This window comes from Pseudomonas sp. JAI120 (assembly GCF_014207255.1).
Lineage (GTDB): Bacteria > Pseudomonadota > Gammaproteobacteria > Pseudomonadales > Pseudomonadaceae > Aquipseudomonas.
Genome location: NZ_JACHCZ010000002.1, coordinates 1,054,126 through 1,109,469, shown reverse-complemented (window position 1 = coordinate 1,109,469; position 55,344 = coordinate 1,054,126). Strand labels below are relative to the sequence as shown.

The following is a 55,344-nucleotide window of genomic DNA, read 5'->3' as shown; positions in this document are numbered from 1 at the left end:
CCCTTGTACCCGCAATTTGCCGACAGCACCGTGACCACGGTGATTGAGGAAGCCAAACGGGTGGTGCGTGACAAAAAGCTCAACGTACAGTTCTCGATCCTGCAGCCGTTCTACGATCAGGCTGAATACCTCGATGCGTTGGCAGCCAGCGCCCGACCTTATATAGACGCGCATTACGACCACTTGCTGCTGAGCTTCCACGGCTTGCCCGAGCGCCATCTGAAAAAGCTCGACCCTACCGGTGCGCACTGTTTCAAGGACGCGGACTGCTGCAAGAATGCCTCGCCTGAGGTGCTCGCTACCTGCTACCGCGCGCAATGCTTCAGCGTTGCCCGGGATTTCGCCGCGCGCCTGGGCTTGCCCGACGACAAATGGTCAGTGGCATTTCAATCGCGCCTGGGTCGCGCGAAATGGATCGAACCCTACACCGAGGCACGCCTGGAAGCGCTGGCCCAGCAAGGGGTGAAAAAGCTGCTGGTGATGTGCCCCGCGTTTGTTGCCGATTGCATCGAGACCCTGGAAGAGATCGGTGATCGTGGTCGGGAGCAATTCCGCGAGGCGGGCGGTGAGGAGTTGGTGCTGGTGCCGTGCCTCAATGATGACCCGCAATGGGCGGCGGCGCTCAATACCCTCTGCGAAAGAGCACCGCTGTCACTGTAGGCGCGAGCTTGCTCGCGAAGGTCGTTAACGATAACGCAGTGCATCTGGGGTAATGCGGCGCTCTCAGGTGCTTCGCGAGCAAGGGGCGGTTAGAGGTTGAGGGTCAGGCTGACGGTGAAGTTGCGCGGCTCGCCGGGATTGACCCAGTAATTGCTGTAGGACCGCTCGTAGTACTTTTCATCGAACAGGTTGTTGAGGTTCAGGCCCACGGTGACGTTCTGCGTGGCCTTGTAATGGGCCAGCAAATCGACGGTGTGGTAGGCGGGCAGCTCAAAGCGACTGCCCGCTTCACCCGAGCGATCCCCTACATAGGTGAACGCCGCGCCCAGGTCTGAACCGCGTAACGCACCTTCCTGGAATTCATACACTCCCAACAGACTGCCGCTGCGCTTGGCCACGCCAAGAATTCGGCTACCTGCTGGAATGGATTTATCACCCTTGGTCACTTCGGCGTCGATGTAGGCAAAGGCGCCGATCACTCGTACGGCATCGGTCAGTTGTCCTGTCAGTTGCAGGTCGAAGCCCTGGCTGCGTGCCTTGCCCATGGCGCGGTTGGTATTGGTGGCCGGGTCCAGGGCCAGCACGTTTTCCTTTTCGATATGGAAGGCAGCGAGGGTGGCGCTGAGGCGGTCGTCGAACAGCTCGCTCTTGATCCCCACCTCATAGCCCACGCCTTCTTCGGGCTTAAAGGTCTTACCGGTGGCGCCCAGGCCGCTGTTGGGTTTGAACGAGGTGGAGGCGTTGGCGAATACGCCGACCTCTGGCGTCAGTTGGTAGAGCAGGCCGGCGCGCTGGGTAAGTGCGTCGTGGGTTTGCCGACTCTTGGCATGGTTACGGGTGAAGTCGTCGGTGCTTTGTTCGAAATGCTCGAAGCGCGCGCCGACCATGCCGCGCAGGCGGTCGGTGAAGATGATCTGGTCTTGCAGGTTCAGCGCCTGGCTTTTGGTCTGTTCGAAGAAGTCGGTGCCGGAACGTTCGCCGTTGGGTTTGGGCTGGCCGTAGACCGGGTTGTAGAGGTCGATGGGGTAGAGGCTGCCGGCAATGGCGGTGACGCGCTCCTTCTTGCGGTAATCCTCGTACTCGGTGCCGACCAGCAGTTCATGTTGCCAACTGCCAATCTCAAACAGGCCGCGCAGTTCCAGTTGGGTGATGCTGTCGTGCCAACCCATGGAACGTTCGCGGTAACGGCGGTTGAGGGTGTGGCCGTCGGCGTTCAGCGCGCGGTTTTCCGAGGCGTCGCCCCACAGGCTGCCTTGCTTGTAATGGCTGGCCAGGCGCAGTTTCCAGGCGTCGTTGAGGTGATGCTCAAGGGTGGCCTGGATGCGGTTGTTGTGGTTGTCGATATCGCCGTCGTTGGGTTCGCCGAGGAAAGTGGAGCGCGATACGCCGGGGGCGTCGACGATGCCCCGATCGAAGGTGGAGCTGTGGCGTACGAATTCGCTTTCCACCAGCAGGCGGGTGTCCGGGTCCAGTTGCCAACTGAATGAGGGCGCGACAAATACGTGCTTGCTCTCGACGTGATCGCGGAAGCTGTTGTTGTCTTCCACCGCCAGGTTGACCCGCGACAGCAGGTTGCCCTCGTTGTCCAGTGGCGTGTTGACGTCCAAGGCGGTGCGATAGCGATCCCAACTGCCGGCGCTGGTTTGCAGGGTGGTGAAGGCTTCAGGCTGAGGCTTTTTGGTGACGATATTCACGGTGCCGCCGGGATCACCACGGCCATACAGGCTGGCGGCGGGGCCCTTGAGCACTTCGATACGTTCGATATTGGCCGCGTCCGGCGTGCTCGGGTAGCCACGGTTGGCGCTGAAACCGTCCTGGTAGAACTCCGACGTGGTGAAACCGCGCACGCTGTATTCATAGAGGGTAAGGCCACCAAAGTTGTTCTGCTTGGACACGCCGCCGGCGAACTCCAGGGCGCGTTCCACGCTGGTGCTGCCCAGGTCCGTGAGTACCGAGGCGGGAATCACGCTGATGGACTGTGGGATGTCGCGAAGGGCGGTGTCGGTTTTAGTCGCGCTGGCAGAACGGGTGGCGCGGTAGCCGTTGACCGGGCCGGTGGCGGATTCATAGGCGTCGGTGGTGACGCTGATGGCGTCCAGCTCAACGGTATTGTCTTCGGCAAAGGCGGGGTCCAGCAACAAACCCAAGGCCAGGCCAGCCAGGGGGGCAAACTTTCGAGACGGCATGATAGAGCGTTCCAATGGCGATATTGAAACAATATAACATGTCCAATGAGAATGCTTCTGCTCTGAAACATGAGCTTACAGGTACCCGCGAACGGGTACCTGCCGAGGTGATTTATTCCTCTTCCTTGACCGGTGCAGGCGGTGGGCGCAGGCCGATTTCCGCCAGCAGCTTGATTTCTTTACCGTTGCGCATCACCTGGATCGCCACCTTGTCGGTCGGCTTGATCCGCGCGACCTGGTTCATCGACTTGCGCCCATCACCGGCCGGTTCGCCGTTGATGCTGAGGATCACATCCCCCAACTGCAGGCCGGCTTTCTGTGCCGGGCCATCGCGGAAGATCCCGGCGACCACGATGCCAGGGCGCCCGGTCAGGCCAAACGACTCGGCCAGCTCCTTGGTCAGCGGCTGCACTTCAATCCCCAGCCAGCCACGAATTACCTGGCCGTGCTCGATGATCGACTTCATCACTTCCATCGCCAGCTTCACCGGGATCGCAAAGCCGATGCCCTGGGAACCGCCGGATTTTGAGAAAATCGCCGTGTTGATGCCGGTCAGGTTGCCATTGGCATCCACCAGTGCGCCGCCGGAGTTGCCCGGGTTGATCGCCGCGTCGGTCTGGATGAAATCTTCGTAGCTGTTCAGCCCCAGCTGGTTACGCCCGGTGGCGCTGATGATGCCCATGGTCACCGTCTGGCCCACCCCGAACGGGTTGCCGATGGCCAGTGCCACATCACCCACCCGCAGCCCATCGGAGCGGCCGAGGGTGATGGACGGCAGGTTTTTCAAATCGATCTTCAGGACCGCTAGGTCGGTTTCCGGGTCGCTGCCCACCACACGGGCCAGGGTTTCGCGGCCGTCACGCAGGGCCACCACAATCTGGTCGGCCCCGGTGGTCACGTGGTTATTGGTGAGGATGTAGCCTTCGGGGCTCATGATCACCCCGGAACCCAGGCTGGACTCCATGCGGCGCTGCTTGGGCCCGTTGTCACCGAAATAACGGCGGAACTGCGGATCTTCAAACAACGGATGGGCCGGCTTGTTGATGACCTTGGTGGTGTACAGGTTGACCACGGCCGGAGCGGCGATGACCACCGCGTCCGCGTAAGTCACCGGGCCTTGCACCACCGAGCTGGTCTGCGGCGCCTGTTGCAGGTTGACATCAAAGGTGGGTAAGCCCACCCACTGGGGATAACGCTGAATAATCAGCATCGCGATCAGCACGCCAGCCAGCAATGGCCATCCAAAAAAACGCAGTGCCTTGAGCATCAAGTAAGTCCTGACAGGTTGCAGGGGGCGGGAGAGCGCCCATAATGTCGCGCATTATACGAGGCTGCGAGCGCCTCGGAACGGGATATTTAGGAGTCTTTTATGGCCGTCCCCCTTACCACCCTCGTCGAGGAAGCGGACCGCTACCTTGGCAGCGCAAAAATTGCCGATTATTGCCCCAATGGCCTGCAGGTCGAGGGGCGGCCGCAAGTGATGCGCATCGTCAGCGGCGTGACCGCCAGCCAGGCCCTGCTGGACGCGGCCGTCGAAGCCCAGGCCGATTTGATCCTGGTGCACCACGGTTATTTCTGGAAAGGCGAAAACCCCTGTATCACCGGCATGAAGCAACGCCGCCTGAAAACCCTGCTCAAGCACGACATCAGCCTGTTGGCCTACCACCTGCCGCTGGACCTGCACCCCGACGTTGGCAACAACGTGCAACTCGCCCGACAGCTGGAAGTCACCGTCGAAGGCCCACTGGACCCGAGCAACCCCAAGATCGTCGGCCTGGTCGGCTCGCTCGCCGAACCGCTGTCGCCCCGCGACTTCGCCCGGCGAGTGCAGGATGTGATGGGCCGCGAGCCGCTGCTGATTGAAGGCAGCCAGATGATCCGCCGCGTCGGCTGGTGCACCGGTGGTGGCCAGGGTTACATCGACAACGCCATCGCCGCCGGCGTCGACTTGTTCCTGAGCGGTGAAGCCTCCGAGCAAACCTTCCACAGCGCCCGGGAAAACGACATCAGCTTTATCGCCGCCGGCCACCACGCCACCGAGCGTTACGGCGTACAGGCTCTGGGCGACTACCTGGCGCGGCGCTTTGCCTTGGAGCATCTGTTCATCGATTGCCCCAACCCGATTTGACGGCCAAACCTTGGGGCATATTGATATACCGTTTCGATCTAGCTGGCGCCCTGAATAGAAGAAGGTGCTGTGCTAGCATGCCCCGCTCGAACACGGCCCGCTGGCCGTCCATAAGATCGTTTTTCCGTGAGTAACCATGGTCGACAAACTGACGCATCTGAAACAGCTGGAGGCGGAAAGCATCCACATCATCCGCGAGGTCGCCGCCGAGTTCGATAACCCGGTGATGCTCTACTCGATCGGTAAAGACTCCGCCGTGATGCTGCACCTGGCGCGCAAGGCCTTCTTCCCGGGCAAGCTGCCGTTCCCGGTGATGCACGTCGACACCCGCTGGAAATTCCAGGAGATGTACAAGTTCCGCGACAAAATGGTCGAAGAGCTGGGCCTGGACCTGATCACCCACGTCAACCCGGACGGCGTAGCGCAGGGCATCAACCCGTTCACCCACGGCAGCGCCAAGCACACTGACATCATGAAGACCGAAGGCCTCAAGCAGGCCTTGGACAAGCATGGTTTCGACGCTGCCTTCGGCGGTGCCCGTCGCGATGAAGAGAAATCCCGTGCCAAAGAGCGCGTGTACTCGTTCCGCGACAGCAAGCACCGCTGGGACCCGAAGAACCAGCGCCCGGAGCTGTGGAACGTCTACAACGGCAACGTCAACAAGGGTGAGTCGATCCGTGTGTTCCCGCTGTCCAACTGGACCGAGCTGGACATCTGGCAGTACATCTACCTGGAAGGCATCCCGATCGTGCCGCTGTACTTCGCCGCCGAACGCGATGTCATCGAGAAGAACGGCACGTTGATCATGATCGACGACGACCGCATCCTCGAGCACTTGTCCGACGAAGACAAAGCCCGAATCGTCAAAAAGAAAGTACGTTTCCGTACCCTTGGCTGCTACCCGTTGACGGGCGCGGTGGAGTCCGAAGCCGAGACGCTGACGGACATCATTCAGGAAATGCTCCTGACGCGAACTTCCGAGCGCCAGGGCCGTGTCATCGACCACGATGGTGCAGGCTCGATGGAAGATAAAAAACGTCAAGGCTATTTCTAAGGGGCTGTCATGTCGCATCAATCTGATTTGATCAGCGAGGACATCCTCGCCTACCTGGGCCAGCACGAGCGCAAGGAAATGTTGCGCTTCCTGACCTGTGGCAACGTCGACGACGGCAAGAGCACCCTGATCGGGCGCCTGCTGCACGACTCCAAGATGATCTACGAAGATCACCTGGAAGCCATCACCCGTGACTCGAAAAAGTCCGGCACCACCGGTGACGACATCGACCTGGCATTGCTGGTCGACGGTCTGCAGGCCGAGCGTGAGCAGGGCATCACTATCGATGTTGCCTACCGCTACTTCTCCACCGCCAAGCGCAAATTCATCATCGCCGACACCCCCGGCCATGAGCAGTACACCCGCAACATGGCCACCGGTGCGTCCACCTGTGACCTGGCGATCATCCTGATCGACGCCCGCTACGGCGTGCAGACCCAGACCCGTCGCCACAGCTATATCGCCTCGTTGCTGGGCATCAAGCACATCGTGATCGCCGTCAACAAGATGGACATCAATGGCTTTGACCAAAGCGTGTTCGAGTCGATCAAGGCCGATTACCTGAAGTTCGCCGAGGGCATCGCCTTCAAGCCGAGCACCATGGCATTCGTGCCGATGTCGGCGCTCAAGGGCGACAACGTGGTGAACAAGAGCGAGCACTCGCCCTGGTACACCGGCCAGTCGCTGATGGAGATCCTCGAGACCGTCGAGATCGCCAACGACCGCAACTACACCGACCTGCGTTTCCCGGTGCAGTACGTCAACCGTCCGAACCTGAACTTCCGTGGGTTTGCCGGCACCCTGGCCAGCGGCATCGTGCACAAGGGCGACGACGTCGTGGTGCTGCCGTCGGGCAAGAGCAGCCGCGTCAAATCCATCGTCACCTTCGAAGGTGAGCTGGAGCACGCCGGCCCCGGCCAGGCCGTGACCCTGACCATGGAAGACGAGATCGACATCTCCCGTGGCGACCTGCTGGTGCATGCCGACAATGTGCCGCAAGTGACCGACGCCTTCGACGCCATGCTGGTGTGGATGGCCGAAGAACCGATGCTGCCGGGCAAGAAATACGACATCAAGCGCGCCACCAGCTACGTGCCGGGTTCCATCACCAGCATCGTGCACCGTGTGGACGTGAACACCCTGGCCGAAGGCCCGGCGAGTTCGCTGCAGTTGAACGAAATCGGCCGGGTCAAGGTCAGTCTCGACGCCGCCATCGCATTGGATGGCTACGACAGCAACCGCACCACCGGTGCGTTTATCGTCATTGATCGCTTGACCAACGGCACCGTGGGCGCCGGCATGATCATCGCACCGCCGATTACCCACGGCAGTGCGGCCCATCATGGCAAGTTGGCCCATGTCGCCACCGAGGAGCGCGCCCTGCGTTTCGGCCAGCAACCGGCCACAGTGTTGTTCAGCGGCCTGTCAGGCGCGGGCAAGAGCACCTTGGCCTATGCGGTCGAGCGCAAGCTGTTCGACATGGGCCGTGCGGTGTTTGTGCTGGATGGCCAGAACCTGCGTCACGACCTGAATAAAGGGTTGCCGCAGGACCGTGCCGGACGTACCGAGAACTGGCGTCGTGCCGCTCACGTGGCGCGTCAGTTCAACGAAGCCGGCCTGCTGACCCTGGCCGCGTTCGTCGCCCCGGATGCCGAAGGCCGTGAACAGGCCAAGGCGCTGATTGGCAGCGATCGCCTGCTGACCGTGTACGTGCAGGCCTCGCCGCTGGTGTGTGCCGAGCGTGATCCGCAGGGCCTGTACGCGGCGGGTGGGGATAACATCCCTGGCGAATCCTTCCCGTACGACGTGCCGTTGAATGCCGACCTGGTAATCGACACCCAGGCCCTGTCGCTGGAAGACAGTGTCAAGCAAGTGTTGGAGCTGTTGCGTCAGCGCGGCGCGATCTAAACCTCGCTGCAGTCAAATGTGGGAGGGGGCTTGCCCCCGATAGCAGTGTGTCAGTCAGTACATCTGTCACTGATCCACCGCTATCGGGGGCAAGCCCCCTCGCACATTTTGGTTATCGTTTGTCTGGGAAGTCTTTGTGAAGTCGGTCCAGCAACGCATCCTTGGTTTCCCACAGCTGGTTGATCCACCCCTGGAACGCCAACCGATACTCCCCATCCTGCTCATAATTTTTGCCGATAAACTCGGCCGGAATCTGCACCTCTTCAAACTGCACCACCACGTCCTTCACATTCCCGCACAGCAAATCCCAATACCCAGGGCGTCCGCCAGGGTAGTGAATGGTCACGTTGACCAGTGATTTCAGCTGTTCCCCCATGGCATCCAGCACAAACGCGATACCACCCGCCTTGGGCTTGAGCAGGTAGCGAAACGGCGACTTCTGCTGTGCGTGCTTGCTCGGCGTAAAGCGCGTGCCTTCGGCAAAGTTGAAAATGCCCACCGGATTGTTGCGAAACTTCGCACAGGTCTTGCGGGTGGTTTCCAGGTCTTTGCCTTTCTTCTCCGGGTGCTTCTCCAGGTAGGCCTTGGTGTAGCGCTTCATGAACGGAAAGCCCAACGCCCACCACGCCAAGCCAATCACCGGCACCCAGATCAACTCCTGCTTGAGGAAGAACTTCAGCGGGCGAATGCGTCGATTGAGCACGTATTGCAGGACCATGATGTCGACCCAGCTCTGGTGGTTGCTGGTGACGAGGTACGAGTGCTGGTAGTCCAGGCCTTCAAGGCCTTTAAGGTGCCAGCGGGTGCTGCGCACCAGGTTCATCCAACCCTTGTTGTTGGTGACCCAGGCTTCATGGGTGTGGTTCATCAGCCATTCACTGAAGCGTTTGGCGAAGGGCAGGGCCTTGAACAGCGCCACGACAAACAGGAACGAACACAGCAGGATCGTGTTCAGCGCCAGCAACAAGGACGCGATCACCCCGCGTACGGCGGCAGGTAGAAAATCCAGCATTTAGATATCCATAGGTCGGTTGGCGGCTTGGATCGCAGTCAGCGCGATGGTGTACACGATGTCGTCGACCTGGGCGCCACGAGGCAGGTCGTTGACCGGTTTGCGCAGGCCTTGGAGCATCGGCCCCAGGCTGACGCAATCGGCACTGCGTTGCACGGCCTTGTGCGTGGTATTGCCGGTGTTCAGGTCTGGGAACACGAACACGGTGGCTTTACCGGCGACCAGGCTGTCGGGGGCCAGTTGGCGGGCGACGGTTTCGTTGGCGGCGGCGTCGTATTGCAGGGGGCCGTCGATCAGAAGCGAGCTTTGCTGCTCATGAGCGAGCAGGGTGGCTTCGCGGACCTTCTCCACTTCCTCACCGCTGGCCGAGTCGCCGCTGGAGTAGCTGATCATCGCCACACGCGGGGTGATGCCGAAGGCGGCGGCCGAGTCGGCGCTTTGCAAGGCGATTTCCGCCAGCTCGGCGGCACTTGGGTGCGGGTTCATCACGCAGTCGCCGTAGACCAGCACCTGCTCGGGGAACAGCATGAAGAACACCGATGACACCAGGGTGCAGCCCGGTGCGGTCTTGATCAGCTGCAAGGCCGGGCGAATGGTGTTGGCGGTGGAGTGGATAACCCCGGAGACCAGACCGTCCACTTCATCCAGTGCGAGCATCATGGTGGCGATCACCACGGTGTCTTCCAGTTGCTGCTCGGCCATCGGCGCATTCAGGCTCTTGCTCTTGCGCAGGGCAACCATGGGCTCGACGTAGCGCTGGCGAATCAGGTCCGGGTCGAGAATCTCCAGGCCTTCGGGCAATTCGATGCCTTGGGCGCGCGCGACGGCTTCCACGTCAGCCGGCTTGGCCAGCAGTACGCAGCGCGCGATGCCCCTTGCCTGGCAGATGGCGGCGGCTTGCACGGTCAGCGGCTCGCTGCCCTCGGGCAGCACAATGCGTTTGTTGGCAGCCTGGGCGCGTTGGATCAACTGGTAGCGGAACACCGCCGGCGACAGGCGCATCTCCCGTGGCGTGCCGCAGCGCTGGTGCAGCCAGCGCGCGTCGAGGTGGCTGGCGACGAAATCGGTGATGATCTCCGCGCGCTCGCGGTCATCAATGGGGATTTCCTTGTTGAGGTTGTTGAGCAGGTTGGCGGTTTCGTAGGAACCGGTACTCACCGACAAAACCGGCAGCCCAGCCTGGAAGGCGCCGCGGCACAGCTCCATGATGCGCGGGTCGGGCAGGGTATCGCTGGTCAGCAGCAGGCCGGCCAGGGGCACGCCGTTGATCGCGGCCAGGCTGACGGCGAGGATGATGTCGTCACGGTCGCCGGGGGTCACCACCAGCACGCCGGGCTTGAGCAGCTCCACGGTGTTACGCATGGTGCGGGCGCAGATGATGATCTTGGTCATGCGCCGGGTTTCGTAGTCGCCGGCGTTGAGGATCTGCGCGCCCATCAGATCGGCCACGTCGCGGGTGCGCGGCGCGTTGAGTTCCGGCTGGTAAGGAATGCAGCCGAGCAGGCGGAAATCACCGCTGCGCAGCAAGGGGGAATGCTCCTTGAGGCGCGCCGAGAAGGCTTCCATGCTTTCGTCGGTGCGTACCTTGTTCAGGATCACGCCGAGCACTTTCGGGTCTTTCGGGCCGCCGAACAGTTGGGCCTGCAATTCCACGCGGCCGGAGAGTTCGGTGAGCACTTCGTTTTCCGGGGCCGAGACCAGGATCACTTCTGCGTCCAGGCTCTTGGCCAGGTGCAGGTTGACCCGGGCCGCATAGCTGGCGCTGCGGGTCGGCACCATGCCTTCGACGATCAGCACGTCCTTGCCCACGGCGGCTTGCTGGTAAAGGGTGATGATTTCCTCGAGCAGTTCGTCGAGCTGGCCGTCGCCGAGCATCCGCTCCACGTGAGCCAGGCCCAGGGGCTGTGGTGGTTTTAGTCCGTGGGTGCGCGCTATCAGTTCAGTGGAGCGCTCAGGGCCGGTATCGCCAGGGTGCGGCTGGGCAATCGGCTTGAAGAAGCCGACTTTCAGGCCGGCTCGCTCAAGGGTACGCACCAGCCCAAGGCTGATGGAGGTCAGGCCCACACCAAAATCGGTGGGCGCGATAAAAAAAGTCTGCATGCGAATTCTCTGGAGGTGCATGGCTTCGGTGGCGCTCTATGGTTGAGTGCCTGCCGGGAATCAGGTGCCAAGGTTATCGTTATTCGGGCGCTTGCGCACACCAGCCGCAGGCAAAGGGCTGGCCTATTTTTTCCAGGCGCTGCGCGGGGTCCAGAACCCAGGCGCGGGACTGCCACGGAGGCTGGTGGCGCAGGTGCTGGGTGTGGCCGCAAGACAGCTCGGCAACCCAGTGACCCTCCTCGTCCTGGTGGAAACCGATGATCAAGGATGCCGTTGATCGGCCCCGTCCGTCCGGGTTCTGTTCGCTTTCGGGCAAATCCTTGTTTAGACTTGTCCGTTCTTCATTCTTATGCAAAAGGTCTCGCCCCATGACGATCGCCGCTAACAAGGCTGTCTCCATCGACTATACCCTGACCAACGACGCTGGTGAGGTCATCGACAGCTCAGCCGGCGGCGCGCCGCTGGTCTACCTGCAAGGCGCAGGTAACATCATCCCAGGCCTGGAAAAGGCTCTGGAAGGCAAGAGCGTTGGTGATGAGCTGACCGTTGCCGTAGAACCTGAAGATGCCTACGGCGAATACTCCGCCGAACTGGTCAGCACCCTGAGCCGCAGCATGTTCGAAGGTGTTGATGAGTTGGAAGTGGGCATGCAGTTCCACGCTTCCGCGCCGGACGGTCAAATGCAGATCGTCACCATCCGTGATCTGGACGGCGACGACGTCACCGTCGATGGCAACCACCCTCTGGCTGGTCAGCGCCTGAACTTCCAAGTGAAGATCGTTGCCATCCGCGACGCTTCCCAGGAAGAAGTGGCCCACGGTCACGTCCACGGTGAAGGCGGTCATCACCATTGATTGATGTTTTGATCAAGTGGTAGCAAAAACGCCCCGACTGGTTCGGGGCGTTTTTTTGTGCGCTTGAAAATCTCTACCGGATACCCCTCCCACATTTTGCTCGTGGTGTATTTTCAGGCACAAACAAAAATGCCCCAGACCTTTCGGTATGGGGCATTTCTTAACTGTTTCGCAACCGGGGTTGCGTTGCAGTTGCTACCACTTAGGCTGCAGCAGGAACGCTCAGAGCCTTGATGTGGCCATTCAGGCGGCTCTTATGACGAGCGGCCTTGTTCTTGTGGATGATGCCTTTATCGGCCATACGGTCGATAACTGGCACAGCCAGAACGTAAGCTGCTTGAGCTTTTTCAGCGTCTTTGGTGTCGATGGCTTTAACTACATTCTTGATGTAGGTACGAACCATGGAACGCAGGCTGGCGTTGTGGCTGCGACGCTTCTCAGCCTGTTTTGCACGTTTTTTGGCGGAAGGTGTGTTGGCCACCGTCGAGCTCCTCGAAAGACTTTTTAGGAAATAGCAAACAAAATAGGCCGCGAATCATGCCGATGACTTGATGTGTTGTCAAGGCCGGCTGATGCGAACTGCTGAGTGGTCGATCTGAAGAGGCGGGTGATTTATTTCCGGCGCTTGACCTGTAAACTCGCGAGCTTTGGCGCTGTGCTGTTGCAGGCGCGCAGTATCGCATAAGTAGGCGCTTAGTTCGCCTGCTCTTTATCTATAGGCGCAAACTCTTTCAATGAATCTGCTCAAATCGTTGGCCGCCGTCAGCTCTATCACGATGATCTCCCGGGTTTTGGGGTTTGTGCGTGACACCCTGCTGGCGCGTATTTTTGGCGCCAGCATGGCCACGGATGCGTTCTTTATTGCATTTAAACTGCCCAACCTGCTGCGGCGGATCTTTGCCGAGGGCGCATTTTCCCAGGCGTTCGTGCCGATTCTGGCCGAGTACAAGACCCAGCAGGGGGAGGAGGCGACCCGTACCTTCATTGCCTACGTCTCGGGCCTGCTGACCCTGGTGTTGATGCTGGTGACCATCGTCGGCATGCTCGCCGCGCCTTGGGTGATCTGGGCCACGGCGCCGGGTTTTGCCAATACGCCGGAAAAATTCGCGCTGACCACTGATCTGTTGCGAGTGACCTTTCCTTATATATTGCTGATCTCGCTGTCATCCCTGGCCGGTGCGATCCTCAACACCTGGAACCGTTTCTCGGTACCGGCGTTCGTGCCGACGCTGCTTAACGTCAGCATGATTATCTTTGCCCTGTTCCTGACACCTTACTTCGATCCGCCGGTCATGGCCCTTGGCTGGGCCGTGCTGGCCGGTGGCCTGGCGCAGTTGCTCTACCAACTGCCGCACCTGAAAAAGATCGGCATGCTCGTGTTGCCGCGCCTGAACCTCAAGGACACCGGCGTCTGGCGTGTGATGCGCAATATGTTGCCGGCGATCCTTGGCGTGTCGGTGAGCCAGATTTCCCTGATCATCAACACCGCGTTCGCCTCGTTGCTGGTATCCGGCTCGGTGTCGTGGATGTATTACGCCGACCGCCTCATGGAGTTACCGTCCGGCGTGCTGGGCGTGGCCCTGGGCACCATTTTGCTGCCGACGCTGGCGCGCACCTACGCCAGCAAGGATCGCCAGGAATACTCGCGCATCCTCGACTGGGGGCTGCGCCTGTGCTTCGTCCTGGTGTTGCCGTGCGCACTGGCCTTGGGGATCCTGGCCGAGCCGCTGACAGTGTCGCTGTTCCAATACGGGCAATTCGATGCCCATGATGCATTGATGACTCAGCATGCGCTGGTGGCTTATTCCGTCGGCCTGCTCGGCATCATCGTGATCAAGGTGTTGGCGCCTGGTTTCTATGCCCAGCAAAACATCCGCACCCCGGTAAAGATCGCGATCTTCACCCTGATCGTCACGCAACTGCTCAACCTGGTGTTTATCGGCCCGCTGGCCCATGCCGGCCTGGCCCTGGCCATCAGTGCTGGAGCCTGCATCAATGCCGGCCTGCTGTTTTATCAACTGCGTAAGCAACAGATGTTCCAGCCTCAGCCTGGCTGGGGCATGTTCGCCCTCAAGTTACTGGTGGCTGTTGCGATGATGTCGGCGGTATTGCTCGGCCTGATGCACTTCATGCCGGCCTGGGATGAAGGCCATATGCTGGAGCGCTTCATGCGCCTGGGCATGCTGGTGGTGGCCGGTGTGGTGGTGTACTTCGGGATGTTGCTGCTGCAGGGCTTCCGCCTGCGGGATTTCAATCGCAAGTCGTTGAGTTAGAGAGTTTGTCGCGATAAAACGGTTGTTTTATCGATTCGATCCATTTGCCCTGCGCTGTTGCCTGTCGTCCGGGGCCGGGTGTGGTTATAATCGACCACTTTATGAGCAAGAAGCGCGTTATGCAGCTGGTTCGAGGTCTCCACAACCTGCGCCCTGAGCATCGGGGCTGCGTCGCCACTATTGGCAACTTTGACGGTGTTCACCGTGGTCACCAGGCTATCCTGGCCCGGCTGCGCGAGCGTGCAGTCGAGTTGGACGTACCCAGCTGCGTGGTGATTTTCGAGCCACAGCCGCGGGAATATTTCACCCCGGAAACGGCACCGGCCCGTCTGGCCCGCCTGCGGGACAAGCTGCAACTGCTGGCCGAAGAAGGCGTGGACCGCGTCCTCTGCCTGGCTTTCAACCAGCGTTTGCAAAGTCTCAGCGCTGCCGAGTTCGTCGACCGCATACTGGTAGATGGCCTGGGCGTACAGCATTTGGAGGTCGGCGACGACTTCCGTTTTGGTTGCGACCGGGTCGGGGATTTCGAATTCCTGCAACACGCCGGTATCACCCAGGGTTTTACCGTCGAAGCCGCGCAAACCGTCGAACTGGATGGCCTGCGCGTGAGCAGCACCCAAGTGCGTAACGCCCTGGCCGCTGCCGACTTCGCCTTGGCCGAGCGTTTGCTCGGTCGCCCGTTCCGCATTGCCGGGCGGGTACTGCACGGCCAGAAGCTGGCGCGCCAACTGGGCACGCCAACCGCCAACGTGCAACTCAAACGCCGCCGTGTGCCGCTGACCGGGGTTTACCTGGTCAGCGTCGACATCGACGGCCAGTCGTGGCCGGGAGTCGCCAACATAGGCGTCAGGCCCACGGTTGCAGGTGATGGCAAGGCCCACCTGGAAGTTCACCTTTTGGATTTTGCCGGTGATCTGTATGACCGGCGTTTGACGGTGGTTTTCCACCAGAAGCTGCGTGAAGAGCAGCGTTTCGCCTCGCTTGAGGCGTTGAAAACGGCGATCAATGCGGATGTCGCCGCCGCCCGTGCACTAGCCGCACCTAGCGCCCATCGCTAACCGAAGAGCCTTAAATGACCGACTATAAAGCCACGCTAAACCTTCCGGACACCGCCTTCCCAATGAAGGCCGGCCTGCCACAGCGCGAACCGCAGATCCTGCAGCGCTGGGACAGTATTGGCCTGTACGGAAAGTTGCGCGAAATTGGCAAGGATCGTCCGAAATTCGTTCTGCACGACGGCCCTCCTTATGCCAACGGCACGATTCACATCGGTCATGCGCTGAACAAAATTCTCAAGGACATGATCCTGCGCTCGAAAACCCTTTCGGGCTTCGACGCGCCTTATGTCCCGGGTTGGGACTGCCACGGCCTGCCGATCGAACACAAGGTCGAAGTGACCCACGGCAAGAACCTGGGTGCCGATAAAACCCGCGAGCTGTGCCGTGCCTACGCTGCCGAGCAGATCGAAGGGCAGAAGTCCGAATTCATCCGCCTGGGTGTGCTGGGCGAGTGGGACAACCCATACAAAACCATGAGCTTCAAGAACGAGGCCGGTGAAATCCGTGCCTTGGCCGAAATCGTCAAGGGCGGTTTCGTGTTCAAGGGCCTCAAGCCTGTGAACTGGTGCTTCGATTGCGGTTCGGCCCTGGCTGAAGCGGAAGTCGAGTACGAAGACAAGAAGTCCTCGACCATCGACGTAGCCTTCCCGATTGCCGACGACGCCAAGCTGGCCCAGGCGTTTGGCCTGGCAAGCCTGAGCAAACCGGCTGCCATCGTGATCTGGACCACTACCCCGTGGACCATTCCCGCCAACCAGGCGCTGAACGTGCACCCGGAATTCACCTACGCCCTGGTGGACGTCGGTGATCGCCTGCTGGTGTTGGCCGAGGAAATGGTCGAAGCGTGCCTGGCTCGCTACGAGCTGCAAGGTTCGGTGATTGCCACCACCACCGGTTCCGCGCTGGAACTGATCAACTTCCGTCACCCGTTCTATGACCGTCTGTCGCCGGTGTACCTGGCTGACTACGTCGAGTTAGGTTCGGGTACCGGTGTGGTTCACTGCTCGCCCGCCTATGGCGTGGACGACTTCGTGATCTGCAAAAAGTACGGCATGGTCAACGATGAGATCATCAACCCGGTGCAAAGCAACGGTGTTTACGTGCCGTCGCTGGAATTTTTCGGCGGCCAGTTCATCTTCAAGGCCGACCAGCCGATCATCGACAAGCTGCGTGAAGTCGGTGCGCTGATGCAAACCGACACCATCAAGCACAGCTACATGCACTGCTGGCGTCACAAGACCCCGCTGATCTACCGCGCCACCGCGCAATGGTTTATCGGCATGGACAAAGAGCCGACCAGCGGCGACACCCTGCGTGTGCGCTCGCTCAAGGCCATCGAAGACACCAAGTTCGTACCGGCCTGGGGTCAGGCGCGCCTGCATTCGATGATCGCCAACCGTCCGGACTGGTGCATCTCCCGTCAACGCAACTGGGGTGTGCCGATCCCGTTCTTCCTTAACAAGGAAAGCGGTGAGCTGCACCCACGTACCGTCGAACTGATGGAAGTGGTGGCCCAGCGTGTCGAACAGGAAGGCATCGAAGCCTGGTTCAAGCTGGATGCTACCGAGCTGCTGGGCGACGAGGCACCGCTGTATGACAAGATCAGCGACACCCTGGACGTATGGTTCGACTCGGGCACCACCCACTGGCACGTGCTGCGCGGCTCGCACCCGATGGGCCACGAGACCGGCCCGCGTGCCGACCTGTACCTGGAAGGCTCCGACCAACACCGTGGCTGGTTCCATTCCTCGTTGCTGACCGGTTGCGCTATCGACAACCACGCGCCGTACCGCGAGCTGCTGACCCACGGCTTCACCGTCGACGAGACGGGCCGCAAGATGTCCAAGTCGCTGAAGAACGTGATCGAACCGAAAAAGATCAATGACACGCTGGGTGCCGACATCATGCGCCTGTGGGTGGCGTCGACCGATTATTCGGGCGAGATCGCCGTATCGGACCAGATCCTGGCTCGTAGCGCCGACGCCTACCGCCGTATCCGTAATACCGCACGCTTCCTGCTGTCGAACCTGACCGGTTTCAATCCGGCCACCGACATCCTGCCGGCCGAGGACATGCTTGCCCTGGACCGTTGGGCTGTGGACCGTACCCTGTTGCTGCAACGCGAGTTGCAAGAGCACTACGGCGAATACCGCTTCTGGAACGTGTACTCGAAGATCCACAACTTCTGCGTGCAGGAGCTGGGTGGTTTCTACCTCGACATCATCAAGGATCGCCAGTACACCACTGGTGCCAACAGCAAGGCCCGCCGTTCGGCGCAGACCGCGCTGTACCACATCTCCGAAGCGCTGGTGCGCTGGATCGCACCGATCCTGGCCTTCACCGCCGACGAACTGTGGGAATACCTGCCGGGCGAGCGTAACGAGTCCGTCATGCTCAACACCTGGTACCAAGGCTTGACCGAACTGCCGGCCGACTTCGAACTGGGCCGCGAGTACTGGGAAGGCGTAATGGCCGTCAAGGTTGCGGTGAACAAGGAGCTGGAGGTTCAGCGTGCGGCCAAGGCCGTCGGTGGCAACCTCCAGGCCGAAGTCACCCTCTTTGCCGAGGAAGGCCTGACTGCCGACCTGACCAAGTTGAGCAACGAGCTGCGCTTCGTGTTGATCACTTCCACTGCGAGCCTGGCACCGTTTGCCCAGGCACCGGCGGACGCCGTGGCCACTGAAGTACCGGGCCTCAAGCTCAAAGTGGTCAAGTCGGCCTTCCCTAAGTGCGCCCGTTGCTGGCACTGCCGGGAAGATGTCGGGGTGAACCCTGAGCATCCGGAAATCTGCGGTCGTTGCGTCGACAACATCTCCGGTGAAGGCGAGGTTCGCCACTATGCCTAATGCAGCCAGTCGTTTCGGACGTCTGGGCTGGCTCGTACTGAGCGTGCTGGTCCTGGTCATTGACCAGGTCAGCAAGGCTCACTTCGAGGGCTCCCTGGAAATGTTCCAGCAAATCGTGGTGATCCCGGATTACTTCAGCTGGACCCTGGCCTACAACACCGGTGCCGCTTTCAGCTTCCTGGCTGACGGTGGCGGCTGGCAACGCTGGCTGTTCGCGCTGATCGCCGTGGTGGTCAGCGCGGTGCTCGTGGTCTGGCTCAAACGCCTGGGCCGCGATGAAACCTGGCTGGCCATCGCCTTGGCCCTGGTACTGGGCGGCGCCCTGGGCAACCTGTACGACCGTATTGCCTTGGGCCATGTGATCGACTTCATCCTGGTGCATTGGCAGAACCGCCATTACTTCCCGGCGTTCAATTTTGCCGACAGCGCCATCACCGTCGGCGCAATCATGCTGGCGCTGGACATGTTCAAAAGTAAGAAAACCGGAGAGACCGTCAATGACTGATCAGGTATTGGCTGAGCAACGCATCGGCCAGAACACGGAAGTCACCTTGCATTTCGCGCTGCGCCTGGAGAATGGCGACACGGTCGATAGCACGTTCGACAAAGCCCCGGCGACTTTCAAGGTCGGCGACGGCAACCTGCTGCCGGGTTTTGAAGCGGCACTGTTCGGTTTCAAGGCCGGCGACAAGCGCACCCTGCAGATTCTGCCGGAAAACGCCTTTGGCCAGCCCAACCCGCAAAACGTGCAGATCATCCCGCGTTCGCAGTTCCAGGACATGGACCTATCGGAAGGCCTGCTGGTGATTTTCAACGATGCGGCGAATACCGAGCTGCCTGGTGTGGTCAAAACCTTCGATGACGCGCAAGTAACCATCGACTTCAACCACCCGTTGGCCGGTAAAACCTTGACGTTCGACGTTGAAATCTTCGACGTTAAAGCACTTTGATCAACGCCCCGATCTAAAATGTGGGATCGGGCCGGGGAGGGAGGGGGCAAGCCCCCTCCCTCTTTGATCTCCATTGTCAGTTCACTAGCATCAACTCTGACCAAGCGCCAGACACGAGGCACAGCATGCAAATCAAACTCGCCAACCCCCGTGGCTTCTGCGCCGGCGTGGACCGGGCGATCGAAATCGTCAACCGCGCCCTGGAAGTCTTCGGGCCGCCGATTTATGTGCGCCATGAGGTCGTCCATAACAAGTTCGTGGTCGAAGACCTGCGTGCACGTGGCGCCATCTTTGTCGAAGAACTGGAGCAGGTGCCGGACGACGTTATCGTTATCTTCAGCGCCCACGGTGTTTCCCAGGCCGTACGTACCGAAGCGGCTGGCCGTGGCCTGAAAGTATTCGACGCCACCTGTCCGCTGGTCACCAAGGTACATATCGAGGTCGCGCGCTACAGCCGTGATGGTCGCGAATGCATCCTGATCGGCCATGCCGGCCACCCGGAGGTCGAAGGCACTATGGGCCAATACGATGGCAGCAATGGTGGCGCCATCTACCTTGTGGAAGACGAAAAAGACGTCGCCAGCTTGCAGGTTCACAACCCTGAGCGTTTGGCATTCGTGACCCAGACCACTTTGTCCATGGATGACACCAGCCGCGTGATCGACGCGCTGCGCAGCCGCTTCCCGGCCATTGGTGGGCCACGCAAGGACGACATCTGCTATGCCACCCAAAACCGCCAGGATGCAGTCAAGCAGTTGGCCGATGAATGCGATGTAGTGCTGGTGGTCGGCAGCCCTAACAGCTCCAACTCCAACCGCCTGCGCGAATTGGCCGAACGCATGGCGACACCGGCATACCTGATCGACGGTGCTGAAGATATGCAGCGCAGTTGGTTCGATGGTGTCGAGCGTATTGGTATCACGGCGGGCGCTTCGGCCCCGGAAGTCCTGGTGCGCGGTGTCATCCAGCAGTTGCATGCCTGGGGGGCTACGGGCGCCGATGAGTTGGCCGGTCGTGAAGAGAACATCACTTTCTCCATGCCCAAGGAGCTGCGGGTTCGCTCGCTGCTCTGAATGCCAGGGTGCCGAAGTAACTTCGGCACAACGCCTGTTCGGCTCTATCGCTGCGCAGGCTGATGCGCCCACTGGGCGCCAGCACCACCTGGTGCAGGCTCTGCAGCGAGTCCGTGGCGCAGATGTGTACAGTGCCAGCACGAAAACCTCCCCCAGCAAATACCGGTTCGCCCAGCCCGCTGAAGCGTACTTGGCTTTTAACCGGTCCATTCCCGACTATCGGCACCCGACCGCTGCCCTGGCGTTCCAGTAGCACCGGGTTGTCGTCGTCCAGATGACCGCGCCCACTTGCATCCAAAATGACCCGCCAACCCTGGCTCCAGTCATCGTCCAGTGCATGGATGACCACTGCCCGATTGCGCGCGATGGCTTCAGTGCGCGCGAAGCGAAGTCCGTTCGTCAGTGATTGCGCGGCGCTTTGTCGCTGCTGTGATGCCAGCAGGCCCATGAAATTGGGGGTGGCCAGATGCGCCAGGATGCCGCTCACGAGCAGTCCGAGCAGCAGTTCGATCAGGGTGAAACCTCGTTGTTCCATACGCCGTCCCTCCGTGGACGTGTGTGCATAGCGGGTTGAAATCTAGGTATAGCGTCCAGTTCGGGTTACCGAATGGTGGCCTTTGTGTCCAAAGTATTTCCCTTTGTTCCGTGGGCAGCGCTGGTCAAAAACCGACGCTAGTCTGGTGTCGCACGGCAGGGTTTTCCTGTTTTTCTTCGGCCCTCGACATGGATGACGACGGTAATGCTTACTTGCCTGAAAACCTGTTCGCCCCTGGCTTTTCCTCGTTATGAAATCGGCACGACGTTGATCGAAGTGCTGGTGGCGGTGCTGATTCTCGCCGTCGGCCTGCTAGGTGCGGTGGTGCTCCAGCTCAATGCCCTCAAGTACACCGACAATTCGAGGATGACCAGCCAGGCCAGTTTCATCGCTTACGATATGCTCGACCGAATCCGTGCCAATTCCGGCGCCGACTATTCATTGCGCCGGGACGAATGGGCGCCGACGAGTACTGCGACCACCAGCGTGCGTGATGTGGACCTACATGATTTCCAGGCCAATATCCGCGGTTTTGCCGGGGACAGTGCCAAAGGCTCCGTGGCGGTCAGTGCAGACGAAGTGACTGTCAGTATCAGTTGGGATGACAGCCGGGGTGCAAATAGGCCTGGCGCGCGGGAAACCTTCACCCTGACCAGTCGCATCGACAATGAGCCTGGTGTGATGCGATGAGACATGGAGTTAGAGGTTTCAGCCTAGTGGAATTGTTGCTGGCCCTGGTCGTCGGTTTAGTGCTGGTGCTGGGGGGGAGCCAAGTGCTGATCAGTTCCCGAGTGACCTACGCCAGCCATCAGGCGGCCATGTTGCTGCAGGATGATGCGCGGTTTGTACTGGGCAAGATGATCCAGGACATTCGTCAGGCGGGAATGTTTGGCTGTTTGGCCCCGGTCTTTATCGAGAACGCCCCGCCAGCCTTTGAAAGGCCTGTCAGTTGGAGTGCCGGGGACAGTTCAAAGTCGCTGACGCTGGTCACCGCCGATGTCGGCGATGGCAGGCCTGACTGGACGGTGCTCTCCGACTGCACTGCTACCGCTCAAGCCTATTCAGGCAGCTCACCTGCGCCTGCTCCCGGGCAGATTCGTTTTGCGATTCGGCAACTGACCTACACCTTCGAGGCGGGCCAGTTGAAGGTCAGCACGCCTGCCGCGCCGGCCAAGGCTGTGTTGGTGGATAACGTACGGGCTTTCGATGTCAGTTTCGGCGTGGCTGCCAGCCCGGCATCCGTTCGGGTTGTGCGTTATGACGCTATCCCAACCGATGAATCCTTGATCCGCAGCGTACGCATCCGCATGACGCTGCAAGACCCGACGGGGCGGGTAAAAGATCAAACCTACAGCGTCGTGGCGGCGCTGCGAAACCGTGTGGGGTAGGGAGGCCATGATGCAGGCGGAAGGTGTTTTGTTGCGGCAGCGGGGAATGGTCCTGCTGATAAGCCTGGTGTTTTTGCTGCTGTTGTCGGTGATCGGCCTGTCTTCCATAGAGGGGGCGATAACCCAGCAAAAGATCGCAGGCAGCCTGTGGCACCGCAACCAGTCGCTGCAAACTGCAGAAAGTGGTTTGAGGCTTGGAGAGCAAGGTGTGAGGCGAAAGGGGGCGGCTTTGCCGCAGTGCCCGTCGATCGCTGCCTGCGGGCCACCGGATGAAGCGTTTTCGGTGGTGGGTGCCGGGCCCCATCCTGTGTCATCGGTTAACTGGGTTGCCATCAAGGGTGGGCTCTACGGTATTCAATCCCTGGGGCCGGCTGTAGGGCTGCCGCATGTGCCGCCGCAAACCCTGGCGACGTTGTACCGGATAACAGCGGTCGGGCTCAGTGGCCAATCGCGCACGGTATTGGAGAGCGTGTATGCGCGGGTGGAGGAGGAAAGTGGCTCGCGGTTTCGGCGGGTTTCGTGGCGGCAACTTCAATAAGGAGCATTGGAATGGGCAAGGACAGCGAGGGCTTTACCCTGATCGAGTTATTGATCGCCGTGGCGATCATCGCATTTCTGGCCGGAATCGCTTATCCCGGGTACACCGGCCATGTGAAAAAGGTCTATCGCGCGGAAATTGTCGCGCTGCTGACTGAGCAAGCTCAGCATCTGGAGCGCTTTTATGTGAGGAGCGGCACTTTTATTGACGCAAGCGGCGTCAGTACGGGCAATCATCGCTATAGAATCACCGCAGCGTTGAACCCTCAGGATTTCTACCTGGTCGCTACGCCGGGTGCTGACTCGGTGATGGCTGGCGACCCTTGCGGTGACTTCAGCTTGGGCAGCACTGGTGCGCGTGGCAATCCGGGTGCTGCACCTGAAATGTCGCGCCAGATATGCTGGGGGCAATGATGGGGGTGCTGGATGATTGGGCGCCGGGTGCGCGTTTTCCTATTTATCGGCTGGATCAAATGATGGCTAAGCAACAGCAAGTGGTGATTGTCGGTGGCGGAGTCATCGGCTTGTTGACGGCGTTTAATCTGGCGACCCAGGGGCAGGCTGTAACCCTGCTGGAGCGCGCCGGTGTCGGGCAGGAGTCGTCATGGGCGGGCGGGGGCATTGTGTCGCCACTCTATCCGTGGCGCTACAGCCCGGCGGTCACAGCGTTGGCCCATTGGTCCCAGGACTTTTATCCGCAACTGGCTGATCGGCTGTTTGCCGCTACCGGTGTCGACCCGGAGGTTCATACCACGGGCTTGTACTGGCTGGACCTGGACGACGAAACCGAGGCACTGGACTGGGCGGCCCGTGAAGGCCGGCCCCTGAGCAAAGTGAATGTATCTGGCGCCCATGATGCTGTCCCTGTTCTGGGCGGTGGGTATTCCCAGGCAATCTACATGGCCAACGTGGCCAACGTGCGCAATCCGCGCCTGGTCAAATCCCTGAAGGCCGCGCTATTGGCGCTGCCTGCCGTGACCGTTCACGAACAGTGTGAAGTGACCGGTTTTATTCTGGACGGCGGCAATGTCGTTGGCGTGGATACGGCAGAGGGGCCGATTCTGGGGGATCAAGTGGTGCTTGCAGCGGGGGCGTGGAGCGGTGAGTTGCTCGCCACGTTGGGACTGGCGCTGCCGGTGGAACCGGTCAAGGGGCAGATGATTTTGTACAAGTGCGCCTCGGACTTCCTGTCGAGCATGGTCCTGGCCAAAGGGCGTTATGCGATCCCTCGGCGTGACGGACACATTCTCATCGGCAGCACGCTGGAACATGAGGGGTTCGACAAGACGCCTACCGACACCGCGCTGGAAAGCCTCAAGGCCTCGGCTGTGGAACTGATTCCAGCCCTGGCCGACGCCGAAGTGGTGGGGCATTGGGCCGGCTTGCGGCCCGGCTCGCCGGAAGGCATCCCCTATATCGGCCGGGTCCCCGGTTTTAAAGGGCTGTGGCTCAACTGCGGTCATTACCGCAACGGGTTGGTCCTGGCGCCGGCATCGTGCCAGTTATTTGTCGATTTGCTACTGGAACGTGCTCCGATTATCGACCCGGCACCCTATGCCCCTGAAGGTCGGATCAACGCTGGATAGATTTCGGTCCTTGCTCCAGATGCGCCTGGGTGCAATACCACTCCTGGCGCGAACTCAGAGCGCGATCCTGTGGCAAGTGCACGCCGCAGTGTGCACAACGCACCATCAATGCTGCACCGGGCTCGCTGGTGCGTTGCTGCCTGGCGGTCGGGCTTTTGAATTTGCGCCAGAACCATACCGCGGCAGCAATAACGGCAATCCAGAACAGAAGACGAAGCATGATGGGCGGATTCTCGATAAGTAATGCGCCAGTTTAGCCAAGGACGTGGCAGGCGCACAGCGCAATAATGCTAACCCATAAAAAAGGAGCCCCTCGGGGCTCCTTTTTTGCGTTGCGTCGACAGACTCAGTCGAACACACCGAAGGTCATGTAGCTGAACCACGAGCGGTCCTGGTTGTTGCCCAGGGCCTGCGGCTCTTCTTCCTCGATCACGTCGCCGTTCTCGTCATGCGGCTTGAGGTCCGAAGGAATTGCTTCCTTGGCATCCTGGAACTGCTTGATCACGTCCTGGTTGGCGCGGGTTTCACCCGGCGGCAACGGTGGACGCGATTCGATCAGGCCCAGGGTGTACTTGCTCAGCCACGAACGGTTGTCCGCTTCGGCAACCTGAGGCACGAACTGGCCGTCTTTCAGGCTCGGGTGATCAGGGTAGTTGAGCTTCAGGGTTTCCAGGCTGGTGTTGGCCAGCTCGTCCAGGTGCAGACGCTGGTAAGCCTCGGTCATCACCGCCAGGCCGTCACCCACGGACGGCGTTTCCTGGAAGTTTTCTACGACATAACGACCACGGTTGGCTGCGGCTACATAAGCCTGACGGGTCAGGTAGTAGTGGGCCACGTGGATTTCGTAGGACGCCAGCAGGTTGCGCAGGTAGATCATGCGCTGCTTGGCATCCGGTGCGTAGCGGCTGTTTGGATAGCGGCTGGTCAGCTGGGCGAACTCGTTGTAGGAGTCGCGGGCGGCGCCCGGGTCGCGCTTGGTCATGTCCAGCGGCAGGAAGCGCGCCAGCAGGCCAACATCCTGGTCGAACGAGGTCAGGCCCTTCAAATAGTAGGCGTAGTCCACGTTCGGGTGCTGCGGGTGCAGGCGGATGAAACGCTCGGCGGCGGACTTGGCCGCTTCCGGCTCGGCGTTCTTGTAGTTGGCGTAGATCAGCTCAAGCTGGGCCTGGTCGGCGTAGCGCCCGAACGGATAACGCGACTCCAGTGCCTTCAGCTTCGCTGTGGCGCTGGTGTAGCTATTATTGTCCAAGTCTTTCTGTGCCAGTTGGTACAGCTCGACTTCGCTCAGGTTTTCGTCGACGACTTCCTTTGTTGACGAGCAAGCAGCAGTCATGGCGAGGATGGCGATCAGCAGCAGGTGTTTCACTTGCATGGCGGCTTGCGTCCCTATGACGGCCGCTGTCTTGGGCGGGGCCGTCCTGTTATGATGAGCGCCCCGTTGAAAGCCTCGGGGCAAAAGACGCCGTATTTAACCACAAGCGCGCAGCCGAAACCAAAGGCTGTGCCACGCCTAGTCTGAGCATGTCCGATAAAATTGAACTTCGCGCAGAGGTGCCGTCCGAATTGGGCGGCCAACGCCTCGATCAAGTCGCCGCACAATTATTCGCTGAGCACTCGCGCTCGCGCCTTTCCGCCTGGATCAAAGACGGCCGCCTGACTGTGGATGGAGCGGTTATCCGCCCGCGAGACACAGTCCATGGTGGTGCGATTCTTGAGCTGACTGCCGAGCAGGAAGCCCAGGGAGAATGGGTCGCCCAGGACATCGAGCTGGATATCGTCTATGAAGACGACGACATCCTGGTCATCAACAAACCCGCAGGCCTGGTGGTTCACCCGGCGGCCGGGCACGCTGATGGCACTTTGCTCAATGCCCTCCTGCACCACATCCCGGACATTATCAACGTGCCGCGTTGCGGCATCGTGCACCGTCTGGACAAAGACACCACCGGCTTGATGGTGGTGGCCAAGACCATTCAGGCCCAGACGCAACTGGTGACGCAATTGCAGAGCCGCAGCGTCAGCCGTATCTACGAGTGCATCGTGATCGGCGTGGTCGTGGCGGGTGGCAAGATCAACGCCCCGATCGGTCGCCACGGCCAGCAGCGCCAGCGTATGGCGGTGATGGAAGGCGGCAAGCAGGCGGTGAGCCACTACCGCGTGCTGGAGCGTTTTCGGTCCCACACCCATGTGCGGGTCAAGCTGGAAACCGGTCGTACCCACCAGATTCGCGTGCATATGGCCCATATCAACTTCCCGTTGGTAGGCGATCCTGCCTACGGTGGCCGCTTCCGCATTCCGCCTGCGGCGAGCCAGACCATGGTCGAATCGCTCAAGACGTTCCCGCGCCAGGCCTTGCATGCACGTTTCCTGGAGCTGGACCATCCGACGAGCGGTAAGCGCATGAGCTGGGAATCGCCACTTCCAGACGATTTTGTCTGGCTGCTGTCGCTGCTCAAGCAGGATCGCGAGGCGTTTGTCGGGTGAACAACTGGCTGATTCCTGACTGGCCCGCGCCTGTCGGGGTGAAAGCCTGTGTGACTACTCGTACGGGCGGCGTCAGCCTGGCGCCGTTCGACAGCCTTAACCTGGGCGATCACGTTGAGGACAGCCTTGAGGCCGTCCTTGAGAATCGTCGTCGCCTTACCGAAGCCTTCGATATTCAGCCGGCCTGGCTGCGCCAAGTTCATGGCGTGGATGTGGTTGAGGCCGACCCTGGCCGCACCGCCAAAGCCGACGGCAGCTGGAGCAGCACCCCTGGCATAGCCTGCACCGCGATGACCGCCGATTGCCTGCCTGCGTTGTTCTGCAATCGTGCCGGCACCCGTGTCGCGGCAGCCCATGCCGGTTGGCGTGGGCTGGCGGCTGGTGTGTTGGAAGCCGCTTTTGAACGCCTGGATGCCGAGCCTGCCGACGTACTGGTCTGGCTGGGCCCGGCGATTGGCCCGCAAGCCTTTGAAGTCGGCCCCGAAGTGCGTGAAGCCTTCATTCAGCAACTGCCGACAACGGTCGAAGCCTTTGTACCAAGCCGCAATCCCGGCAAATTCATGGCCGATATCTATCAGTTGGCCCGCCTGCGCCTTGCTGCGCGTGGCGTCACTGCTGTTTATGGTGGTGGCTTCTGCACCGTGACCGATCCACGCTTCTTTTCGTACCGGCGCAGCCCCCGCACCGGACGTTTTGCCTCCCTTATCTGGCTTGAACGCTAGACTCTGCTGATCTGGGTCAATGCTGATCCATATCAACCGCCGCTTGCTTGAATCTTCCAGAATCCACCCCATCTATAAGGGTATCTGGCAGGTTTCTTCATTCAGGATGTTTTATAGCTCCGGCCTGCTCAAAAGGAAGGTGACTAATGCGTATTGATCGTTTAACCAGCAAATTGCAGTTGGCCTTATCGGACTCCCAATCCTTGGCGGTGGGTCTCGACCACCCGGCCATCGAGCCTGCGCACTTGATGCAGGCGCTCCTGGAACAGCAAGGTGGTTCTATCAATCCCTTGTTGATGCAGGTGGGCTTTGATGTCAGCAGCCTGCGCAAGGAATTGAGCAAAGAGCTCGACCAACTGCCGAAAATCCAAAATCCGACCGGGGACGTGAATATGTCCCAGGATTTGGCGCGCCTGCTCAACCAGGCCGATCGCCTGGCCCAGCAGAAGGGTGACCAGTTCATCTCCAGCGAACTGGTGCTGCTCGCCGCCATGGACGAGAACAGCAAGCTTGGCAAGTTGTTGCTCGGCCAGGGTGTAAGCAAGAAAGCCCTGGAAAACGCCATCAACAACCTGCGTGGTGGTGATGCGGTTAACGACCCTAACCACGAGGAATCGCGCCAGGCCCTGGACAAGTACACCGTCGACCTGACCAAGCGTGCCGAAGAGGGCAAGCTTGACCCAGTGATCGGCCGTGACGATGAAATTCGTCGCACCATCCAGGTTCTGCAGCGTCGCACCAAGAACAACCCGGTGCTGATCGGTGAGCCTGGCGTGGGTAAAACCGCGATTGCCGAAGGGTTGGCCCAGCGCATCATCAATGGTGAAGTGCCGGACGGTCTTAAAGGCAAGCGCCTGCTGTCCCTGGATATGGGGTCGTTGATCGCCGGTGCAAAGTTTCGCGGTGAGTTCGAAGAGCGCCTGAAATCCCTGCTTAATGAACTGTCGAAGCAGGAAGGGCAGATCATTCTGTTTATCGACGAACTGCACACCATGGTCGGCGCCGGTAAAGGCGAGGGCTCCATGGATGCTGGCAACATGCTCAAGCCCGCCTTGGCGCGAGGCGAGTTGCATTGTGTCGGTGCTACTACGCTCAACGAGTATCGCCAGTACATTGAAAAGGACGCGGCCCTTGAGCGTCGTTTCCAGAAAGTCCTGGTGGAAGAGCCGAGCGAAGAGGACACCATCGCGATCCTGCGGGGCCTGAAAGAGCGCTACGAGGTCCACCATAAAGTGGCGATCACCGACGGCGCGATCATTGCGGCGGCCAAATTGAGCCATCGCTACATCACCGACCGTCAATTGCCGGACAAGGCCATCGACTTGATCGACGAAGCGGCCAGCCGCATTCGCATGGAGATCGACTCCAAGCCGGAAGTGCTCGACCGCCTGGATCGTCGCCTGATTCAACTGAAAGTCGAATCCCAGGCACTTAAGAAAGAAGAGGACGAGGCAGCCAAGAAACGCCTGGAAAAACTCCAGGAGGAGATCCTCCGCCTGGAACGCGAGTATTCGGACCTTGAAGAAATCTGGACCTCGGAAAAAGCCGAAGTACAGGGCTCTGCGCAGATCCAGCAAAAGATCGAGCAGTCGCGCCAGGAGCTGGAAGCCGCACGCCGTAAAGGCGACCTGAACCGCATGGCCGAGTTGCAGTACGGGGTGATCCCGGACCTGGAACGCAGCCTGCAGATGGTCGACCAGCACGGTAAGGCTGAAAATCAGCTGTTGCGCAGCAAGGTGACCGAGGAAGAAATCGCTGAGGTCGTCTCCAAATGGACCGGTATCCCCGTGTCGAAAATGCTCGAAGGCGAGCGTGACAAGCTGCTGAAGATGGAGCACCTGTTGCACCAGCGCGTGATCGGCCAGGAAGAGGCCGTCGTGGCGGTGTCCAACGCGGTTCGCCGCTCCCGTGCCGGCTTGTCCGACCCGAATCGCCCGAGCGGCTCGTTCATGTTCCTCGGCCCGACCGGCGTGGGTAAGACCGAGCTGTGCAAGGCATTGGCCGAGTTCCTCTTTGATACTGAAGAGGCCATGGTGCGGATCGATATGTCCGAGTTCATGGAGAAACACTCTGTGGCTCGCCTGATCGGTGCTCCACCAGGCTACGTAGGCTATGAGGAAGGCGGTTACCTGACCGAAGCCGTGCGGCGTAAGCCTTACTCGGTGATCCTGCTGGATGAGGTCGAGAAGGCTCACCCGGACGTATTCAACATCTTGCTGCAAGTGCTGGAAGATGGTCGGCTTACGGACAGCCACGGGCGTACGGTGGACTTCCGCAACACGGTGATCGTGATGACCTCCAACCTGGGCTCGGCGCAGATCCAGGAGCTGGTAGGTGATCGTGAGGCCCAGCGCGCGGCTGTAATGGATGCGTTGACTACGCACTTCCGCCCGGAATTCATCAACCGGGTCGACGAAGTGGTGATCTTCGAGCCATTGGCGCGGGATCAGATCGCGGGCATCACCGAGATCCAGTTGGGGCGTCTGCGCGGTCGCCTGGCGGAGCGCGAGTTGTCGCTGGAGCTGAGTCGCGAGGCGTTGGACAAGCTGATCGCGGTCGGTTACGACCCGGTGTATGGCGCACGACCTTTGAAACGTGCGATCCAGCGCTGGATCGAGAACCCGCTGGCGCAGTTGATCCTGTCGGGCAGCTTTATGCCGGGCACCAGCGTCGAGGCGACTGTGGAGAACGACGAAATCGTCTTCCACTGAGCCCGAATTGCACTGCAATAAGAGAAGGCCCTGCATCCCAGGGCCTTTTTTTTCGATAGGGCGTTGAACTGTAAGGCAAAGGCTTGTAAAGTGCGCCCCGCAGCAACGTCAGCCCACGGGTTTCTTCTCCCCAAGAAGAAATCAGAAAGAAGCGCAAATCATTGTCTTAAAAGCAATTTAAAGGGTTGACAGGGGTTTTTAAGATTGTAGAATAGCGCGCCTCAGAGACGCTAACGTAGCGATACGGACAGGGTCGAAGAGAAGGTTACACAGCAGTAAAAGTTGTACTTTGAAATATGTAGTTCCGTGATAGCTCAGTCGGTAGAGCAAATGACTGTTAATCATTGGGTCCCAGGTTCGAGTCCTGGTCACGGAGCCAATTTCAAACCGGGGTATAGCGCAGTCCGGTAGCGCGCCTGCTTTGGGAGCAGGATGTCGGGAGTTCGAATCCCCCTACCCCGACCATATTTGGGTCGTTAGCTCAGTTGGTAGAGCAGTTGGCTTTTAACCAATTGGTCGTAGGTTCGAATCCCACACGACCCACCATTTTTGAGACCAGTTAGCGCTGGAATCAAATCTTAGGATCAGAGGTTGAAGCTCTGATCAAGGCGGTTTTACGGTTTTGGAAAGTGTTACAGCACTTAGATATCGCCATAGACATGCAGCCGTCTGAGGCGAACATTAGTTTCGCTTCGTAATGATGTCAATGTGCATCGGTTTTCCGCTGCACATTCCGGGGTATAGCGCAGTCCGGTAGCGCGCCTGCTTTGGGAGCAGGATGTCAGGAGTTCGAATCCCCTTACCCCGACCATTATTCAAGAAAAAAGGCGCCTTTATGGCGCCTTTTTTCGTCTGTGGATCAGATAGATACCTCGAATCTGCTATCCCGGTTGATTTTGTCCGCTAATTATTTGACAAGCACGCGAAAGCCTCTGGTTATCCAGAGCTCGCTACTGCGGTGCGGCTTGACCTAGGTGTCGTGCTATGGAGACGCCCGGGAGAACGATGTGCTTCCCATCGATCGCTCAGATTGGGTGCGTTTCCGGAATGTGCCGACGCCTAGCCCGCTTGCCATTAGCGTTAACAACAGATTCTGATCTATCTGATCTGATGGCGAATCTGTGGCAGATTCCATTGAGCCGCTATGTAGTTGTGCTGATGCGAACTCAAGAGCCTTCCTAAGCGCACTTGGGCCACTCGATCTGCTAGGTCTATCAATTATGACCTCTTCGATAGCCGCCTGTTGTTGTGGAGGCTGCAACGTTGTGGGCTTTGGATCGGCATTTTTTCGCGAAGGCAATCTTATTTGAGCGGAAGGGGCTGTAATGGCTGAAGTCGGTGGTGTACCGCTTGCATCAACCCTTCTAACTCGGCTTAAAGCACCCTGAGCCAGACTTCTCTCGTGCAGGACAGCACGCATGTGGTCGTAGTCGACTTCGATGTAGTTCATCGTCGTTGCAATATTTGAGTGGTTCAGCAGACTTTTGGTGAGATGAATGTTCCGCTCTGGTTGTTTCATCAAGTCCGTGGCGAGGGTGTGCCTAAAGCGGTGAGGGGTCATCCGCACGCCGATTTTATCGGTGAGCTTGCGGTAGATCGACTCAACCTGATCGATGTTCATTTCCTTACCGTGATAGTGCCTCGAAAATCGGTTGACGTTAAACAGCTGATCGTCCGGTGAAAAACCTATCTTCTCCGCTTCTCCCAGGATTCTGCAAAGGTGTGGAGCAAGTCCCTCCATGATGGGTAGGAAAAACTCGCGATGGGTTTTCTCTGTTTCACCGCGAACTAGGATCATCTTGTTGTCCCAGTCGATATCCTTGTAGCGAAGGCATAGCAGGGCATTTAATCGAATACCGGTGTAATAAAACATCTCGAAAACGGCTAGCCAGAACCAAGCTGGTGTTATCTGGGTACGCTCTTGAGTACAGCGCTCTTGCCCAACAAGAGATGTGAGCCAGTTGCGAGCTCGTTGTATTGCTTCTCCATTGATTGTCTTACTGGCTCGCTTGGGTGGAATAACGCTTGTTTTTCTGAATGGATTGATCGTGGTGTGGGTCATCAGGCCGTGCTCAATTGCATAGCCCCATACAGTACGTAGATGATTCGAATAGGTGTTCCAGCTTCGTTTGGATAATCCATTCTCAAGAATCTTCTTTCTCCATGCCAGTACCGCGCGATGATCAATCTCCTCAATCGGAGTTGTTCGGAAATGTTTAAGTAATGCTTTGGTCGATGCACGATAGATCTTCGCACTAGCATCGCGAAGGTCGTGAGCAAATATGTACTCCTCCGTTAACTTTAAAGGCGTGGTCATTCTGGCGATTCCAACATTTCTGATTTCAGAGACAGGCTTAAGTTGTCGAAGGGGACTTCAGAGAAAATCGTAAGCGGGTCAATAAGTAAGTACCCCTTGAGCTGCTTAGATTTTCGAGGCCCAACAACATTGCATGTCCAGATATTCAGGTGTTTTTCAGTTTTTTTATGGAGTTTCAGCTTCTCAAAACTCCTCTGAACCATCTGCCAAGCATTTACCTGCTGTGCTTTCGCCTGCAGTTCAATTTGAGGGAACTCCAGGACATAACGCTTGAATATTCCAGGCGTTACCAGCATGGCAGTCCCCGCCACCGTATGAACCTGTGCTTTGGCGTCATTTATTATGATGCTTCGGGATGCGATGCCTTTTTTAAGCCATTCAACAAATCCCTTACCGAAATCGGTGTTATTCCTTGGCATCGATGTTACTTCTATTGGAGTTGCGAGTGGCGAGCCCCATTCATTGGCGCTGATGCAAGGCTGAGAATCATCCAATTGAAGGGGGGCGGTGTGTGCCGCTGAGACATTATGGTTATCATTGTTCGATGGTGGCTCTTTGATATTACCAAGGAGGGCCAGTAGTTCGTCAAATTCAGCTGGATTGCTGGGAGAAGGCTGCGGGAGGTCAAATGGTATTGTTTCTGCCGGTGCTGAATCTGTATGCGCCCCTTTAAATCCAACGTCCTGGGGCAAGGTCTCTGGTCGCTTAGAGATGCTGCTTTCCGCCGAAGACTCTTCTACCGAATTGCCCGCTTCTACCTCAAGGGTGCCCGCGTATGCAGTTGGCCGATCGGTGGGGTCATTCCAGATCAGTGCCGGCGAAAGCTTCAACAGAGTGAAGGTGTTTCGCCAGCCGCGACCATTGTCGATCGTGGCCCTCCAGATCGCCTTGTCCTGGGTATTGGTCTGGATAACCCCCTGATCCTGCAGCATGTTGAAGAAGGGCGCATTCGAGCTGGGCACGCCCTCAACGCCCTGAGTCAGCAAGTAGGCCCGCAATTGATCTGCAATAGGTTTGCTAACCAGCCAAAGAGCATCCTGTGTCAGCCATCCATCTGACGGACCATCGGGTTGATTCAATTTGAATGTATCCCGGACCAAGTAGCGCAACCCTTCTGCCAATTGCCGCTGCAAAGACTGCTTGGGCGCGGACAATGCGCGGGATGGGTTTCCGCCCAGTTCCTGGGCTACGGACGCCTGGTCGGCCTTGACTACTATTTCTCCCAGAATTCCTGCGTGTTCGTATTGACCGGCCAATACAAAGACTAACTGCGACCACACTTCTGGGAAGTCACTGAGCCAGTCCAGAATCTCCGGGGAGAGGATCTGGGCGTAGATCAGTGCAGCTGCGGCCCCATGTAGTTGGTAGCTGCGTCCTTTCACGTAACGAAAGCGGTAAGGACGATTGATTGGACCATGCCATGGGTGCCAGGTCTTACCTCCCTCCAGTTCGATATGCACGTCGACGGCAATCTTTCCAAGGTCATGTATCAGAGCGCCATAAGCTGCTGCGGCAGTCCACGCTTCAGCCTGTGCTGATTGAGATTCCGGTGGTGCGCCTATAGGGAGTAGATAGGTCTGTCGGATCTTCAATGCATAGGCGACGATTTCAAGCCCGTGATCCAGCATGCCGCCAGGGTGTGCATGGTGGTGGTTTTGCGAAGCAGGGAGCTGCTGGACCAACTCCGCGTAGCGCTCAAGTGGAAGCCGATAGAGTTCTGCAAACTGAGAGCGGGATAACGATGCGCGTTGCCAAATGTTCTCCAGAAGTTTTTGTCGGCGCGGAGTTGCGAGCAAGTCCTGTGCCTGGGCTGGTTTCAGGTAGCCTTTCGGAGAAGAGACGGCAGCAGGTAGCTTTTTGCTGCGGCGGAAGATTGAGAACATCGTCGGCTCCATTAATGAATCATGGGGCAGGCTTTTCTCCTATCAACGGGGGGGCGAGCAAGAGGAAAGGTTTACTGGTGGTCTCAGGTATTTCTTTTGGCGAAAAGCCATCTTTCTATGGTGGTGACGGAGAAAGGAATGCAAAATAATCGTCGTTTCGGTTTAAGGGCACGGTGCCGCAGATCGACCCGGTGAGGAAAAAATGATGGTTTCACTTCGCTACGCTACGAAATCAACCTCAGATAATGTTTGGGCACTTTGTGATTTGATACGTGACAATAAGTGTGATGAGATCATTCTTTTTGCGAGCGTAGAAAATGATCTTGACGACGATGAAGCAAGGTATAATAACAACCTTCCTCTGGTTGTCGCTTTAGCTAAATATATTATTCCTCACGTTGATAGCGTGTTTGTCGTTTTCGATGGGGTATTTTTAACCGCCGCGCGTTACCCTCGTTACGGCGAAGTACGTGACTTACTGGATGTTGCCGTTGCGTCAGACAAGGTTTATTACTCCGGGCGGAGAGCTCCACTTACTAGCGAAATGACGCCTGACGAGGCGGTTTCAACTCTTATTGGGCTAGGTCCTATCCAACCTTTGACGGTTGATTCCAGAGCTAATTACTTTTCTTTGCTCAGCAGTTTTACAGAAGAAGAGTTAGTTGAAATTTATATCCCGCGAGAGATTCCTTAAGATTGGTCCTTTTACCCGCTAAAAGCGGCCCTTTCGGGTAGGGCTTTTACCCTTGTGAACCATTCCATTCGCTTCTACAAAACCTTTTACCCTTTGGGCCATTTTTGCAGTGAAAAGGGGCGGGCGTTTGGTGCCGAGTGTAACGGCCGTTTGTCTCCTGATCTTGCGGCAGAGAAAAATCGGTATTATAAGTAATGTCAAATCGCCTCTAGAATGGGCATGAAGGAGACGCGCCATGACCACACAGACATCCCAGGGAGTAGCAAGTCGTTTGGGCTATGGCCTGGGCCAGGTTGTGCGCCTCGTTTGGTGCAGTCATAACAGCACAATGCGCTGGGTTAAGCGTCTGGCTCTGATCGCATTGGCCGTGTTTTTTTGGACATGGCTGGCTAACGCCTTCATTGCAGTCTTGACTATTGGTATTATTTTTCTTGCCCTGATGAAGGGGGCAATTTCCCCACGTCATGAGGGAGGTCGGAAAGAGGGATTTGCAGTCGGCTGGCGAGATGGTCCCGATGGGTGGGGTTATTATGACATGTACGGAAATTGCCATACGTTTGGGGATGCCGATGAGTAGCGCCCTGACGTAGGCACTACTCATCCTTTCAAAGCACATTCCTCAGTTCTTTGCTGCCTTGTGATCCTGCTTGTTTAACATCTTTTGTTCCGCTGCTAAGACCTTCCAGCGCATTTCCCGCACTAACCCCTGCCCATCCCAGCGCGCCTATCCAAAATACCGGCAGGATGATGAACATCGATCCCATCACGAAGTTCAAGATTGCGTCCTGGGTAGCAGTGTTCAAACCCATCACAGGATCAAATGATAAATGCGGGGAGCCGGCTCCATATAAAGCGTCCAGTATCGTGGTATCGACCCATCTTGCCAGTTGAAACCAGAAGTCCACGAAGATCAGAGCAAAAAACACTACGGACATAGTCATGGCCACTTTAAGTTGGTAAGCACCGACAATCAGCACCAACGGAATGCAAATTACCATCGCCATTTTTAAGAACGCCATGACCATCGGTAGCGCCTGGCGAACCATGTCCATAGCTGGGAAATAGGCCATAGATCCTAATGCAACTCCGAAAGTCCCCGCTGCCCGGGCTGCTCCATTCCAAACGGTTCCGTTGATTTGCCCCCCGTAGTCCGTATAAACATCCCCTTTCACCTGATTCGACGGCGAGACCAGTTGCCTAACAAGTGAGTCGGTCACTTCGTCCTGGGACATCCACTTCGCCCAACCAAGCATTTTGGTCATGAGATCTGGTGATACTTGATCCTTGATGCGATCCCGTAAGCCCACACCGCTATCGAACCACCATTGTTTGCAAGTCGGATACCCACCGCCTCCACTCACTTGTGGCAAGCCTACGTCGCGGGTAGCGCTGTAGGGCCAGGAACTCCTGGGTGTTTTAGAGTAATCCGTATCGTAATAGCCAGAAGTGTTCAGAAGAAAGTGGGAGCCGATCCAGCTGAGATCCTCCAAAAACTTTGGATCATTCGCCTTAGTTCCCAAGTCGGGTTGACGCATAAATAACCTAGCTCGGGAAGGACCATAACAGTCGTGCGTAAAATCTCCTATTTCCTGAGCCAGCAATGGGTTGTTTATTTTGGTGTTATCCACTTCCATCCGCATTTGCCGGAGATCAGTTCCGCAGGGTATGGCCGCGACAGCGCCGCTGGTCAATCCCTTTGATAACGCATGCATAAAGGCCCACCACATGGGCATTTCTGCACTCTTGCCTGCCAGAGTACTGAATGTTGTGTTCCAACCAGTGTCCGCGGGTTTAGGTAAGTTGTACTGACACTGCTGAGATCTACTTTGATCAAATGCCAACGTGTCAAAACTAACATTTACTGCTGGGACGCCGCAAAGCGCCACGACGACGTAACCGACGTAGATGTTGGTTTCGATTCGGGCTAGTGAGAGGACGCCTTTGTTACCCTCATCAGCACCTTCTCCACGAACTTTCAGCCACTCTTTGATAACAATGATGCAGAATGGCAGTGCAAATAATCCGGTATCTGAAATCATCGACCAAATACCGTTGTTGATAATCCATCCGGCCAGTGTTAGGTAGTACTCCAAATAATCATTGGTATAGAGCGTCATTGGACGCCTCCTGCTAGGGATACAGCTTTGCTCAGTTCAATCATTAACACCAGTATCATCAGCATTACTTCAATCTTTAAGATGCTTCTGCGATGCTTAGTGCGATCTGATTGTGGCAGTCGATACTTGAGCTTCAGCCAGGCGTAGGTAATTGCCATATAAAGCATCAATCGCCAACAGAGAAGCAGCCAGTAATTGTCAGTGCGCCAGGCTTGCCATTGCTCGGCGCTGTCGAACACGCTCATCAATACGCTGCTGATGAAGACCGCGACTGCGGTATTGGCGAGCAACACGGCAAGCGCGATTAGGATGGCCCTGCCCGCTCGACGAACCACCGAGGGGTTGGAGGCATTGCTAGGCCTTCGTTTATCGGTCATGGCCTACTCCTCACTGTTTGTTCTTGGCGGGCGACTGCAACTGCTCCAATCGATCCGTTTCAGGTGCCCCCTGAAACACGCCCCGAGAGTCTTCGGCCCGCGCTTTACCGCGCTCAATGATTGTGAGGGGCGAGTTTTTCGCGAGCTGCTGACGCATATCCAGTTCCATTTTCAGATTGCCAATTTCCTGCTGCAGCGAGGAACTCTGCTGACCGACTGCCTGGAGGGCGAGGTCATTAGCCGCGACGTTCGGCTCGCGACTGCCCGCCATCAACGTGCGCTGCAGGGTTAAGGCTTTCTCCAAAACGTCAGAAAGCGCGACTTCTGAGGCAAGCCTGCGAGCAAGTACGTCCTGATCACGCTCATCCTTGAGCGCTGCTACAACGCCCCGGGTAATGGGCAGAGAGTTGCTACTCGCGGCTTCCAGGTTTTCGATGGAGAGGGTTTTTCCCCCGTTCAGCAGTTCCTGCAAGGCTTTCAGCTTGGTGTCGTAGGTTTCCTGGATCAGCGGCGTCAGACCGACGCCAGCAGCTGTAACCGTTTTAGGACAACTGTCACAGGTCTGCTGTTGTTGTTCCCCCAGCACACGATTGGCGAAGGTCGTGGCCTCTTGGGGTGATGACCAAACGTTGCACACCATGCCATTGTTGCAGTTGTCTTTACTAATCGATGAGGTGTCGCTTGCGGCTCGCTTGTTCAGCAGGTTGTAGCCCGCTTTGGTGACGTCACCTACGATACGAATAGGCTTCTGACCGGAACCTCCTGCTCGATCACCCCCAACCCAAGTGACGCCGTCGTTGCCACCTTTTTTTTCGACTTGCTCCACCGCAGATACCGCGTCCGTGTTGGATGTCAGCGCCTGGCTCATGGCCTGACCCTCAGCGAGCTTGCCCCAGCCCATCTGGTTGCCGGCGATATCGGCCATTTTTTCTCCAATGGCGCGGCAAGTGCCTTTGGATCGATCAAAGTCGAGTCGGGCCTGCAGGATGCCGTTGGTGATGAGGTTGTATAGCGCCGGGTTCGCACGTTGAAGAATCAATGCCGGCAACGAAGCCACGGCGCTAGTGGCGTTCTGTACCACCGAGGTCATGATGTTCTGGAATCCAGAAGTGGCCCCGTTCAACTGATTTTGTAATGTGTTACTAAGGCTCATGTTTCCGCAGATCAGATTGTTGTTCCAACCGCCACCTACGGAAATACTGTCCATGTTGCCAGCGCTGCCCATGGCCACTGCGCTCCCCCCACCGATGTTGTAGAGCACGTCGTCACCAATGACACTGCCGGAGGATGAGATGTTGATTGGGTCAGCAGAGAACGCTATTGCGCTGCTGAGGCAGCAGGTGAGCCCTATCGCCAAGGTGGTGAATTTCATGTTGTGCTCCGATCGCTGTGTCATAGGAAGTCCGTACTGCCGAGGAAGGTCTGACCACGACGTTGGCAGCAGGAATATGGGCGCCAGAGCGCCCAGGCGTAGCCGCCATCCTGCGCATCGATGTTGGGGCCGATAGTGGGAAAGGTTGCGCAAGTCGGGTTGAGGACTGGGGTCAGCTCTTGCCACTTGCCTGTGGAGGCGTCACCTTCGCGTAGTGGCCCCGCAGGCCAGTATCCGGCGTAGGGAAGGGCGAGCATTGGCAGATAGACATGTACTTGGCCTGGGCGGGTGACTACGTCACCGGCGCGCTGTGCAATGACGGCGCCGGTCTTATAGTCATCGGTCTGGTTGAGAAAGCCACTACGTGGATAGACATTCCCCCAAATACTGGCTGTGAATAGGCTGCCGACTTCGCGCTTCCCCGGAATCAGTGCTTCGGGGTAGACGGACTCGGGTACGCCGTATCGCCAGGCAATCGGATCGAGGGTGCTCAGGAAGTAGGGTACGAGCGGTAATGTCGCGCCTTTGCAGATATAGCCAGAAGCGCTGGCAAATTGACTGAAAGTCGCACCGCCAGGGTGGCCTATGACATCGGCTTCCTTGAACTTGATGATGTTGTTTTCAGCGACGTGATTGGTGGTGCCGTCGTTTCCTGCTTGGGCCATGGGATTCGGTGCTCCCATAGGAGACATCTCTATCCAGGGGTTCATCCCCGTATTCGAATATGCTGACACCACCGCGTCTGGCACATAGTGACGAACCTTTGTCGAGGTTTTGATTTTGCAGCCGAAAGGCGTGCAGAGCAGCCAATAGCAGATACCTACAACCCTGTATTCCAAGCACGTCGGCGACAGCGTTGACGCAATGATGGATGCAGAGGTGATCGCAGCTGATGCGCTGAAGGACATGCTGAAAGTGATGGCCAGCGACAATGACTTGATCTGAAAACCTAATCGCCTCATCTAGACAGGCTCCGTGCTCGATCAATCAGCGTGACGGCTTTAGCCACATCCGGCTCGCCGTACACTACGTAGCGACGGTCAACGACTACGGCCGGGAGCTTTTCGATTCCCAGGCTCCAGGCGTCTGTGACCCCCTGCTGCGCCTGAGCCAGGTCGCTTTGGAGACGTTTGCCGGCAGGGCTGGCTAAGTAGCGTTGGACCGTTGCTTCAGCCTGGCGCGGATCGGCAGGCAGTATCTGGGACAGTTGCTCCTCAAGACGTTGGTGATCATCCAGAAGAATGATGCGAGTGCCAGAGGGCGCCGATACCGGATGGGTCTGATTGGTAACGACCCAGGTTTCTGCTTGGGCAGCAGCGGGCGAGAGCAGTAGCAGTGGGAGCAGCCAGTGCCGCGGTTCGCTAAGGTGGGTAAGGATCTGGAGCATGGCACCGTACCTGATATGAGTTCAGGTACAGAAAACCGGATGGAGGTCTTGAGCGCAGCAAGAAATATAAACTTGGGTGCTTTGGGTATTTGGGAATGCAGAATGTTGAAGATTACTGTTCGAGGAGCGCAGGTCATGAGAGGTCGCGCACCGTCACGAAGTCAATGCTTCCTAGCTTCTAAAGGCGATTGCGGCATATCAGGCGCTTGGTGCTGCAGGCCTCTTGAATCTTCGGACGACGAAGCTCGTACGCGTGATGAAATGAGTGGCCCGAAAGCCAAACTGACAAAGCTTTCGATTGTCTATAAAATGAGCGTACACCCGCCTATGCCTCAAGGAGGTCGACATGATTGCAAAGGCCAAAAAGGTCAGCAAGACTGACAACCCGCATATCGAAGCTGCTGAGCGCTTTCGTCAGTTGGCTTTGATTCTTGCTGGGGATCCCGCTGAAGCCAAGGCTTTTCGCGTAAAAACTGGCGTTTATAACGTCAAAGGCCATCTCAAAGCCGCATATCGCTGATGTATCAACAGCTCCCTTCATTTGTTCTGGGCTTTCACGGATGTGATCGCAAAATCGGGGAAGCTGTTCTCGCTGGTGAGCATGTAGCGCACAGCGTTAATGATTATGATTGGTTGGGAGAAGGTGCGTATTTCTGGGAAAACAGCCCAGAGCGTGCGTTGAGCTATGCCGAACATATCAGAAAGCATTCCAAGCGCGGAAAGGGAGCGATAAAAGATCCATTTGTCGTAGGTGCTGTAATAGATTTGGGCTTATGCCTAAATCTGACAGATGAAGGTGCGCTCGAGGAACTGCGAGGCGCTTACGACATCCTGGTCGCTTCCTCCGAGGAAATACCGACGAACGTCCCCGGGTTTCATGGTGATCATGACAACCTTAGGCGTCATCTCGATTGCGCAGTGTTCCAGACCCTTCATCAAGCTCGAGATGCTGTAGGGCTGCCAGATTATGACTCGATCCGCTCTCCCTTCTTGGAGGGGCCAGAGCTATACCCAGGCACTTTCTTCCGCAAGCAGACACATGTGCAACTCTGCATACGTCGTATGTCTTGCATCAAGGGCTATTTCCTTCCTAGAAACGCTGATGGCTCGCTTTTCCAGGTTTAGGCTTATATTCAGCGCCTATTTGTGAATCGGGCGCGCAGCAATAACTGCTTTGCCCGGTTAAATCTTACCCCTCTTCCCATTGTACGTATGGGACAGTACTGCCTTCCTCTGCGCGACATGGCTCATTGATAGGATTTCTGTCGGCGGCTAGCGCAAAGCTGCTTGATTCAACGGTCGACTTTTCAGGGGAGCTGTTGCTCCTTTTTTTGAGCTAACCAATCAATGGCCGAGAGTAAAGTCACACTATCGGCGGGGCCTTCAAGTTTTATTGTTCTACCCGTCATGTTGTCTTTAATTATCAAAGTGGGAGTTGCGGTGATTCCAGCTCTGCTTGCATCTTTTGCTTGTTGGATAATGTTCATGGCGATCTGTTTGTCATTCACCGCACAGGCCATCAGGCCTAGGTGATCAATTCCGTCGACATCCAGATGATCAGTGAACCCCTGACCGTTGCTGCCGGTGCGGTCAAAGATCTGGTCGATGGTTTGCCAGAAGGCAGTTGCACCACCTAGCTTTCCGGCGCATTCAGAGAGCCTTGCCTCATTTACCGCTGCCGCACCGTGGAAAGCCAGTGGCAGATGGTGCCACTGTAGGTTTACGTCCTTTTGTTGCAGGACCCATGCCTTCAGTCTCGGCGTATATGTCTTGCAGTAGGGGCATTCCAGGTCGGCAAACTCTGTCACAGTCCAACGCGCATCGGGTGAGCCGTATAGCCAAGGCCCTGTGTGTATAGGTGTTTTTATCTCGTTTAGAACAAGGGTAAGACTGGCCAGCGAGAGGCCTGCAAAAAAACAACCTAGAATAATCCAGCGTTTGCGCAGGCGTGTCATGCCCGAACCTCCGCTGACTTCGATGAGAGAAGCGCTTGTTTTCGCAAGGCCTCAAGAAGCGCGCTCTCAGCGCTCTCGGGTTGCGGGTGCTTCCTAAGCCAGTCGGCTAACACCATTTGAAGCTGGGACTCGACGTCACGACGATCCACCGCTCGTATCACGACCTGTTGAAGTTGCTCTATCAATACTGGGGCGCACACTTCAAGGGTGTGAAGGGTTTCCTCTCCCGGCTGTTCAAGTAGGTGGATCAGACTTTCAATCAGGTTCTGGGTCAGGGAATCTAATGCTCTCATGCTTGGCGCTCCAAGGCCGTGGCTTGCTCGGGGAAATTGATGATTTTCGGTTCGATACCGCGATGACGGTCCAGCGCCGCTGCGACCTCAATGGCGGCATCAAGTTCGTTGCAGCCTTTGGCTTGCATGATGTCGAAGCGTTGTTTTTTCTCCTCTGGCTCTGTCATGGCCAGGGCCAGGTATAAACTGGGGGGCACCGCCCGGAACAACATTTCCATGCTTTTGGATAGCACCACGCCTTCGGTGAATTTCCCGCTTTCTTTGCGCGCTGACAGCATCATCGACTTCTGTGCTGGAGTCAGTTCACGAAAACGGGCGATCTTTTCCACTTCATCCGGCGGCATGTTCAAGCACATCCACCACTCGATCATATTCAGCAAAGCCGATGCCTCGGGTGGAACATCGTCGACGTTTTGGGTCGCCATCCAGAACCAGGCGCCGAGCTTTCGCCACATCTTGGTGATCTTGACGGAGTAGGGCGACAGCAGTGGCACCTTCAACTGAATGTGGCCTTCGTCGGTGAAGAAGATCAGGGGGCGGCCTTTGAATTGATCCCGCTCTGCGATGTTGTTGACGCTGTTTAGCAATGAGATATAGGCGATGGCCATCTGTGCGCTGTAGCCTTCTCGGGCATACGTGGCCAGGTCCACAATGGTGATGTCAGCTTCAGGCCATGGCGTACCAGGGCGGTTGAACATCTCGCCTTCAGTACCCATGCAGAACATTGACAATGCTTCCGCCATTTCCTGGAAACGTGAGCTTCGAGCAGCTGGGATACCCGGCTCTTGCCCCATCTCTCGCAGTGCCTCACGGATGTCTTCGGGAAGCACAATGCGTTGTTCCGCTACACATTTCTGTGCTGCATTGAGAATGCATTGGCGGATGGCGCTTCGATCTGCTCGGGTAAGGCGCGCATCTTCTTTTTCTTCCCCGCCAGTGATCATCAGCCTGGCTGTAATCTCCATTTCACCCAGGATGTCGCGTTGTTCGTCCTCGGTCTGGCTGGCCAGGTGTTGATCAGAGGCTTCAAGATCATCAGCCTGCAGAACTTTCACGTTTTGGTCTGGTTCGATAAGTTTCACTGCATCCGCGAAGGGCGCCAGGCTGACGCCTGAGCCGGGGGCCAGCCGAACGCGGTTAACTGTCAGATCCAGCTTCCTGGCGAAATCACCGAGCAAGCCAAAGCTATTGCCGGCTTCCACGATGAACAGGCGAGGCCGATAGATGGCAATTACCTGACTGAGGATGTTCGTCGCGGTCGCCGATTTTCCCGACCCTGTCGGACCGAAGATGAAAAGGTGCGCGTTCATCTGACGGTCCAGCTTGTTCAGTGGATCGAAGGTAATTGGTGCTCCCCCACGGTTAAACAGTGTGATACCTGGATGTCCGGTTCCGGTCGACCTTCCCCAGACAGGGGCCAGGTTCGCAATATGCTGAGCGAACATCAGTTGCGCGTACCATTCCAATGCCCTTCGCGCGTTGGGGTCGAAGTTGCCAGGCAGCCATCTTAGGTATGAGTTGAGCGGTGCAACTTCATCCCGAGGTTCCACGGGCTCCATGCCAGCGCCCAGTAATGCACTGCTGAGTTGCAAACTGCGTTCCTGTAACTGCGCGTCGTCTTTCCCTCGCAAGTAAAACGCTACGCTACCTCGGTAAAGCTTGTGCTTACGGCCAAGCAATTGGCGGGCTGTGGCGACATCCTCGCGCGTCAGGATCGACGCTTGGGTATCTCCGACGGCCTTGCGTGAGAGCTGTTCCAGATGCCCTTCGAGGATGTCCTGCGGTGTGATGACGAGGGTGATACAGAGAGTGGTGTCCTCTGGCATTTTGTCGAACAGCGCATTAAGTGCATCGCCGCCCTTGCGGGTTTCGCCTGTTAGATGTCCAGTCTTTGGAGCTTCGCGCAGACGATCGAGCATCACCACGCGGTGGGGAAGACCGTCGAAATACCACAGGCCTTTTTCGATGTCCGACAGCGGTTCGCGGTAACACAGGTTTTGCGAAAAGTCTGTACCGCTGGCTAGCGGTAAATCACCTTCCTCCGAGGAAGGGGCCTGTTTGCATACCAGTTCATAGAAGCGTCGAATATCAGCATCGGCTGGGCCAAGATGATCTGGGCGTGGGTTGAACCAATGAATTAACCAGTGGCGGATGGCGTGGCCATCCATACGATGGGTTTTTATGCCGGCGTTCGCCAAGCCCCCCACCAAGCGATCGCAGATGATTTTCAGGTAAGGGCCAGGGGCTTGACCGCGAACGTCCGCCTGCGCGCCCTGGGTGCGTCGGTACACCACTAGACGGACTCGCCGTTGCTGGCCCCTCCAAGGCAATTGGCTGACCTTGGTATCTTCAAACAGCCCGCCAGGCTTGGAAATAGCTTCCAGGTGCTGCTTCATCAACTGCAAATAAAGCTCGGTGAAGGCACTCTCCTGCGCGCGAGGCTGAATGTAATCGTGCAACTGCTGCAGGTAGTCATCCCAACTGGTTTCATCCTGGGCGTACAACTGAACGATCCATGGGGAGGTTTCAAGTTCGTCAAACGAATCCTGCAGCGCGTTTTCCAGAGCATCCCGGGCTTTGCGCAACCATTCGGGATCTCGACCTTCAGTGCCAATTGGAATCAGCTCGAAAAAAGCAGCGCGAGAGACGCCGTCTTCCAGCAGCATCGCTTTTTCCCCCGGCAGGTAGTCTACCCAGGGCAGAAGGTCCACGAACGACGGGTTGACGTCATACAAGCGGTCGACGTCAGCAGTTGTCGCTGGCTTTTTCTGGGGATTACGCCAATCGCTCGGTGATGGAATGCCCATGGCTGCGAGGCGCTCGTGATAACGCTCAGTCGCAGCCTCAAAAGTCACGGTTGCTGATGGCTGCGCGTCGATAGACTCGGTCCCACTGGCTGAGAGGTCAGGTTCGACGCGGTCGGATGTCCGCCGTGCTTTGAGTCGTTCAAAAAGGCCCATCAATATGCCTCCGTGCGTTCACCGGGCATGGCGTACTGAACGCGCTGATACAGCGGAAATACCGTGGTGTAGCCTGGGATTGGAGCTGGATCAGAGCCCGCCAGGTGAGGAAACACGTACATCACCAGGTCCGGATTGGGCAGGCGCTTAAACTGGCTGTAGATCTCGTTTTGAGCAGTGCGCGTAAATTTTGCATTTTCGTCCAGTTCCGCCTGATTTGTTTGCAACGGTCTACGCAGGTCTTGGCGGGCATCGAGCAATTGGCGGCTACTTGCGCTGCTTGAACCACTGGATCCCTGATTCCACACGTCCATCATATTGCTGTCGCCGTGGGGGAGCAGTTCGTCCTTGCTGGTGGCGCAGCCAGACCCGAGCAGTGCGATCACCAGGTAGGTGCCAATTTTCAAGGCGTGGTTAGTCAAGCGCAGTCGAGGCATGACGGGCTCCTGAGCGATAGTCGACCTTTCGGCCATTGAGTTCGTAGTCGATGGTCAGCTGTTGGTCCAGGTGTACGGCGATCTTGGCGCCTGGCTGCACGTACACCGCAGCGAAGGCTTGCCCGTAGAGTTTGTTTACCCAACTGGAGACATCATTGACGCCCTGGCCAATGATTTTGCCCATGGCCTCACTGCCTGAACCGCCGACAGAACCGATGGTTCCGGACTGCGGGTTTATAAACGAGCTGCTGTTGCCATCTGATTTAATCAGGGAGGCCGCACCGGCGCCGGCCGCAGTGATGAGTACCTGGGATCCGATGTATTGCGAGGCGTTGCTTTTACGATCACCACTGATGCAGGGAATGCCATAGGCATCGCTTATCCAGCCCAGTCCACCCTGGATAGTTGTCTGGTTGCCACTGTTCTGGTTGTTACTGTTTTGATTGCCGTTCGCTTCTTCCTGCGGCTGTGGCAACGTGCGAACAGTGCCATCATTGAAAACAAAGGTCAGACTTTTGATCTGTCCGCGTACGCAGGATAGGGTCCAATCACCTGATGCTGTTCCACTGGCCACCGCGCCGGCGACGTCGGGCAGGTCGATCCCGTTAGCCGTGAGATTGTCTGGTCCGATTAGGACCTTGAACGGGTAGGGGTCATTGACCGTGCCGTCTATAGGAACCCGGCCTATCAGCGCGGACATGGCCACTGAGCCCATCAATGTCGAGTTCTGCGGCAGTGTGTAGACTTTGCGCACTTGTTTGCGCGCCTCCTGCGGCGAAATTTCGTTGGTGACGGTTTGGGCTCCTGTGCGAAGCGCATTTTGACCCCGGTCCATGGACTCGCCAAAGGAAGTCGGGAAGTTGAACCCACTGGCTGTTTGATTTGAGCCGGCAGCGATAGGTTTGCCGTTGATGTCGACGGGAGTCGCATCCTGCGGCTCTATCCATACAACGTCCGGCCCGGGGGCGTCTTTGAACGTTTGACCATCCCCTGGCTGAACGCCGAAGCCGATTGGCAAATCAGATCCAGACTGATTGCCACTGCCTGATTTGCTGCTCAGGGTGTTGTATTGCTGCTGCAGCGTGTCCAGGATTGTTTGGCTCTGTTGTTGAGACTCTTGCTTCAACGTTTGCTGAACGCTTTGCAGTTTGCTGTCGACGTTGAGGTCGATGGACTGCAGGCGCTTTTGCAGCTCTATGTTCTGTTGTTTGAGCTCATCATTGGTCTTCAGTGCATTGGAGACCTGGTCCTTGAGCTGTCGGCTTTCCGCAACAATAGTGCGCAATGTGTCGCTGGGTGTATCTCCGTCAACCCCAAGCTTTTTAGCCTCTTCCGTGCTAAGTACAACCGTGTCCGGTGCATGAACCTGTTGATCGGGACTTCCGCGATTGAATGATTTGACCACTACGTATATCGCCAGGATCGCGAACGGTATGATCAGGTATTTAACAAGTGGATTACTCTTCACTACGACCTCCCTTCGGATCGATCTGGCTGACGGCCGCCGGTAATAACGATTCGGCTAAACCATGGCCAAGGGTCACCAGATAGACCGTTGTGGTATCGCTGGCATCACCCTTGGCGCCCAGGTACGGATGCTGGAAGGTAGCGCTTACAAAATCGCCCATCAGATCCCGAGGGTCCAAGCTAAGGTGCTGAGCGCTCGTGTTGCGCAGCTTCACCGCCGTCACCCAGTAATCGTCCAGTCGCCACGATCCCAGAGCAGACGCTTCGACCGTTAACGTCGGCAGGAGCGTGGTGAGGTCTACACCTCGCTTGAAATTCACCTGGGCAATGCCTTCCACCGGTTCCACAGTGCGCAGAGGGGCGTACAACATCTGGGCGGCATATCGTGTGAGGACCACTGGCAATGGCGTTTCTCGGCGCGGCGCCGGTGTGGCTTCCTCTACTTCCTGTGTGGTGGCTTGTGCCGTGGGAGCCAAAGCATGGCTGCTCGTAGGTTTGGAGTTGACTTGCCCGTATCGTGTTGAAGGGCTCTCGCCAGCAACAATTTTTGCCGGCTCGAATGCATCCTGATTTGGTTGCCCGGTGGTTGCGATGATATCCACGAGCATAATCTCGCCGGAGCTCATGTTCTGCAGCTGCAAGCGGCTTGGTTCAATGGGCTCTTTAGCCAACAAATAGAGGGCGCCGCCGGTGCTCTGTACGCGCAGCTTGTCGACCAGGTTACGAGGCACACCCACTCGAACATTCTGGTCGACAAAGACAATCCGTTCCTGTCCGACGATCAAGGGAAGTGCCAACGGAATTCGGTCCCAACGAAGGATTTCAACCGCGTTGGCCATCCCGAAGAGGTTGAGTGTGAGCAATCCGATAATCAGCAAGTAGCGCCGCATCATTTGCCTCCTGCCTTATTTTGCTCGACAGAGACTTCAATGCGTTGAGGGTTACCGCTGTAGCAGTCCCAAGCCAGGCCGAAGGGGTTCTTTTCGGGATCGATATCCGAGCGAATGATGTGCAGAGGGTAGCGGGCCAGTGCTCTTTTCACTCGCTCTCCACCGTAATGCTCATCGGCAGTGATATCCAGGTTGACGGTCCAGTCGTTGATGCTGTTCTGCTCGATATGTTGCTCTGACTTATCGTCGATACCTCTTCCCGGAATCTCAAAAACACCACGTTCACGTTTACGCAGCTCGCCGCTGTTGCGACGTAGCTCGAAATCCTTCTGCAGATAAGCTTTGCAGCTAGGCGTCAGGTAACTACCCAGACGGGTGATGTTGTCCTGGTAGTCGACTTCACCGTCCACAGGCCAGCGGTTCATCTGCTGGAATATGTACAGTCCGAATGCATACACAGACTCTGGAGGAATATCCCACCACTGACGTGTACTACCCGAACGAAGGTCTGGCGGCACATGGATGGTCAAGTCGCGCGGTGCGCTCTGCCAGCCATAGGCCATGTAGATCCCTAGGATGATTAGCAGACCTATCACCAGGCGCAGGCTGTTGATATGTGCTAGTTGTGCATCAACTTTTTTACGATAAGTCATTGAACCCCCGTTCTTCGGCAGGTCCATGCACCAGTACGTGTGATTAGGTGGACTTTGTTCCAGGTCGGAAAATATCGTGCGATGCTCAACTGCATCTGGCGGTACAGCCATGTGTCAGGTCGACCGCGCTTCCAGCGGCGCAAGAAACGGCTGGCAAGCGTGAGCCCGAGAACCGCACAAAGCATGGCTGCGGCGATGATCAGCGCCCATATCTGGGTAAGTATCGCCACCGCAATGCCGAGGATCAGCCCGGCTGCGATACTGATCCCCAGTGTTGCCCACATCTCATCAGCGGTTAGACCGCCCATGATGACAGGCTGATTGTTCAGCCGCACTGGAAGGAATATCAGGGTTCCATCGTCAGAGAGTTCTGTCATGGCCTAAGGCTCGTTAAAGAATATTGGTAGCCTTGGTGACCAGGAAAATGGCGACACCCAGGATGGCGACACCCACAGCGGCTGTTGCACCGAGGTCCATCCATTTCTTTTTGCCGTGCTGGATTTCGTGGTAGGTGCCAAAGGCGTGCCAGGCGACCCCAATGAAAATGACGGCGCAGACAATGAGACCGAGCAGAGAAAATCCGTCGAAGGCGTAGTTCTGCATCGTCTGCATCAAGTTGGAGCCTTCACCGCGAGTGGGGGGTTGAGACTGGGGCAGTGCCGCCATGGCCAACTGTGGAAGCGTAAGAATGCCGATCAGCAAGCGGCGTGGCCGTAGGCGCGAGGTCATGATGAATCTCCGATAAAGTCAACTGAGAACAAACGTGGTCAAAATCATGCAAAGCAGCAAGATGCGAACAACCGAGGTGGAAGCGATCGTGCGGTCAAGGTTTCCGGTGGCCCATCCTCGGTAGCAGCTCCAGAGAGCCCACGCCCCCCACAAAAAGATGATGGCCACCGCAAAGCCCACGAAGAACAGGTTGCTTGACGAAGCAGGGAACCCTGCAGCCGCCTGGAAGGCAGACGCTTGAGCGCCGCTCATGCTCATGGCTTGCGTCCTTGCTTTGTGTATTGGCCCGACAACTCCACGGTGTCCCGAGGCTGGGCTCGGCTTGGAGTGAGGTAATCCTCCAGTCCGTGTCGGATACGAGCGATATCGCCAGCCAGACGCTGGTAGTCGAAGAAGAAGCGCTTGCCCGGTTCGTCGGCCACTTGAGCGCTCCGGCGTGCAGTGTCCTCAAGGGCATTCAACTGACGGATCATCACATCCAGATTGGCCTGTTCGGATGCGGAGGCAGCTGCTGCACTGGAGACATGCAGGCAGCATCCAAAAAGTCCGATGAGGGCTGGCAAAGCAAATCGGTGAGTGAGTGCAGTGCTGCGCGGGAACTGGATCACGGCTGGGCTCTGGTAATTCCTGGTGCCATCAGCTTGCCGTTTTCATCAAGGCGCGCGCCGCAAGAAAACCATATTCAGGTCTTGATTGATTTCTTCAGGCAGCCATCTTCCAGCTATACGCTTTGGATCTGGCGCTTAAAGAACAGGAGGTAACCAGTAGGCAATGCAATGCCATAGGCCCAGCTTTGAGCGTTGTGATTGCCGATCTTTATCTCACCTCTGAACACCGGCTGGACGTTGATCAGTTCCCAGCCTTCGCTGCCTAATAGAGCGAGGCGTTGCTGACGCTCCGGATCATTTAGAAAGCTCTGAATGTCGGGTTCAGCCGTGGGCTCTACCGACTTGAACATCAAGAGGTTTTTGGTCAGAACGATGTACTGAAGCGGGGAGAACTCGGTGTGATACTCAAACGCCTGACGAATCATGGCGACCTCCTCAAGATATTGCGATTCCAGCCGCGGGGCTCAATTAGTTCTTTAGCTCGAACTCTTTAAAGATGACCGCGCATCCACATACTGCTGCATGATGGACAACACCATTGAGTTCAGCGCCAAGATCTTCATTGCTCGCGTAACCGCCACGTAGAGCAAATTCAACTCGTCATCTCGACGTCCCTGATCAATATCGGGCGAGAGCGGGTCAGCGCTGAAATCGTCATACAGGCTGACGAAGTCCCATTCCAGCCCCTTGGCCTTATGCCCTGTGGTTAGTGTGATTGTGGCATCCAATTCGTTATCGACTGAATGGATGATTGGCTGCTGTTCTTGAGTCCACTGCATGGACAGCTCCTAGAGGTATTTTTTGAAGCTTGAGACAGTGATGTTGACGGACACGCCCAACAGCACAGCGCAAGGCAGCAGGATCAAAAGTGGACTGATACTGACGGGGATGGCCAGGTAGATCGTCCAAGGCACGATAGTCAGCGGAATGATCGTCCCTCGAGCTTTGTGATACAGGTAACTTGACTCGCGACCGGAGCCGAATTTTCGTAGGTCACGTCGCACCAGGCCATCGACGAGTCCTGTGAATGCTGCCAGTACGAACAATGGAATCGTCAACGTCAGAATGACCATTCGGACGCAGAACGTCAGCACGGTGTACATCGCAGCTAAGCCGTAGTCCTGGAAGTGGATCATCACCCGACCGAGCTCATAGCGCAGATTGAAAGTGCCAGCTTGCTGCTGCGATGTGGAGCGCGTGTACTGTGTCAGCTCGTTTATGTTCTCCTGCAGACCGCTTTTCACCATCAGCCAGTCGTAAACTGTCTGTGCCAGCCAGGTCGCCGTACGCCCGGGTTCTTTGATGACAACGCTATGCAGCAGATCCTGTGACAGCCAACTCAACTCGTGCTCGAACATGTGCTGAGCGTGTTTCCAGCCGGCATCTGGCCAAAACACGTACATGCACAGCCACTCAACGATAATGGCGCCTAGCAGGGAGCCAAACATCACCCCTAAAAAATGAAAAGGGGCCGAGAACAGCATGCCCAGAAAGGTTTTTTGGCCTTCTTGCTGCTGTTGGGCTTTTTCCGCGATATCGGCCATAGCCATGCTCCTCCAGGCTTATGCGACTTTCTCGTCTGCGGCCAATTTGCGGAAATCGTCTAATAGGTCATCTGGTAGCGATTCGCCCAATGATTGATACCCCGGCGCCTGCCACCAGCCATTATTTGCTCCTGCACCTTTCCGCATTTCCTCGGCCAGGGCCTGCAGGTCTTTGGGCATGACTTCATCAGGATCGTTTGCCGGCAGGGGCATACGAATCTTCCAAAGGTTGCCGCCTTCAATCAGGGCGAAGCATTGTCCCTTGGGCAGTGCAACCACGTGCGCCGGTTCGATCATCGGCACACTGACGCTTTGGATCTGGTCGTGGGTGTTGGAGGTGAAGGCGGCTTTGCCATTGATGGCATCGTTAGCACTGCTTGCCGGCGTGCTGGTGAACACCTGAACCTTAGGCAACTGGTTGGTCAACAGCTCTGCAGTTGCGGTTTCACGGACACGCAACATGAACAGATTGTTGAAGTTACCGATGACTTGGCCAGCTTTCGCGCGGTTACCAATCTTGGCCTCGATATCGCTCAAGGTCTGGGTGTAGGCCGTAACCTGCATGCCGGCGCCGCCGCCTTTGTTGATCATCGGAATGAATTCATCGCCCATTAATTCGTTGAATTCGTCCGCGTGTACGTTGATCGCTACCTTGCCAGCTTTGGCCCCGGGCAAGCCGTCATCAATGCCGAATTTGTAAATGTGGCCCGCAACCGACACCAGGTCGCTGAACATCGAGTTGCCAACGGCCGCAGCCACCTCTGTATCGGATAAAGCGTCCAGGCCCACGTAGACTACCGCCCGTTTGCGGATTATCTGCATCCAGTCAAAAATTGGGCGTGGATCCTCAAGATCCATGTAGTCGGGAGATAGCAGCTCCGCAATTCGTCCCGTGGTCAGTTTTTCAAGCAGTGGCAGCAGGCTGGCCACGATCTTGTCGAAATAGGTTTTGTCATAACGTACCGCTGATCGCAGGCCCTCCATTACGGGATCTGAGATACGTTGTTGAATGAGGTACATGTCCAGGGCCACCACGCGCAGCGGTCGATCCTTCATTGCGAAGCTGAGGTTCTTACGATCGATCTTGCCTTCAAGCTCCACGATCGCTTGCCAGGCCTTGGGATCATTTTCAGCAAAGTACTTCTGTGCATACTCGATGAACAGCGCATCAATGTTGGTCACATGCTTGAGGATCTGCTCGTAGTCCGGCCGACGTCCCAGGGCAACGAGGGCGCGCGCGATGATGTTGACGAAACGCCAGGCGAATTCGCGGAAGGCTGCTGAATTGCCTTCCCCCGATAGTTGGCCAGCAATTCGGGTTGCTACCTCCGAAATCCGACCAAATCGGCCCACGGCGTTATAGCGTGCGGAGTGATCCGGCCAGCCCAGATGGAATACGTAGAACTCATCCAGTCGGCCTGCGCGCTTGCATTCGATATACATGCGCTTTAGGAGGTCTGCATCGCCTTTAGGATCGAAGACAATTACCACTTCGCGGTCCAGGTTCATTTCTTCATTGCGCTGGCTTCGATGGACTGGTTGTACGCGGCGACCCATCTGAACGCGGCGCCGGGGTCTCCGTCGGGTCCGTCTGATGTCCTGGGTGATGAACAGCTCTGCCAGGCGGGTCTTGCCTACCCGCGTAGTCCCGAGTACCAGGGAGTGCCCAACCCGCTCACCCAAAGGCAAGCTGACGTCAGCTTCGTTCGGCTCTATGCCATGTAGTCGCGGTAGACCACCTACTGGTGGGAGTGGGCGCGCTGGGTTGAGAGCTACATTCCATGAGGTGACCTTGGTCAGCAGTTTGAGCGGGAAAGGCGCAAACTCCAGACGCTCTTCAATTCGCCGCGCTAAAGCGTAGGTCGAGGTTGGCTCGACATATTCGGCGTACTTGGGAAGGTAAGTGTCCATCAACCTCTGGGTATGTTTCTGTGTCCAGCGAAACCCCTTACCGATGAACAGCCGCTCATTGCTGACCGGAATGTCTGTGCTCGTCATGGTGTAGTGGGGCAGGCGCCGAATATTGCGCCGGTAACGTAACACCACCATTGCTTGCTTGAAGCGAATAACGCCGAGGCCAAAAAAGCCTGTGGCAGCAACTGCTCCAAATAGGGGGGTCAGAGCAACTGCCCAAGGCGCGAAAACACAAAGCAGCGCAGCGGCAGCGCAAACCCAGACGGTGTAAAGCTCGACGGCGGGGCGAAGCAATGACTCGATAGTAAAAGGACTAGCCATTGTTGAGTTCCTTGGAGTGTCTTAGCTCAGGCGCTGATATTTGATCGGCTAGCAGCAAGCGCATTGCTATGGCGTCACCCTGTTCTGTCGACGTCACACTGCCGCCATAAAGCCTGGCAACATAGGTCATTTGTTCCAACATCAATTGGCAAGCTCGAGGATCTTTTGGCTGCCTGATCACCAAGGTGATCGTCAGAGGTGATGGCATCCCTGTGTCCTACTGCTCAATGGCGGTCGCAGTAATGAGTAGTGGGTAGTGCTTGATGCCAAGGCGCTGCGCAAGGTCATTTGAGGGGGCCGGTACCACCTGCAGGTCGCCTGCCCAGCGTCGAACCTCGGCAAATCGTTCGGCACTGGCCACGTTTACTACCAGGCCTACTGCCTGCAAATGCCGCAGTTGCTCATGGCGCTGCGTCAGCCATGCCTTGGACATTTCATCGTCGCCAACCAGGAATAGAGGTTGTAGGCCAGGCGCATTGATCACCCGGCCTTGCGCTTGGCCGGGAGTCAGTTGGTCTGAGTGCACGGGAAATGATCCTTGCCCCCGCACTCCCATGTTTTCCAATGGGGCGGATTGCTCGGTGGGCTCCGGCGCTAAATCTTGATAGTACGGCAGGGCTGAAACCCCACCTCGGTCCTCAACCACAATTAGCGAGCTGGCATTCACCATAATTGGCGTTGCCAAGGACAGCAAAAGCACGAAACTGAAAAGTCTATTCATGGATTGTTCGCCATCAGGTTAATGCCGGTGACACGGCTGAGATGTTTGACAAATGCGCGACGATAACGGGCCGCGGGCTCGCCTCCGGCCGGGCGGTGGTAACGGCCAGCGGCTGTGATCCAATCTCCGCCCTTGGCCTTCTGTTCCGCTAGAATCTGCGCGGTTACCGTAAGGTTTTTGTACGGATCGAGTCCTTCACAGGGGTAGCGGTAGCGGTGGCCGTTGGCACCTATGTTGGTTTGCCCAAGACCGACGTCGACGCGGCTAGGACCTGCCGTCTGAAGGGCGATCATCAACGCCCTACACGCATCGTTGCGTGTCGCAAAGCGGTAACCAGCACCCGCAACGTTTAACGTCCAAGGCCAAGGCACCACTTGGCCGCGAAGTGGGGTCCCGCTCTCCTGCAGGGCTACGGCGTAGAGCACTTCGGACGGAACACCCGCAGGTAGCGCGATCAATTGATATGCCGGTGGAGGTATTTCGGCACCCATGGCTAATGATGTGCCGAACAAAATGGCAGCGGCCAGCGTTCCATGGACTATTGTCGTTGCCATTGTCCATTCACCTCGCGCACCACAGCGGGCAGCTCGCCACCGAGCCCAAGGCCAAGCCAACGTCCTTCGTCGTGATTTAGCGTTAT

General features: G+C 57.4%; 56 protein-coding genes, 4 tRNA genes and 1 pseudogene (2 of these 61 cut by a window edge). 27 read left to right on the top strand and 34 right to left on the bottom strand.

Features of this window, described 5'->3' with window-relative positions; all coding sequences use genetic code 11:
• Window positions 1-660: the 3' portion of a ferrochelatase gene (gene hemH, locus HDC32_RS17055; RefSeq protein ID WP_131698509.1), read on the top strand. 366 nt of this gene lie to the left of the window's left edge; 660 of the gene's 1,026 nt are visible here — the last part of the coding sequence; its start codon lies off the left edge, out of view; it ends in the stop codon at window positions 658-660.
• Window positions 661-749: 89 nt separating this feature from the next.
• Here hemH and HDC32_RS17050 read toward each other — a convergent pair whose 3' ends face one another.
• Both HDC32_RS17050 and algW read right to left on the bottom strand, forming a co-directional pair.
• Complete coding sequence (locus HDC32_RS17050; RefSeq protein WP_184744865.1) at window positions 750-2,846, bottom strand: TonB-dependent siderophore receptor; 2,097 nt, start codon at window positions 2,844-2,846, stop codon at window positions 750-752.
• Window positions 2,847-2,958: 112 nt separating this feature from the next.
• A complete protein-coding gene (gene algW, locus HDC32_RS17045; RefSeq protein ID WP_184744864.1) occupies window positions 2,959-4,113 on the bottom strand; it encodes a Do family serine endopeptidase AlgW in 1,155 nt (384 codons plus the stop codon).
• A 102-nt stretch (window positions 4,114-4,215) separates the two neighbouring features.
• Between algW and HDC32_RS17040 the strand changes: the two genes are divergently transcribed.
• From HDC32_RS17040 to cysN, 3 genes are all read left to right on the top strand, one after another.
• Entirely contained in the window at window positions 4,216-4,974 is a 759-nt protein-coding gene (locus HDC32_RS17040; protein WP_131698506.1) for a Nif3-like dinuclear metal center hexameric protein, read from the top strand.
• 136 nt (window positions 4,975-5,110) lie between these two features.
• Window positions 5,111-6,028, top strand: coding sequence for a sulfate adenylyltransferase subunit CysD (gene cysD / locus HDC32_RS17035; RefSeq protein WP_017137614.1), 918 nt, complete (start codon window positions 5,111-5,113; stop codon window positions 6,026-6,028).
• Window positions 6,029-6,037: 9 nt separating this feature from the next.
• Window positions 6,038-7,936, top strand: a complete 1,899-nt coding sequence (gene cysN / locus HDC32_RS17030; RefSeq protein WP_184744863.1) for a sulfate adenylyltransferase subunit CysN — start codon at window positions 6,038-6,040, stop codon at window positions 7,934-7,936.
• 112 nt (window positions 7,937-8,048) lie between these two features.
• Here the strand turns inward: cysN and HDC32_RS17025 are convergent, their stop codons facing one another.
• The 3 genes from HDC32_RS17025 to HDC32_RS17015 form a co-directional block, all read right to left on the bottom strand.
• Window positions 8,049-8,948, bottom strand: a complete 900-nt coding sequence (locus HDC32_RS17025) for an acyltransferase (protein WP_145335417.1) — start codon at window positions 8,946-8,948, stop codon at window positions 8,049-8,051.
• The gene (gene pta / locus HDC32_RS17020) at window positions 8,949-11,048 is read right to left on the bottom strand and encodes a phosphate acetyltransferase (protein ID WP_053131777.1); all 2,100 of its coding nucleotides are present in this window, start codon (window positions 11,046-11,048) and stop codon (window positions 8,949-8,951) included.
• Between the two features lie 79 nt (window positions 11,049-11,127).
• Window positions 11,128-11,418, bottom strand: a complete 291-nt coding sequence (locus HDC32_RS17015; RefSeq protein WP_311771975.1) for a DUF3565 domain-containing protein — start codon at window positions 11,416-11,418, stop codon at window positions 11,128-11,130.
• On the opposite strand from HDC32_RS17015, the gene HDC32_RS17010 reads away from it, so the two are divergent.
• Window positions 11,417-11,902, top strand: a complete 486-nt coding sequence (locus tag HDC32_RS17010) for a peptidylprolyl isomerase (protein WP_027606858.1) — start codon at window positions 11,417-11,419, stop codon at window positions 11,900-11,902. The two genes, HDC32_RS17015 and HDC32_RS17010, sit on opposite strands and share 2 nt — an antisense overlap.
• Before the next feature lie 202 nt (window positions 11,903-12,104).
• Here HDC32_RS17010 and rpsT read toward each other — a convergent pair whose 3' ends face one another.
• Window positions 12,105-12,383: a 30S ribosomal protein S20 gene (gene rpsT / locus HDC32_RS17005; protein WP_003188401.1), complete on the bottom strand. Its 279-nt coding sequence runs from the start codon at window positions 12,381-12,383 to the stop codon at window positions 12,105-12,107.
• A gap of 253 nt (window positions 12,384-12,636) precedes the next feature.
• On the opposite strand from rpsT, the gene murJ reads away from it, so the two are divergent.
• From murJ to ispH, 6 genes are all read left to right on the top strand, one after another.
• Complete coding sequence (murJ, locus tag HDC32_RS17000) at window positions 12,637-14,175, top strand: murein biosynthesis integral membrane protein MurJ (protein ID WP_131698501.1); 1,539 nt, start codon at window positions 12,637-12,639, stop codon at window positions 14,173-14,175.
• Window positions 14,176-14,294: 119 nt separating this feature from the next.
• Complete coding sequence (ribF, locus tag HDC32_RS16995) at window positions 14,295-15,233, top strand: bifunctional riboflavin kinase/FAD synthetase (RefSeq protein WP_167654708.1); 939 nt, start codon at window positions 14,295-14,297, stop codon at window positions 15,231-15,233.
• 14 nt (window positions 15,234-15,247) lie between these two features.
• Window positions 15,248-18,079 (top strand): isoleucine--tRNA ligase, encoded by a 2,832-nt coding sequence (gene ileS, locus HDC32_RS16990; protein ID WP_131698499.1) that lies wholly within the window; start codon window positions 15,248-15,250, stop codon window positions 18,077-18,079.
• Complete coding sequence (gene lspA, locus HDC32_RS16985; RefSeq protein ID WP_131698498.1) at window positions 18,072-18,584, top strand: signal peptidase II; 513 nt, start codon at window positions 18,072-18,074, stop codon at window positions 18,582-18,584. Before ileS ends, lspA begins: the two co-directional genes overlap by 8 nt.
• A 7-nt stretch (window positions 18,585-18,591) precedes the next feature.
• Window positions 18,592-19,029 (top strand): FKBP-type peptidyl-prolyl cis-trans isomerase, encoded by a 438-nt coding sequence (gene fkpB, locus HDC32_RS16980; protein WP_174244855.1) that lies wholly within the window; start codon window positions 18,592-18,594, stop codon window positions 19,027-19,029.
• Window positions 19,030-19,154: 125 nt separating this feature from the next.
• A complete protein-coding gene (ispH, locus tag HDC32_RS16975; protein WP_027606852.1) occupies window positions 19,155-20,102 on the top strand; it encodes a 4-hydroxy-3-methylbut-2-enyl diphosphate reductase in 948 nt (315 codons plus the stop codon).
• Here the strand turns inward: ispH and HDC32_RS16970 are convergent.
• Window positions 20,056-20,637 (bottom strand): GspH/FimT family pseudopilin, encoded by a 582-nt coding sequence (locus HDC32_RS16970; protein WP_184744862.1) that lies wholly within the window; start codon window positions 20,635-20,637, stop codon window positions 20,056-20,058. The genes ispH and HDC32_RS16970 overlap by 47 nt on opposite strands.
• 204 nt (window positions 20,638-20,841) lie before the next feature.
• Between HDC32_RS16970 and pilV the strand changes: the two genes are divergently transcribed.
• The 5 genes from pilV (at window position 20,842) to thiO (ending at window position 24,148) form a co-directional block, all read left to right on the top strand.
• Window positions 20,842-21,327, top strand: a complete 486-nt coding sequence (gene pilV, locus HDC32_RS16965; RefSeq protein ID WP_184744860.1) for a type IV pilus modification protein PilV — start codon at window positions 20,842-20,844, stop codon at window positions 21,325-21,327.
• Window positions 21,324-22,025 (top strand): prepilin-type N-terminal cleavage/methylation domain-containing protein, encoded by a 702-nt coding sequence (locus tag HDC32_RS16960; protein ID WP_145335407.1) that lies wholly within the window; start codon window positions 21,324-21,326, stop codon window positions 22,023-22,025. Before pilV ends, HDC32_RS16960 begins: the two co-directional genes overlap by 4 nt.
• A 10-nt stretch (window positions 22,026-22,035) precedes the next feature.
• On the top strand, window positions 22,036-22,563 hold the full coding sequence (locus HDC32_RS16955) for a PilX N-terminal domain-containing pilus assembly protein (protein ID WP_409438488.1): 528 nt from the start codon (window positions 22,036-22,038) through the stop codon (window positions 22,561-22,563).
• 11 nt (window positions 22,564-22,574) lie between these two features.
• Window positions 22,575-22,976, top strand: a complete 402-nt coding sequence (locus HDC32_RS16950; protein ID WP_184744858.1) for a type IV pilin protein — start codon at window positions 22,575-22,577, stop codon at window positions 22,974-22,976.
• Window positions 22,977-23,038: 62 nt separating this feature from the next.
• Window positions 23,039-24,148, top strand: a complete 1,110-nt coding sequence (thiO, locus tag HDC32_RS16945; RefSeq protein WP_184744857.1) for a glycine oxidase ThiO — start codon at window positions 23,039-23,041, stop codon at window positions 24,146-24,148.
• On the opposite strand, the gene HDC32_RS16940 is transcribed toward thiO, so the two are convergent.
• Window positions 24,135-24,368, bottom strand: coding sequence for a PP0621 family protein (locus HDC32_RS16940; protein ID WP_027606845.1), 234 nt, complete (start codon window positions 24,366-24,368; stop codon window positions 24,135-24,137). The two genes, thiO and HDC32_RS16940, sit on opposite strands and share 14 nt — an antisense overlap.
• A 126-nt stretch (window positions 24,369-24,494) precedes the next feature.
• Complete coding sequence (locus tag HDC32_RS16935) at window positions 24,495-25,520, bottom strand: outer membrane protein assembly factor BamD (protein WP_131698489.1); 1,026 nt, start codon at window positions 25,518-25,520, stop codon at window positions 24,495-24,497.
• Between the two features lie 149 nt (window positions 25,521-25,669).
• Between HDC32_RS16935 and rluD the strand changes: the two genes are divergently transcribed.
• From rluD to HDC32_RS16900, 7 genes are all read left to right on the top strand, one after another.
• A complete protein-coding gene (rluD, locus tag HDC32_RS16930; protein WP_090409564.1) occupies window positions 25,670-26,632 on the top strand; it encodes a 23S rRNA pseudouridine(1911/1915/1917) synthase RluD in 963 nt (320 codons plus the stop codon).
• Entirely contained in the window at window positions 26,629-27,354 is a 726-nt protein-coding gene (pgeF, locus tag HDC32_RS16925; RefSeq protein ID WP_131698488.1) for a peptidoglycan editing factor PgeF, read from the top strand. Before rluD ends, pgeF begins: the two co-directional genes overlap by 4 nt.
• Window positions 27,355-27,500: 146 nt before the next feature.
• Complete coding sequence (gene clpB, locus HDC32_RS16920) at window positions 27,501-30,065, top strand: ATP-dependent chaperone ClpB (RefSeq protein WP_184744855.1); 2,565 nt, start codon at window positions 27,501-27,503, stop codon at window positions 30,063-30,065.
• A 303-nt stretch (window positions 30,066-30,368) separates the two neighbouring features.
• Window positions 30,369-30,444: transfer RNA gene (locus tag HDC32_RS16915), tRNA-Asn, on the top strand.
• 9 nt (window positions 30,445-30,453) lie between these two features.
• A tRNA-Pro gene (locus tag HDC32_RS16910) sits at window positions 30,454-30,530 on the top strand.
• A 5-nt stretch (window positions 30,531-30,535) separates the two neighbouring features.
• Window positions 30,536-30,611 (top strand) — tRNA-Lys (locus tag HDC32_RS16905).
• Window positions 30,612-30,799: 188 nt separating this feature from the next.
• A tRNA-Pro gene (locus tag HDC32_RS16900) sits at window positions 30,800-30,876 on the top strand.
• Window positions 30,877-31,047: 171 nt separating this feature from the next.
• Here the strand turns inward: HDC32_RS16900 and xerC are convergent.
• Window positions 31,048-32,382 carry a tyrosine recombinase XerC gene (gene xerC, locus HDC32_RS16895; RefSeq protein WP_184744853.1) on the bottom strand — a complete coding sequence of 445 codons (1,335 nt, stop codon included), beginning with the start codon at window positions 32,380-32,382 and terminating at the stop codon, window positions 31,048-31,050.
• Window positions 32,379-34,277 carry a MobH family relaxase gene (gene mobH / locus HDC32_RS16890; protein WP_409438484.1) on the bottom strand — a complete coding sequence of 633 codons (1,899 nt, stop codon included), beginning with the start codon at window positions 34,275-34,277 and terminating at the stop codon, window positions 32,379-32,381. The genes xerC and mobH overlap by 4 nt, the downstream gene beginning before the upstream one ends.
• Window positions 34,278-34,470: 193 nt before the next feature.
• On the opposite strand from mobH, the gene HDC32_RS16885 reads away from it, so the two are divergent.
• Both HDC32_RS16885 and HDC32_RS16880 read left to right on the top strand, forming a co-directional pair.
• Entirely contained in the window at window positions 34,471-34,959 is a 489-nt protein-coding gene (locus tag HDC32_RS16885) for a hypothetical protein (protein WP_033899063.1), read from the top strand.
• Window positions 34,960-35,194: 235 nt separating this feature from the next.
• A complete protein-coding gene (locus tag HDC32_RS16880; RefSeq protein ID WP_184744849.1) occupies window positions 35,195-35,536 on the top strand; it encodes a hypothetical protein in 342 nt (113 codons plus the stop codon).
• A 28-nt stretch (window positions 35,537-35,564) separates the two neighbouring features.
• On the opposite strand, the gene HDC32_RS16875 is transcribed toward HDC32_RS16880, so the two are convergent.
• From HDC32_RS16875 to HDC32_RS16855, 5 genes are read right to left on the bottom strand one after another with little or no spacing between them, the layout of a single operon-like run.
• Window positions 35,565-37,076, bottom strand: coding sequence for a conjugal transfer protein TraG N-terminal domain-containing protein (locus HDC32_RS16875; RefSeq protein ID WP_184744847.1), 1,512 nt, complete (start codon window positions 37,074-37,076; stop codon window positions 35,565-35,567).
• Window positions 37,073-37,453: a hypothetical protein gene (locus HDC32_RS16870; RefSeq protein ID WP_184744845.1), complete on the bottom strand. Its 381-nt coding sequence runs from the start codon at window positions 37,451-37,453 to the stop codon at window positions 37,073-37,075. Before HDC32_RS16870 ends, HDC32_RS16875 begins: the two co-directional genes overlap by 4 nt.
• A 10-nt stretch (window positions 37,454-37,463) precedes the next feature.
• Window positions 37,464-38,825 (bottom strand): integrating conjugative element protein, encoded by a 1,362-nt coding sequence (locus HDC32_RS16865; protein ID WP_184744843.1) that lies wholly within the window; start codon window positions 38,823-38,825, stop codon window positions 37,464-37,466.
• A gap of 20 nt (window positions 38,826-38,845) precedes the next feature.
• Entirely contained in the window at window positions 38,846-39,787 is a 942-nt protein-coding gene (locus HDC32_RS16860; protein ID WP_184744841.1) for a TIGR03756 family integrating conjugative element protein, read from the bottom strand.
• The gene (locus HDC32_RS16855; RefSeq protein WP_184744839.1) at window positions 39,784-40,212 is read right to left on the bottom strand and encodes a TIGR03757 family integrating conjugative element protein; all 429 of its coding nucleotides are present in this window, start codon (window positions 40,210-40,212) and stop codon (window positions 39,784-39,786) included. The genes HDC32_RS16860 and HDC32_RS16855 overlap by 4 nt, the downstream gene beginning before the upstream one ends.
• A 346-nt stretch (window positions 40,213-40,558) precedes the next feature.
• On the opposite strand from HDC32_RS16855, the gene HDC32_RS16850 reads away from it, so the two are divergent.
• The gene (locus tag HDC32_RS16850; RefSeq protein WP_184744837.1) at window positions 40,559-40,732 is read left to right on the top strand and encodes a hypothetical protein; all 174 of its coding nucleotides are present in this window, start codon (window positions 40,559-40,561) and stop codon (window positions 40,730-40,732) included.
• Complete coding sequence (locus tag HDC32_RS16845) at window positions 40,732-41,337, top strand: hypothetical protein (protein ID WP_082461568.1); 606 nt, start codon at window positions 40,732-40,734, stop codon at window positions 41,335-41,337. Before HDC32_RS16850 ends, HDC32_RS16845 begins: the two co-directional genes overlap by 1 nt.
• Before the next feature lie 182 nt (window positions 41,338-41,519).
• Here HDC32_RS16845 and HDC32_RS16840 read toward each other — a convergent pair whose 3' ends face one another.
• From HDC32_RS16840 to HDC32_RS16755, 18 genes and pseudogenes are all read right to left on the bottom strand, one after another.
• On the bottom strand, window positions 41,520-42,167 hold the full coding sequence (locus tag HDC32_RS16840; protein WP_184744835.1) for a DsbA family protein: 648 nt from the start codon (window positions 42,165-42,167) through the stop codon (window positions 41,520-41,522).
• Complete coding sequence (locus HDC32_RS16835) at window positions 42,164-42,460, bottom strand: hypothetical protein (protein ID WP_184744833.1); 297 nt, start codon at window positions 42,458-42,460, stop codon at window positions 42,164-42,166. Before HDC32_RS16835 ends, HDC32_RS16840 begins: the two co-directional genes overlap by 4 nt.
• Window positions 42,457-45,420 carry a conjugative transfer ATPase gene (locus HDC32_RS16830; RefSeq protein ID WP_184744831.1) on the bottom strand — a complete coding sequence of 988 codons (2,964 nt, stop codon included), beginning with the start codon at window positions 45,418-45,420 and terminating at the stop codon, window positions 42,457-42,459. Before HDC32_RS16830 ends, HDC32_RS16835 begins: the two co-directional genes overlap by 4 nt.
• Window positions 45,420-45,857 (bottom strand): TIGR03751 family conjugal transfer lipoprotein, encoded by a 438-nt coding sequence (locus HDC32_RS16825; RefSeq protein WP_027606961.1) that lies wholly within the window; start codon window positions 45,855-45,857, stop codon window positions 45,420-45,422. Before HDC32_RS16825 ends, HDC32_RS16830 begins: the two co-directional genes overlap by 1 nt.
• A complete protein-coding gene (locus HDC32_RS16820) occupies window positions 45,835-47,325 on the bottom strand; it encodes a TIGR03752 family integrating conjugative element protein (RefSeq protein ID WP_184744829.1) in 1,491 nt (496 codons plus the stop codon). The genes HDC32_RS16825 and HDC32_RS16820 overlap by 23 nt, the downstream gene beginning before the upstream one ends.
• Window positions 47,315-48,214: a TIGR03749 family integrating conjugative element protein gene (locus HDC32_RS16815; RefSeq protein WP_409438487.1), complete on the bottom strand. Its 900-nt coding sequence runs from the start codon at window positions 48,212-48,214 to the stop codon at window positions 47,315-47,317. The genes HDC32_RS16820 and HDC32_RS16815 overlap by 11 nt, the downstream gene beginning before the upstream one ends.
• Window positions 48,214-48,867, bottom strand: a complete 654-nt coding sequence (locus HDC32_RS16810) for a PFL_4703 family integrating conjugative element protein (RefSeq protein ID WP_184744825.1) — start codon at window positions 48,865-48,867, stop codon at window positions 48,214-48,216. The genes HDC32_RS16815 and HDC32_RS16810 overlap by 1 nt, the downstream gene beginning before the upstream one ends.
• Entirely contained in the window at window positions 48,864-49,244 is a 381-nt protein-coding gene (locus HDC32_RS16805) for a TIGR03750 family conjugal transfer protein (protein WP_027606826.1), read from the bottom strand. Before HDC32_RS16805 ends, HDC32_RS16810 begins: the two co-directional genes overlap by 4 nt.
• A gap of 13 nt (window positions 49,245-49,257) precedes the next feature.
• Entirely contained in the window at window positions 49,258-49,596 is a 339-nt protein-coding gene (locus tag HDC32_RS16800; protein WP_027606825.1) for a TIGR03745 family integrating conjugative element membrane protein, read from the bottom strand.
• Between the two features lie 18 nt (window positions 49,597-49,614).
• Window positions 49,615-49,854: a TIGR03758 family integrating conjugative element protein gene (locus HDC32_RS16795; RefSeq protein ID WP_027606824.1), complete on the bottom strand. Its 240-nt coding sequence runs from the start codon at window positions 49,852-49,854 to the stop codon at window positions 49,615-49,617.
• Window positions 49,851-50,159: an RAQPRD family integrative conjugative element protein gene (locus HDC32_RS16790; RefSeq protein ID WP_221461986.1), complete on the bottom strand. Its 309-nt coding sequence runs from the start codon at window positions 50,157-50,159 to the stop codon at window positions 49,851-49,853. Before HDC32_RS16790 ends, HDC32_RS16795 begins: the two co-directional genes overlap by 4 nt.
• A gap of 158 nt (window positions 50,160-50,317) precedes the next feature.
• On the bottom strand, window positions 50,318-50,629 hold the full coding sequence (locus HDC32_RS16785; RefSeq protein WP_184744821.1) for a hypothetical protein: 312 nt from the start codon (window positions 50,627-50,629) through the stop codon (window positions 50,318-50,320).
• 51 nt (window positions 50,630-50,680) lie between these two features.
• Window positions 50,681-50,947, bottom strand: a pseudogene (locus HDC32_RS16780) (ATP-binding domain-containing protein); the annotation flags it as partial.
• A gap of 45 nt (window positions 50,948-50,992) precedes the next feature.
• Window positions 50,993-51,748 carry a TIGR03747 family integrating conjugative element membrane protein gene (locus tag HDC32_RS16775; RefSeq protein WP_184744819.1) on the bottom strand — a complete coding sequence of 252 codons (756 nt, stop codon included), beginning with the start codon at window positions 51,746-51,748 and terminating at the stop codon, window positions 50,993-50,995.
• An 18-nt stretch (window positions 51,749-51,766) separates the two neighbouring features.
• Window positions 51,767-53,983: a type IV conjugative transfer system coupling protein TraD gene (gene traD / locus HDC32_RS16770; RefSeq protein ID WP_184744817.1), complete on the bottom strand. Its 2,217-nt coding sequence runs from the start codon at window positions 53,981-53,983 to the stop codon at window positions 51,767-51,769.
• Window positions 53,984-54,200: 217 nt separating this feature from the next.
• Window positions 54,201-54,704, bottom strand: coding sequence for an integrating conjugative element protein (locus HDC32_RS16765; protein ID WP_043293672.1), 504 nt, complete (start codon window positions 54,702-54,704; stop codon window positions 54,201-54,203).
• Entirely contained in the window at window positions 54,701-55,258 is a 558-nt protein-coding gene (locus tag HDC32_RS16760; RefSeq protein ID WP_027606816.1) for a lytic transglycosylase, read from the bottom strand. The genes HDC32_RS16765 and HDC32_RS16760 overlap by 4 nt, the downstream gene beginning before the upstream one ends.
• Window positions 55,243-55,344: the 3' end of a TIGR03759 family integrating conjugative element protein gene (locus tag HDC32_RS16755; protein ID WP_260403618.1), read on the bottom strand. Its footprint extends 678 nt past the window's final position; 102 of the gene's 780 nt are visible here — the last part of the coding sequence; its start codon lies off the right edge, out of view — the gene reads right to left on this strand; its stop codon occupies window positions 55,243-55,245. Before HDC32_RS16755 ends, HDC32_RS16760 begins: the two co-directional genes overlap by 16 nt.

Bases quoted from the DNA above. Each gene is read 5' to 3' on its own strand.
- HDC32_RS17050 (WP_184744865.1), bottom strand. From the start codon at position 2,846: ATGCCGTCTCGAAAGTTTGCCCCCCTGGCTGGCCTGGCCTTGGGTTTG.
- algW (WP_184744864.1), bottom strand. From the start codon at position 4,113: ATGCTCAAGGCACTGCGTTTTTTTGGATGGCCATTGCTGGCTGGCGTG.
- HDC32_RS17040 (WP_131698506.1), top strand. From the start codon at position 4,216: ATGGCCGTCCCCCTTACCACCCTCGTCGAGGAAGCGGACCGCTACCTT.
- cysD (WP_017137614.1), top strand. From the start codon at position 5,111: ATGGTCGACAAACTGACGCATCTGAAACAGCTGGAGGCGGAAAGCATC.
- cysN (WP_184744863.1), top strand. From the start codon at position 6,038: ATGTCGCATCAATCTGATTTGATCAGCGAGGACATCCTCGCCTACCTG.
- HDC32_RS17025 (WP_145335417.1), bottom strand. From the start codon at position 8,948: ATGCTGGATTTTCTACCTGCCGCCGTACGCGGGGTGATCGCGTCCTTG.
- pta (WP_053131777.1), bottom strand. From the start codon at position 11,048: ATGCAGACTTTTTTTATCGCGCCCACCGATTTTGGTGTGGGCCTGACC.
- HDC32_RS17010 (WP_027606858.1), top strand. From the start codon at position 11,417: ATGACGATCGCCGCTAACAAGGCTGTCTCCATCGACTATACCCTGACC.
- HDC32_RS17015 (WP_311771975.1), bottom strand. From the start codon at position 11,418: ATGGGGCGAGACCTTTTGCATAAGAATGAAGAACGGACAAGTCTAAAC.
- murJ (WP_131698501.1), top strand. From the start codon at position 12,637: ATGAATCTGCTCAAATCGTTGGCCGCCGTCAGCTCTATCACGATGATC.
- ribF (WP_167654708.1), top strand. From the start codon at position 14,295: ATGCAGCTGGTTCGAGGTCTCCACAACCTGCGCCCTGAGCATCGGGGC.
- ileS (WP_131698499.1), top strand. From the start codon at position 15,248: ATGACCGACTATAAAGCCACGCTAAACCTTCCGGACACCGCCTTCCCA.
- lspA (WP_131698498.1), top strand. From the start codon at position 18,072: ATGCCTAATGCAGCCAGTCGTTTCGGACGTCTGGGCTGGCTCGTACTG.
- ispH (WP_027606852.1), top strand. From the start codon at position 19,155: ATGCAAATCAAACTCGCCAACCCCCGTGGCTTCTGCGCCGGCGTGGAC.
- HDC32_RS16970 (WP_184744862.1), bottom strand. From the start codon at position 20,637: ATGGAACAACGAGGTTTCACCCTGATCGAACTGCTGCTCGGACTGCTC.
- pilV (WP_184744860.1), top strand. From the start codon at position 20,842: ATGCTTACTTGCCTGAAAACCTGTTCGCCCCTGGCTTTTCCTCGTTAT.
- HDC32_RS16960 (WP_145335407.1), top strand. From the start codon at position 21,324: ATGAGACATGGAGTTAGAGGTTTCAGCCTAGTGGAATTGTTGCTGGCC.
- HDC32_RS16955 (WP_409438488.1), top strand. From the start codon at position 22,036: ATGCAGGCGGAAGGTGTTTTGTTGCGGCAGCGGGGAATGGTCCTGCTG.
- HDC32_RS16950 (WP_184744858.1), top strand. From the start codon at position 22,575: ATGGGCAAGGACAGCGAGGGCTTTACCCTGATCGAGTTATTGATCGCC.
- thiO (WP_184744857.1), top strand. From the start codon at position 23,039: ATGGCTAAGCAACAGCAAGTGGTGATTGTCGGTGGCGGAGTCATCGGC.
- HDC32_RS16940 (WP_027606845.1), bottom strand. From the start codon at position 24,368: ATGCTTCGTCTTCTGTTCTGGATTGCCGTTATTGCTGCCGCGGTATGG.
- HDC32_RS16935 (WP_131698489.1), bottom strand. From the start codon at position 25,520: ATGCAAGTGAAACACCTGCTGCTGATCGCCATCCTCGCCATGACTGCT.
- rluD (WP_090409564.1), top strand. From the start codon at position 25,670: ATGTCCGATAAAATTGAACTTCGCGCAGAGGTGCCGTCCGAATTGGGC.
- clpB (WP_184744855.1), top strand. From the start codon at position 27,501: ATGCGTATTGATCGTTTAACCAGCAAATTGCAGTTGGCCTTATCGGAC.
- xerC (WP_184744853.1), bottom strand. From the start codon at position 32,382: ATGACCACGCCTTTAAAGTTAACGGAGGAGTACATATTTGCTCACGAC.
- mobH (WP_409438484.1), bottom strand. From the start codon at position 34,277: ATGGAGCCGACGATGTTCTCAATCTTCCGCCGCAGCAAAAAGCTACCT.
- HDC32_RS16885 (WP_033899063.1), top strand. From the start codon at position 34,471: ATGGTTTCACTTCGCTACGCTACGAAATCAACCTCAGATAATGTTTGG.
- HDC32_RS16880 (WP_184744849.1), top strand. From the start codon at position 35,195: ATGACCACACAGACATCCCAGGGAGTAGCAAGTCGTTTGGGCTATGGC.
- HDC32_RS16875 (WP_184744847.1), bottom strand. From the start codon at position 37,076: ATGACGCTCTATACCAATGATTATTTGGAGTACTACCTAACACTGGCC.
- HDC32_RS16870 (WP_184744845.1), bottom strand. From the start codon at position 37,453: ATGACCGATAAACGAAGGCCTAGCAATGCCTCCAACCCCTCGGTGGTT.
- HDC32_RS16865 (WP_184744843.1), bottom strand. From the start codon at position 38,825: ATGAAATTCACCACCTTGGCGATAGGGCTCACCTGCTGCCTCAGCAGC.
- HDC32_RS16860 (WP_184744841.1), bottom strand. From the start codon at position 39,787: ATGAGGCGATTAGGTTTTCAGATCAAGTCATTGTCGCTGGCCATCACT.
- HDC32_RS16855 (WP_184744839.1), bottom strand. From the start codon at position 40,212: ATGCTCCAGATCCTTACCCACCTTAGCGAACCGCGGCACTGGCTGCTC.
- HDC32_RS16850 (WP_184744837.1), top strand. From the start codon at position 40,559: ATGATTGCAAAGGCCAAAAAGGTCAGCAAGACTGACAACCCGCATATC.
- HDC32_RS16845 (WP_082461568.1), top strand. From the start codon at position 40,732: ATGTATCAACAGCTCCCTTCATTTGTTCTGGGCTTTCACGGATGTGAT.
- HDC32_RS16840 (WP_184744835.1), bottom strand. From the start codon at position 42,167: ATGACACGCCTGCGCAAACGCTGGATTATTCTAGGTTGTTTTTTTGCA.
- HDC32_RS16835 (WP_184744833.1), bottom strand. From the start codon at position 42,460: ATGAGAGCATTAGATTCCCTGACCCAGAACCTGATTGAAAGTCTGATC.
- HDC32_RS16830 (WP_184744831.1), bottom strand. From the start codon at position 45,420: ATGGGCCTTTTTGAACGACTCAAAGCACGGCGGACATCCGACCGCGTC.
- HDC32_RS16825 (WP_027606961.1), bottom strand. From the start codon at position 45,857: ATGCCTCGACTGCGCTTGACTAACCACGCCTTGAAAATTGGCACCTAC.
- HDC32_RS16815 (WP_409438487.1), bottom strand. From the start codon at position 48,214: ATGCGGCGCTACTTGCTGATTATCGGATTGCTCACACTCAACCTCTTC.
- HDC32_RS16810 (WP_184744825.1), bottom strand. From the start codon at position 48,867: ATGACTTATCGTAAAAAAGTTGATGCACAACTAGCACATATCAACAGC.
- HDC32_RS16805 (WP_027606826.1), bottom strand. From the start codon at position 49,244: ATGACAGAACTCTCTGACGATGGAACCCTGATATTCCTTCCAGTGCGG.
- HDC32_RS16800 (WP_027606825.1), bottom strand. From the start codon at position 49,596: ATGACCTCGCGCCTACGGCCACGCCGCTTGCTGATCGGCATTCTTACG.
- HDC32_RS16795 (WP_027606824.1), bottom strand. From the start codon at position 49,854: ATGAGCATGAGCGGCGCTCAAGCGTCTGCCTTCCAGGCGGCTGCAGGG.
- HDC32_RS16785 (WP_184744821.1), bottom strand. From the start codon at position 50,629: ATGATTCGTCAGGCGTTTGAGTATCACACCGAGTTCTCCCCGCTTCAG.
- HDC32_RS16775 (WP_184744819.1), bottom strand. From the start codon at position 51,748: ATGGCCGATATCGCGGAAAAAGCCCAACAGCAGCAAGAAGGCCAAAAA.
- traD (WP_184744817.1), bottom strand. From the start codon at position 53,983: ATGGCTAGTCCTTTTACTATCGAGTCATTGCTTCGCCCCGCCGTCGAG.
- HDC32_RS16765 (WP_043293672.1), bottom strand. From the start codon at position 54,704: ATGAATAGACTTTTCAGTTTCGTGCTTTTGCTGTCCTTGGCAACGCCA.
- HDC32_RS16760 (WP_027606816.1), bottom strand. From the start codon at position 55,258: ATGGCAACGACAATAGTCCATGGAACGCTGGCCGCTGCCATTTTGTTC.